Below are 56,758 nucleotides of genomic sequence, written 5' to 3'. Positions count from 1 at the left end.
AAGCCGTGCCGCCGACATAGAGGCCCATCGACAAGCCGAGCCCTTCTGCCGCGATCTCTTCGGCGAGATACGCCATCGCGATCGCGGGCACGCCGCCGAGCGCGAAGCCTTCGAGCGCGCGCCACACGAGCATCGAATCCCAGTTCGGCGCGCTCGCGGCGAGCAGGTTGAACAATGCCGCCGATGTCATCGATGCGAACATCAGCCCACGCCGCCCGACGCGCTCGGACAACGCGCCCGCGCACAGAATCGACACTGCGAGCAATCCGGTCGAAACCGACAGTGACAGCGAACTCGCCGCCGCGCCGATACCGAATTCCTGCGTGAAAGCCGGAAGCAGCGGCTGGACGCAGTAGAGCAGGGAAAACGTCGAAAAGCCCGCGAGAAAGAGCGCGAACGCGATGCGCCGGTAGGCGGCCGAACTGGGGGAGACGCCGCTCGGAAGCTCGCGTGCCGCAGCGGCCCGTGGATGGGTCGATGAAGGGGAAATCGAAGGGGAGGACATGGCGTCGCCGGTTGATGAAGTAGCGGATTCATTCTTGCCAATGCGCGCTCATATGTCCAATATATGAAAGTGTGCCCAGCGATATGTTTTAACACTGGCTTCGTCGATCATCGGACAAGGAAAGCAGGGAAATGGAGCTTCGGCATTTGCGTTACTTTCTGGCGGTGGCCGAGACGGCCAACTTCACGAAGGCCGCCGAGCTGCTCGGCATCGGCCAGCCGCCGCTCAGCCAGCAAGTGAAGGCGCTGGAACAGGAACTCGATGTCGTGTTGTTCAAGCGCACCGCGCGCGGCGCTGAACTGACGTTGGCAGGACGCGTGTTCGCCGACGAAGCCCGCCGCGTGCTCGACGACGCACAGCGCGCTGCGCGAGCGGCGCAACGCGCGGCGCGCGGTGAAACGGGACATTTGCGCGTCGGTTTTACGGGCACGGCCGCGTTCAACGAGCGCGTGTCCGGGCTGATCCGCAAATTTCGCGAAGCGTTTCCCGATGCCGAATTGACGCTGCACGAAGCCGCATCCGGCGTGCTGCTCGACGAGATCGAAGCGGGACAGCTCGACGTCGCCATCGTTCGTCCGGAGCGGCGCGTGGCCGATGTCGTCGAACAGCACGACTGGGACGATGAACCGATGCTCGTCGCCTTGCCCGTCGGTCATCCGCTGGCGTCGCGGCGCCGAGTCGAACTCGCGGAACTCGTGGACGAGCCTTTCGTGCAAGTGCCTCGCGTAGCGGGCGGCACGCTGTTCGACGACATCGTTGCCGCATGCGCCGCAGCCGGCTTCGAGCCGCGACTCGCGCAACCCGCGCCGCAGATGGCGTCGGCGGTGACGCTCGTGGCGGCGGGACTCGGCATCTCCATCGTGCCGAAAGCGATCACGCAGGTGCGTGTGGCGGGCGTGGTCTATCGCCCGCTCGTCGCGCGTGGCCTGCGTGCGCGGCTCGCGCTGGCGTCGCGGCGCGACGATCCATCGGCGGTGGTGCGCAATTTTCTCGCGCTGGCGTGACGCGACGCTCAGTCCGGCATCAGCCCGCGCGCCTGTTCGAGCAACGCGGCCGCGGCGAGATATTCCTTGCGGCCCGCCATCGTGAGCGCGGCGATCGCCGTGTCCTTGAAAAGCTCGTCGTTCGATGTAACGACCGCGCCCGATCCGCCGATTCGCCCCCGTCGCAGCCGATAAAACGCCAGCATGTCGAACGCCTGCGTGCGCACGTCCGCGTCCGCGCCCGCCGCGACGAGTTCCGCCGCGCTGTTCAACTGCGCGAGCGCGCTTTCATAGTCTGCTCGTTCCATCGTCGCGTTTCTCCCGAATGGCCGCCGATAATTCTCGCGCGTTTTGGTACAAACTATCGCATCCGATACCAAACCGAAACAACGACGGAGACGACACATGGCAGTAACCGAAGCGGTAATGGCATTGCGCGAAACGCTCGGCGCACAGGTCGTGGCGCTGCCCGACGAATTCGGCGACCGGCGCGTCGCGGACTGGAGCGGTTTGCCCGGCGCGACGCCGCTCGCGATCGTCCGTCCGCGCAACACGGACGAGGTCGCGCAGGCGCTCGCGATCTGCTCGAAACACAAGCAGCCGGTCGTCACGCAAGGCGGCCTCACGGGACTCGTCGGCGGCGCGAATCTGCTCGGCGGCGAAGTGGCGCTGAGTCTCGATCGCATGAACCGCATCGTCGAGATCGACGAAATTTCCGCGACGATGACCGTCGAAGCCGGCACGCCGCTGCAAGTCGTGCAGGAAGCGGCGAGCGCGGCGGGCTTCTACTTTCCGCTCGATCTGGGCGCGCGCGGCAGTTGCTCCATCGGCGGCAATCTCGCGACGAACGCGGGCGGCAACCGCGTCATCAAGTACGGGATGATGCGCGATCAGGTGCTCGGCGTCGAAGCGGTGCTCGCGAGCGGCGAGATCATCGGCGGGCTGAACAAGATGATCAAGAACAACAGCGGCTACGATCTGCGGCATCTGCTGATCGGCAGCGAAGGCACGCTCGCGGTGATCACGCGCGTCGTGCTGCGGCTGCGTCCGAAGCCCACGGCGACCGCGACCGCGTGGTGCGGTGTGCCCGATTTTGCCTCGGTGACCACGTTGCTGACGCGCGCGCAGGCGGGCCTCGCGCCGGGCGTGTCCGCGTTCGAAGTGATGTGGGCCGGTTATCACGATACGGTCATCGCGAATCTGAAGAATCTGCGCGCGCCGTTGGCCGATGCGCATCCGTTCTACGTGCTGCTGGAAAGCGTTGGCACCGACCCGGCGCGGCACGGCGAGGCGTTCGAGGAGTTTCTCGGCGGCATGCTCGAAGCGGGCATCGTGACGGACGCGGCGATTGCATCGAACGAAGCGCACGCGCGCGATTTCTGGGCGATCCGCGACGCGCCCGGCGAATACGACCGCTTCATCCCGAACTACGCGGCGTACGACGTGAGCTTTTCCATCGCGCAAGTCGGCGATGCGGCCGCGCAGTGCGAAGCGCGTCTGCGCGCGCGCTGGCCCGGCGCGATCGTGATGACTTACGGGCATCTCGGCGACGGCAACATTCACATCGTGGTGGATCTTCCGGGCCGCGGAAAACAGGATCACGACGATGTCGACGCCGTCATCTATGACGTCACGCGCGAATTCGAAGGCTCGATTTCGGCGGAGCACGGCATCGGGCTGAAGAAGCGCGACTATCTGCACCTCGCGCGCCGCGAAACCGATATCGCGGCGATGCGGGCGATCAAGGCATCGCTCGATCCGCACGGGCTGCTCAATCCCGGCAAGGTGTTCTAGCCGCGCTTGTGCGAATGCCGGTGATGAATGTCGGGAAAATGCGCGTGCGAATGCGTGATCGGCAGATGCACGTGCGGATGCGTGTGCGGTTCATCGCCGGAGTACGGAAAGTCGTGCGTATGCCGATGATGCTCGTCGTGCACATGCCGATGCGTATGGTCCAGCCGCTCGTGCGTGTGCTCGTGCTCGTGCCGCTCGCGCACGTGCAGCCATACGCCGAGCGCCATCAGCGCGGCGGCGATCCAGAACGGCGCGTCCGGCGCTTGCGGCCACATCGCGAGGGAAAGCGCGACGCCGAATACCGGCGCGACCGAGAAATACGCGCCCGTGCGCGCCGTTCCCAAGTGGCGTAACGCGATCACGAACAGCACGAGGCTCACGCCGTAGCCGCCGAAGCCGGTCGTCATCGCGCCGATGACGATGTGCGGCGCGGGCAGATGCGCGCCCATCGCGAGCGCGATGCCGAGATTCGTCGCGCCCGCGGCGAGTCCCTTCGCGCAGGCGATGATCATTGCATCGGCGGTCGAGATCTTGCGCGTCAGATTGTTGTCGATGGCCCAGCAGAGGCACGCGAGCGCGATCAGAACCGCGCCGGTCGTGGCGTGGGTTGCGCCCGGTTGCGCGCCCGGTTCCCATGCAAGCACGACGCCGCCCGCGACGATCGCGGCCATGCCGAGAAACACGGACACATCGACGTTCTCCCGGAACACGATCCACGCGATCGCCGCCGTCAGCACACCTTCGAGGTTGAGCAGAAGCGAGCTGGTCGCGGCGGGCGTGCTCGTCAGACCGAGCATCAGCAGCGCGGGTCCGGCGACGCCGCCGAACGCGATCGCGCCGAGCAACCATGCCAGTTCGCGCGTGCCGATGCCTTTGCCCACCGAGCGCCAGTATCTGCGGCCGAGCAGGATCGCGCCCAAGCCGACGCCGCTGCCGAGATAGAACAGGCCCGCGACCATGAACGGCGGCATCGGGCCGAGCAGGGCTTTGGCGATCGGCGTGGTCGCGCCGAAGAGCGCGGCGGCGGTGAGCGCGATGAGAATCGCGGTGAAACGGCTTTGCATGGACGGACTGGCAGACGAGCGGCGATGTCCCGAAAGTGTAGTCCACACCGATTCCACCGACGATTCGCCGCCCGCCGCGCGCTCATTTTCTGCTCATTTTCGCCGCGCAGAATGCCTCCATCGACAAACAACTGCAGCGCTGGAGACGAGACATGAAGAAGATCCGATACGCGATCGTGGCGGCCAAATTGACGTTCGGTCTGGTGACGATCGCGCAGGCGCATCCGTTCATCGGCGTGGGCATCACGGGCGGGCCGGTGTTTCCGGTCGAGTCGAGCGCCCAGAGTGCGCCGCCGCTGCCCGTCTTTGCGCGCGCCACGGACTCCGGCCCCGCGCCGCTGCCGCTCGACGCGCCGCCGGTGCGGTACGCGGAGCCGGCCATCGGCAATCTCTCGGCGATCATGGGGCAGCCGAATGTCACGAGTCTGCAAAGCGGCGTCTGAGGCTTGAGAATTGCGCTCACATCGAAGTCAAAAGGATTCGTTTGTGCCGTCTCGCACGCCGCGCTAGCCTGAGAGCATGAAAAACATAATCGATTACGCCGCCATCGCCGATGCCGCGCGCGACGGCTACATGAACCGCGTCATCTCGAACGTCAACGATCACGACGTCCATATCAGCGTGATGGACGCGCCGTATCCGTGGCACGTTCACCCGAACTCCGACGAAACCTTCATCTCGGTCGAAGGCACGCTCGTCATCGAGTTCGAGGAGGGCGCCGTCGAACTGCGTGCCGGGCAATTGCTCACCGTGCCCGCCGGCAAGCCGCATTGCACGCGGCCGGGCGGCGCGCGGTCGGTGAATCTGACCATCGAGAAAAAGGACACGGACACCGTGTTCCGCGACGCGCCGGACTAGCGCGCCGCACGCGTTTCCAGATGCTCGACGAGCCGCCGCGCGGCGGGCTGCAACGCGTCGAAATCACGAAAGCACACGACGAAGCGGCGCTTCGCGAACGCATCGGAAAGCGGGATGGCTTCGATGCCGAGCGCCTGCCGATACGTCCCCGCGACTTCCATTGGCACGACGCTGATGCCCAGACCCGCCGCGACGACGCGAAACGCGGCGTCGAAGCTCGACACGATCACGCGATACGACATCGATTTGCCCGCCTGCGCCGCCGCGCGTTGCAGCATCGTGTGCACGGCGGTCGCGGGCGGCAGACCGACGTGCTCGAATGCCAGCGAATCCTCGAAGCTCACCGATTGCCGCTTCGCGAGCGGATGATCGGCCGGCACCGCGAGCGCGAGCCGGTCATGCCGATACGCGCGATGTTGCAGCCCGCGCAGATCCACGCTGTCCCAGCACACGCCGACGGACGCCACGCCTTCGCGCAACTGCCGCACGAGATCGTTCGACAGCCGCTCTTCCACGTCGACCTTGATGTTCTTGTTGGCCGGCTCGCGCATGAACGACGCGATGTCGTCCAGCAACGCCTCCGCAATCGCCGATGCCGACGCGCAAATGCTCACGCGCCCCATCAGGCCGCCGCCGAACGCGGCGACATCGTTGGCGATGCGTTCCATCGTGAAGAGCACGTTGCGCGCGTGTTCGAGCAGCGCGATGCCCGCGGGCGTGGGTTCGACGCCGCGCCGCGAGCGCGACAACAGCGGCACGCCGAGCGACGTCTCCAGTTGCGCGATGCGCTTGCTGATCGCGGACGGTTCGATATGCGATTCCTGCGCCGCGCGCGCAATGTTCTGGTGCTCGCAGACTGTCACGAAGAGACGCAGCGTTTTCAGGTCGATATCGCGCATGGGTTGGCTAATCCTCTGACGTTCCGAACGGGAAGCATGAGCCTTCCAAATTACCGCTTTTAGGGCATTTGCGGAATCTCTAAAGTCGAATCCATACACACAAGATCTGGAGACGAAGCCATGCCCGCGTTCCCGAAGAACGCCGTAATCCGCGAAGTCGGCCTGCGCGACGGCCTGCAAAGCATTCGCACGATCATGCCGACCGAGCGCAAGATCGAATGGATCGGCGCTGCCTACGCCGCCGGTCAGCGCGAAATCGAAGTCGGTTCGTTCGTGCCCGCGCGCCTTCTGCCGCAACTCGCCGATACCGCCGAACTGGTCGCCTACGCGAAGACGCTGCCGGGCCTGCTGGTCTCGGTGCTCGTGCCGAATCTGAAGGGCGCGGAGCGCGCCATCGACACGCACGCGGATCTGATGCTCGTGCCGCTTTCCGCGAGCCGCGCGCACAGTCTCGCGAATCTGCGAAAGACGCCGGAAGAAGTCGTCGATGAAGTCGCGCGCATGCGGGCCGCGCGCGATGCGGCGGGCGCGAAGACCCTGATCGAAGGCGGCATCGGCACGGCGTTCGGCTGCACGATCCAGGGCCGCGTCGATCATGCCGACGTGCTCCGCTACATGCAGGCGCTGCTCGATGCGGGCGCGGACCGCGTGAGCATCGCCGATACGGTCGGTTACGCCAGTCCTCGTGCGGTGCGCGAGCTTTTCGAGAAAGCGCGCGCGATCGCGGGCGAGCGCTTCTGGTGCGGCCACTTTCACGACACGCGCGGCCTCGCGCTCGCCAATGTCTGCGCCGCGCTCGACACCGGCGTCGCGCGCTTCGATGCAACGCTCGCGGGCATCGGCGGCTGTCCGCATGCGCCGGGTGCGAGCGGCAATGCGTCGAGCGAAGACATGGCGTTCATGCTCGCCGATATGGGCGTCGACACCGGCATCGACATGTCTGCCTTGCTGGCGCTACGCGCGACACTCGCAAGCTGGCTCGACGGCGAAACGCTGCACGGCGCGCTCGCGCTCGCGGGCTTGCCGGTCACTTTTGAATCGAACACTGCAATCGAAGCCTGAGGACGATATGAGTCATTCAACCCTGCCGCTCGAAGGCGTGCGCGTGATCGAATTCACGCATATGGTGATGGGCCCGACCTGCGGCATGATCCTCGCGGATCTCGGCGCCGAAGTCATCAAGATCGAGCCGCCCGGCGGCGACAAGACGCGCGATCTGCCGGGTCTCGGCATCGGCTTCTTCCGCTCGTTCAATCGCAACAAGAAGAGCGTCGTCATCGACATCAACACGGCGCAAGGGCGCGAAAGCGCGCTCGAGCTGATCGGCGAATGCGACGTGCTGCTCGAAAACTTCCGTCCCGGTCTGATGGCGAAGTTCGGCCTCGACTACGACACGCTGTCGAAAGTGCATCCGGCACTGATCTACGTGTCGCACAAAGGCTTTTTGCCGGGACCGTACGAAAAGCGTCTCGCACTCGATGAAGTCGTCCAGATGATGGGCGGCCTCGCCTACATGACCGGCCCGGCGGGCAGACCGCTGCGCGCGGGAACGTCGGTGAACGACATCATGGGCGGCATGTTCGGCGCGATTGGCGTGCTGGCCGCGCTGCGCGAACGCGATCTCACCGGGCGCGGCCAGGAAGTGCAGAGCGCGCTTTTCGAGAACTGCGTGTTTCTTTCCGCGCAGCACATGCAGCAATACGCGATGACGCATGAAGCGCCGCCGCCGATGCCCTCGCGCGTATCGGCATGGAGCGTGTACGACGTATTCACGCTGGCCGAAGGCGAGCAGTTGTTTATCGGCGCGGTGAGCGACAAGCAATTCGTCACGCTTTGCGACGTGCTCGAACGTCCCGATCTCGCGCAGGCACCCGAGTTCGCGACGAACGCGATGCGCGTCGCGGTGCGGCCGCACTTGCTCGCGCGGCTCGGCGAGATTCTCGCGGATCATCGCGCGGACGAGCTTGCGCCGAAGCTCGAAGCGGCCGGCATTCCGTACGCGCCGATCATGCGCCCGGAGCAATTGCTCGACGATCCGCATCTGAAGGCGAGCGGCGGCCTCGTGCCGATGCAAACCGACGACGGCGGCACCACCGACGTCGTCCTGCTCCCGCTCACGATGGGCGGACGCCGCCCGGGCGTGCGGCAACCGCTTGCGCGCGTCGGCGAGCATACGGACGAAGTGCTCGGACGGCTGACCAAACGCATCACGGCATGAAGCATCGCGGCAGGCGCACATAAAAAACACGCGCCGTCGCTCACTCAGGAGACAGGACAATGCAGCCCACCTTCAGCGCGGTCGCCGAGCCGCTCGCTTCGCCCGACGTTCGCGTCGCCACGACGCCCGGCGCGCAAATCTCCGCGCGCATGGATCGACTGCCGATCACGCGGCATCTGTGGATGCTCGTGCTACTCATCTCGCTCGGCGGCTTCTTCGAAATCTACGATCTGATCTTCACCGGCTACATCGCGCCGGGCATGGCGAAGAGCGGCCTTCTGCAGACGACCACGCACGCGTTCTTCGGCTTCACCGGTATCGCTGGGTTCATCGCGGCGACGTTCGCGGGACTGTTCATCGGCACGTTCTTCTTCGGCTGGCTGCCGGACCGTTACGGGCGGCGCAGCGTGTTCACGTTCTCGCTGCTGTGGTACTCGATCGGCTCGGCGATCATGGCGTTCCAGACGACGCCCGAAGGCGTGATCTTCTGGCGCTTCGTGACGGGCATCGGCGTGGGTATCGAAATCATCACCATCGACAGTTACGTGACCGAGCTCGTGCCGCAACACATGCGCGGCCGCGCGATGGCCTTCAACCAGATGGTGATGTTCGCGGCGGCGCCCGTCGCGGCGCTGCTGTCCTACTGGCTCGTGCCGGAAACGGTGTTCGGGCTCGACGGCTGGCGCGTCGTCGTGCTCGCGGGATCGGTCGGCGCGGTGATCGTGTGGTTCATCCGGCGCGCGGTGCCGGAAAGCCCGCGCTGGCTCGCGATGCACGGCCGGCACGAAGAAAGCGAGCGCGTCGTGGGCGATATCGAACGCGTGGTCGAGCGCGAGTCCGGCGCCGCGCTGCCGCCGCCCGCGACTGTCGTCGAGCAGCCGGCGCATCGGCGGGCATCGCTGAAAGAAGAGTTGTTCGTCGCGCCGTATCGCTCGCGCCTCATCATGCTCATCGTCTTCAACTTCTGTCAGGCGATCGGCTATTACGGTTTCGCCAACTGGGTGCCGACGCTGCTCATCGGCCAGGGCATCACCGTGACGAAGAGCCTGCTGTACTCGTTCATCATCGCGTGCGCCTTGCCCATCGGGCCGCTCCTTGCGATGTTCTACGCCGACCGCATCCAGCGGAAGTATCTGATCGTCGTCGGCGCGCTCGTGGTGATCGCAAGCGGTCTCGCGTTCGGGCAGATCAAATCGCCCGCCGCGCTCATCGCGCTCGGCGTGCTGATCTCGCTGGCGGGGCAGACCATCTCCGTGTGCTATCACGCGTATCAGACCGAGCTTTTTCCGACGGCCGTGCGCTGCCGTGCGAGCGGCATCGTCTACTCGGCGAGCCGCGCGGGCGCGATGATGTCGGGCTTCATCATCGCTTCGCTGCTGAAGGATTTCGGCGTGCCGGGCGTGTTCACCGGCATCACGGTGTGCATGCTGCTCGTCGTGGTGGCGATCGGTCTCTTCGGACCGAAGACCAACGGGCTGCGGCTGGAGGAACTGAATCACTGAAGATGCGCACGCGGCGTGTCCGGTCGCGGGTACGTCTCGTGCTGCGAGCATCCAAAGTCCACGGCGCGCCCCTTGCGCCGTCCGAACGTGGCGGGGTGCTCCGATGATACGGTCGTACAACCACAAGGGTTACGTGCTCGAAGTCGCGATCGAAACGAGCAGCAGGCTCGTGCCGCCGCCCGGAGAGATCCGCTATCTCGCGATCGTGACCATCAGCCGGTCGGGGCGGCCGGTCACCGCGTTTTCGCCGCTGTGCATGGGGAGCGCGCGCTATTCGAGTTTCGCGTCCGCCGAAGATGCGCTGATGAGCGCGCACACAGCCGCACGCATTTTCGTCGATGAATGGGTGCAGGCGCCTTCGTGATGTCGTGCTGCGGGACGATGACGAAGCTAGCCGTCTTCGTCATGCGATTCGTCGTGTGATCCCGCACCGGATCAGGCGGCGACGCGGCGGGTCTGCTGGCCTTCCTGGGCGTCCGCGGCGGAATCGAGCGCTTTATCGAGTAATGCGAGTTTTCGCTGAAGCGATGCCACGCGCTGGCTTTGCGACGGAACGAGATCGTATTCCGCGTCCAGTTGTGCGACTCGCATGTCCCAATAATGAGCCGGCAGACGATCGGAAGCCGTGCTGCCTTCGACGAAGCTCGCCAGAATCATCTCGAGATGCTTGAGCTCGCCTTCCGCGAGTTGAGCGGGCCGTCGCTGTCGAAATGCGGGGACGGTCGTTGCATGGGCACTTCTTTTCATGTCGCTGGTTCCGGCTAGATTTACAGAGACCTCCATTAAAGCAATCAATGTTCCGGGCAGGCGATTCAAGTCGATTCATTTTGTTTCGAAATGAAACGCCACGATCGCCTTTACCCGCCAGCAGCCATCGCAAACGTTTGCCAGACGGTTACAATTTATGAAGAACTAACCCTCTAATTTCCGAAGTCAGGGACGATGGCCGTAAGTTCGCCTACGCTCCGATGCGCAAATACCGGGCAAAATTTTCAAAAGTAGCGGGATGTTCGAAGAAACATAGCGCAAATCGCGTTTAAATGCGAGTCGTTTCGATAGAAAAAATCTCACAGATCGCGACAGGAAATTGAAAGAAACCTCGGAAAATCTGGCGGATGTTTCGGGTAACTGAGTGATTTTAACCGGATAAAGCAGGAGGGATTTTAAACGGCGTGCGGCGGCTTACTCGAAGTATTCGAGTACCGCGAATATAGACATGTTAAAACGGAGCGGTCTCCTCTCGCGAAACCGCTCCGTGTCCTCGGAATGTCTACTCGGAATCCTTTAGACGAAGACAAGCTTAACAAATCGAATCCGCCGATATAAACCTCACGCGGCGCAATGGACTTCTCCAGAATGCGCAGTAATAGCGTCGTCGATATGCAACAGCGGTTTCATCGTCATGAGGGCTGAGTCGGCGCTAAACGCCTGTCCTTAAACGAATATGAAGCGTTGCATAGGCCAATTCACAGAATCGGCAAATGATTATTGCGCGTGATACGCGGACACATTCAAGGGTCCGTCGCATAAAGTGTGTCCCAGTTTCCGAGGGGCAAGCGGCCATCGATATGGCCATCAAACCCCAGGAAGCTTTCGCATTAACAGGACACTAGAGAACCATGAAAAAAACCCTTCTCATCGCGGGCATCCTCGGCACATTCGCAGCAGCAGCCCACGCGCAGAGCAGCGTCACTTTGTACGGCGCGCTGGATGCAGGTCTCGTCTATACGAACAACGCCGGCGGCCATAACAACTGGCAGCAAGGCAGCGGTTCGGTTTCCGATACTTACTTCGGTCTGAAAGGCAGCGAAGATCTGGGCGGCGGGTTGCATGCGCTCTTCAAGCTGGAGAGCGGCTTCAACCTCAATAACGGCCGCTATACCGAAAGCAGCACGATGTTCAATCGCCAGGCGTATGTCGGCCTTCAGCACGATCAGTTCGGCACGGTCACGCTCGGCCGCCAATATGATTCGATGGTCGATTATCTGTCGCCGCTCGCCGAAGCCGGCGCGGGTTACGGCAATAACCTGACCGCGCATCCGTTCGACAACGACAATCTCGACCACTCGTTCTCGATCAAAAACTCGGTCAAGTATCAGAGCGCGAATTACGCAGGCTTCAAGTTCGGCGGCCTGTACGGCTTCTCGAACGACGCAGGCCAGTTCGCGAACAACCGCGCATGGAGCGCCGGCGCGTCGTACTCCACCGGCCCGCTGAACTTCGCCGCGGCTTATTTGCAGACGAACAACTCGCGCAACAGCGCGAACACGGGCGGCGCGGTGTCGGCAGGTCAGGGCAACAACGCCAATCTGACGGCCGAGCTGCAACGCACGTTCGGCGCGGGCCTGAACTACACGTACGGTCCGGCGACGGTCGGCTTCGTGTGGACCAACACGCACTACGACAACCTGCTCGCCGCATCGCAAGGCGGCACGACGTTGGCGCTGCCGGGCAACACGAACCTGCACATGAACAACTTCGAGCTGAACGGCCGTTACCTCGTGACGCCGGCGTTGAGCCTCGACGCCGCGTACACGTACACGGACGGCAAGGTGACGGGCGCGAACGGCTCGGGCGATCCGAAGTGGCATACGGTTTCGCTGCAGGCGGACTACTCGCTGTCGAAGCGCACCGACGTGTATGTCGAAGGCGTGTACCAGCACGCGTCGGGCGAGCTGGGCAATGCGGGCGCCAACGTGGCGATGATCAACACGCTGTCGCCGTCGTCGACGCAGAATCAGGTCGCCGCGACCGTGGGCCTGCGTCACCGCTTCTAAGCGCAGCGTCGTAAAAAGAAACGGCCGCGATCGACGAGATCGCGGCCGTTTTTCATTGCGCGTGACGTCGCGCTATTTCTTCTCCTGCTCCGAACGCCTGACGAGCTTGTCGATGTCGTGCCCCGCGCCGCCCGTGCCCGCGGCAAGCCGCGCCAGCGCGGTCGCGGCCGTATCGCGACGCACGCCGCTTTCGGGGCGGAACTGCTTGGGCAGCGCCATATAGAAGGTCGCGCCGCGATCCGGCGTGCCTTCGGCCCATGCCTTGCCGCCATGCCGTTCGATGATGCGCCGCACGTTCGCGAGGCCGATGCCCGTGCCGTCGAACTTTTCGTTGACGTGCAGACGCTGGAACACGCCGAAGAGCTTGTCGACATAGCGCATGTCGAAGCCCACGCCGTTGTCGCGCACGAAATAGACGACGTGCCCGATCATCTCGCCGGCGCCCTCGTGCGCGCTGACTTCGATCACCGGCTGCTCGCGCAGCGCGCTGAACTTCACCGCGTTCGACATGACGTTCGCGAACGCCACATGCAGAAAGACGTGATCCGCTTCGATGGGCGGCAGCGCATCCACTTGCCATCGCACGCGCGCGGAGGCGTGTTCGTCGATATCGTTCTGAATCACCGTATGCACGAGCGCGTGGACATCGACCCGATGCGGACGCAGCGCCGCGCGGCCGAGTTGCGCGAACGACAGCAGATCGTCGACGAGACGGCCGCCGAAACGCGCCGACGTCACGATGCGCTCCAGATAGCCGCGCCCGCGCTCCGACAGCTTCTCGCCGTCCATCTGCTTCAGCAGGTCCGCGAAGCTCACGATATGCCGCAGCGGCGCGCGCAGATCGTGCGACACCGTGTACGAAAAGCCTTCGAGCTCGTGATTCGCGCGCCCGAGTTCGGTGGCGAGCTGCGCGATTTCCTCCGCGCGCCGCAACACGATGCCGAGCACCGCCGCGCGAAATTCCAGCGCGATCTCGCGTTCGGCGGGCCGCCACGGCAGCGAGCGATTGCGCACGACATCGGTCCACGTATCGAAGCTCACACGCGGCGAAAGCGACTCGGCGAGGCCCGTGAGCTTCGCGCGCGGATCGCCCGCCCATTCGATCGTCTGCACGACTTCGCGGCGAAACCAGATCACGTAGTTGCGATAAATCTTCGAGATCGACACCGCGAGAAAGCCCGCGACTTCCTGCGAGTCGGCAAGCGCGGGGCAGTCCTGCGAGGCGCGGTCCGACAGCACGACGTCCTCGCTCTGATTGTCGAGCCAGTCGACGAGCGCCGTCACGTTGTGCGCCGATGGCGTCACGCCGACGAGCGACGTGCGGCCTTCGAAGATCACCGCCGCGCCGGACGAGCGCGTGAAGCCGAGCAGATCGGTTGCATCGCTGACGAGCGCTTCGACGAAGCTGTCCGTGTTCGCCATCGACGAGAGCAGCTTCGAAAGCATGCGGCGCAGTTCGAGCCGGTAATGCGCTTCGGCCTGCGTTTCGCGCGCTTCGATTTGCAGCGAGACGATCTGCGCGACGTGCTCGCACGCCGTGCGCACTTCGAACGGCGGCAGGCGCGGCGTCGCGTGATGACAGGAGATGAGGCCCCAGAGCTTGTCGTCGACGAGAATCGACATCGACATGGAAGCGAGCGTGCCCATGTTGCGCATATATTGCAGATGCACGGGCGACACGCTGCGCAAGGACGCGTAGGTGAGATCGGTCGGGCGGCCGGTCTCCGGATGCAGCGCGGGCACGAGCGGCGCGGCTTCGTAATCGGCGTTCGAAATGAGCCGGATGCGGTTCTTGCGATACAGTTCGCGCGCCTGCGCCGGAATGTCCGACGCCGGAAAGTGCTGGTTCAGATACGACGGATAGCCCGGCTCGACCGCTTCGGCGAGCACGTTGCCGTTGCCTTCGCCGTCGAACTGATAGACGAGCGTTCGTCCGAATCCGGTGATGCGCGCGATCTCGTTCGCGGCGAACCGGCAGATCTGCTCGACGGTGCGCATCGATTGCACGTCGGTGACGAAGGAGCGCACGAGCGGATACATCGTCGAGAAGACGTCGGCGGTGTCGCGCGCCGGCTCCACTTCGACGAACAGCAAGCCGTCATGCCGATGCACGACGATCGCGACGGGTCCGCCCGGCGTCCAGCCATCGAGCACGACATTGCCGACATGGATCGTCGCGCCATCGCGCGCAAGCTGCCTGAGTCCGGCGCTCGCGCGCTCGGCGGCGTGCTGGCCGAGCACCGTCGAGAGCGCGCGGCCGAGACACGCATCCGGCGTGATATGCGCGAGCTGCTCGAGATTGGCGCTCACCTGCATGATGTGACAGTGCGCGTCGACGCTGAAGAGCACGCCGTGAGGCTGAATGCCGCCGGGAATGTGAATCGGCTCGCGCGCGCATTGCGCGTAGACCGACGCGTCCAGCGAGTCGCTGCCGGTGATCGCTGCGTTGGAGGTTTTGTCCATCCTCGTCCTGATAGTGCGGTTTCGGCGGAACGTCGCGCCGATCATCCCTGCATCATAGATGCGTTGAGCGGTCGGAAGATAGGATCGCTTTGCGCGATGACATGCATCGTGTGTCCGTGCGGAGTTTTCTACTGGCTGCGCGAAGTGCGTCATGTCATTTCTACGCGCGAGACCGCTAACAGGCACGACGCAAGCATCTTTGTTTCGTGATGCATCATGAGCGCGCCCGCCGCATGAAACGTTCCGCGTCGCGCGCTGATACCATGCGGAGCCAACCCACGCGACCGACGCCGGAGGATACATGCTTCATGATTGCCGCGCGTGTCTGATCGATTGACGCGCGCTCGCGTTGCCGCGACGGTTCTGTCGGCTGCGATGGCGTGTATCGTCGCCGCGCGCGATGCCGCCGCGCAGTCGTATCGCGATGTCGCGCCGCTCGCGCCGCCTGCGGAGCAACGGCCGCGCGCGTTGCCGTCGCCGCCCGAGCCGGGCAATGACTCGCACGACATCGCCATTCGCGATCTGCGCGGCATCGCGTTCGTGCGCGCGAATGCGGCATCGGCGACGACGCAAGCGGGCGCGAACGGCGCGATCACATCGACCGGCCTTGCGTTGCTCACGCCGGATTTTCTCGATGGCTTTTCCGTCGATCTCCACAAGCCGCTGACCTTCGCGCGTCTCGCTGACATTCGACGCGCCGTCGTGAACCGATATCGTGCGGCCGGTCAGCCGCTCGTCGATGTGTACGTGCCCGAGCAGGACGTAAGCGGCGGCGTCGTGAAGGTCGCCGTCGCGGAATTTCGCCTGGGGCGCGTGATGCCGAAGGGCAATCGCTACTTTTCCGATGCGCTTCTCGCGCGCGAGATGCCGCTCGAAAGCGGCGCGCCGATCCGCGAAGCCGATGTCGCATCGGGACTCGCGCTGCTCAACGCGAATCCGTATCGACGTGTCGACGTGATCTATGCGCCCGGCACCGCGCCCGATACCACCGATGTCGTGTTGCAAACGGAAGACCGCTTGCCGCTGCGCATCTACGGCGGCTACAACAACGACGGCGTGCGCGATCTCGGCCGCGATCGCATTCTCGCGGGCTTCGATTACGGCAATCTGTTCGGCATTGATGCGCGCATCGGCTATCAAATGACTGCGAGCAACGATCTGTTGAGCGGCAATCCGGATATCGAAGGCAGGCCGGATCGGCCGCGATACATCGCGCATGCGTTCAATGTGGTCGCGCCGTTGCCGTGGCTGGATCGCGTCGAACTGTTCGGCGTGTTCGCGGAAAGCACGCCGCGTCTGCCTGACAGCTACGGCCAGACCGGTCTCAGCGCGCAACTCAGTTTCCGGTACGACTGGCGTCTGCCGCCGCTCGACCACGCGGGCGCGTGGCAACAGCAGATGCAGTTCGGCTACGACTTCAAGCGCTCGAACAACGACCTCGAATTCGGCGGCTTTCAGGTGTTCAACGCGAACACGCATATCCATCAGTTCGTCATCGCCTACGATCTCTCGAAGAGCGATGCAACCGGCGATACGCATCTGAACGCATCGCTCTTTTTGAGTCCCGGCTACTTCGACAGCAACAGCAACGACGAAGCCTACGATGCCGCGCGTCTCGGCGCGAAGCCGCGCTATCAGTACATGCAGTTATCGGCGCAGCGTGATCTGCCAATCGGTCAATCGGGCTTTTCGATATCGGCGCGCGGGCTGTTGCAATGGACGGGCAGCACGCTTTTGCCGAGCGAGGAACTCGGTCTCGGCGGCGATGCCACCGTGCGCGGCTACGAGCCGTATTCCGCGCAGGGCGATCGCGGCTGGAACGTGCAGACGGAATTGCGCTCGCCGGCGATATCGGCGGGATTCGCGGCGATGCAGCCGTTCGTGTTCTTCGATGCGGGCCACGTGTGGAATCGCATCGCGGAGTTCGGCGAAGTCAACAACGCGTCGCTCGCGAGCATCGGCGCGGGCGTGCGTGTGCAGATCAGCCGCTTCGTCAGCTTCCGCGGGACGTATGGCTTTCCGTTGAAGGCGGTCGTGCCGAACGGATCGAAAGCGCCGGTCGGGGAGATTTTTCTCGTGATCGGGAGCTAGCGTCAATTGCCCCGGCGCCATTTGCATTTGAGCAAATTCTGAATTAACCGGCAAATCGCCGCGTTTAAAAAATGCTTGCCTAAATCGGTTGCTTTTCACTGATTTTGCCGCTTTAGAGCAGCATTAAATTCCCTTGACGGAATTTTCAGACCACCGCGCGGCGACGCAATGCCATGTGAGGAAAGGCTTCGCACGCGTCTCGTAATCACGGAGATTGCGCACGATCCGAATGCTCGGTAGCGCATGCCCACGCGAAATACCGTCGAAAAAGCGCAGCAGAACATTCGCATCTGGCTCGGACTATCTGAATCCGATGGTAACGGTCAGCTTATTTCGCGTGGACAGTAAGGTTGGCGTATGGATACACTGCGCGAAATCTCTCAAGACAATCGACCTGACGTTCAAGATTGCTACGTTTAAGTGTCGTCGCGCTCAGGGTTAGCCGGGCGGGGCAACGGGAAAGATTAGGCATGTCACAGCTAAGACCGAGCAAATGGACTTTGAGAACGGCGAAAGCAAATTCAGGAAACCTGGATCGCCTGCTCGCGTCGGGCGGTGAGCTTGTGCTTGTCGATCCGGAAAGCGAATCGCACCGCTTGTTTTATGGCCGCATGGGCACGAGCATCGAACTGGAAACGGCGATCTCAACGCTGCGATCTCGAATCCTGAATGCGCCTGTGCAAACGGGGACGGCGGATTCCCCGAATCTGCAATTCGACTTTTCACCGATCTACATGACCGATGCGTTCAGAGGGCAAGAGTTGTCCCATTCCGACTTGCGCGGCGCATGCGTCTATGTGGATGCTGGCAGGCGCTTCCTTGCGGGAGTCCCTGCGATGCTGCTGGGAATCAACGCGGCGGAGATGTCGGTTGGACTGTCCTCGCCGGCCGATCTCCGGATCGCGGAGCGGGCGATTGCGCGTGCGCCGGCGGTGCTGCTGCTGCGCGGCGCGACAGCCGGTCTGCATGCTCGCACGTACAGCGGCGTGGAATTCGGCTACCTCAACTGACTTTTTTCCATTTCGTCGAAGGGCCGGACGTCGGGCTTGCCGAAACAAGTCGAATAGAAAGGAATACTAATCATGCTGAGTTTGTTGGCCAAACGCACTGTCGTCATGAGCGGCGCCGCGCTGCCGATGCTTCCCACTGGCGAACCGGCGCTGCTTCTGCGTTCGTTGTCGGGCACTGAGAAGCTGTCGCACCTCTACGAGTATGTCCTTGAGTGCCGCACGCCGCTGCAATCGGTGATGCCTGCCGAGGCCGCCGCCAATCTCGACCTCACTTCGATGATCGGCAAAGAGCTGACGGTGACGATCCAGCTCGAAGGCATGGGCACGTTTTTGCCGGGTATGCCGGGAATGTCCGCGGTGAACGTGGGCTCCGGGACGCGAGAGATTAGCGGCATCGTGACCGAGGCGCATTTGCGCACCTGTTCTTCGATGATTGATTCGAGTGTTGCGCCTTCGGGCATCGCACCGCGGCTGATCACAAGTCCCGAACCTATCGCGGGAAAGCGAATCGCATTCACTGTCGTGTCGATAAACTCCTCAGCCGGAAGCGTCAGAGCGATTTCATTGGTCTGGTAGTGCGTCGTTTTCATGGCAAAGCGTTCTCACGGGCGTATCAACGTTCTTACTTAGGCGGAAACACGGCGTCGACTGCCGATTGGATCGACGCCTTTTCACCCTGGCCATGTGCCTCGACCCCAGCCTCTTTGTTCTCCATGTTCAGATCGAGCGTGCCTGTCTGCGAATTGATCTTGCCGCTCTGCGTCGCAGTGATATTGAAGTTCGTGCAGGTCATCGCAGCCGCGCACGCTGTACTACCATACGGACGTGAACGGTGCGCCGGAGGAATTGACCGATGCGAGCGGCGAGATCGTGTGGCGCACGCAGTATCAGGTGTGGGGCAACACGGTTATCGAGACGGCGGCGGAGCACTACCAGCCGCAGCAGAACTTGCGTTTCCAGGGGCAATATCTGGATCGGGAGACGGGCCTGCATTACAACCTGTTCCGATACTATGATCCTGGCACGGGGCGGTTTATATCGCCGGATCCGATTGGCTTGGCGGGCGGGATTAATCTGTATGCGTATGCGCCTAATCCAGTGCAGTGGGTTGATCAGCTGGGGCTGTCGTGCGATCTATTATCCAAGCCTAAAAAGGTAGTAAATTCAAACATGCCGCACGCGGTGGAGAGGGCCGTTGAGCGAGGTGTTTATCCGGATAAGAACACAGCATCAGATGCTTTGAAGGCGTTATCAAAGCAGATAGAAAAGGACGGTTACCCTGTTGGGACAATCGCAGATACTGCTCATGCAGACCGAGTTCTAGTGCCTACCGGAAATAATGGTATGGCCGTGTACCAAGTGGCAAAGAACGGGACTGCGAAAATAAAAACGGTCTTGATTAATTTGTTGGAGTAGAAAATGACTGAGCGAAGAATTGATATGGTTGTGAATGAAGACGGAGATGTTGCCTATTTGTCCCTGCCAGATCACCCTGGAAAAGGAAGTCCTGGGGTGGTCGCAAAACAGATAGGTCTTCACTCCATAATAAAAGAATACAAAGGACCTGAAATATATCTTGACTTTGATAAAAGTGGAGTGCTGATCGGGATGGAATTTTTATTAGAACAAGTAGATTAAAAGATTGGGCCGCAGACGCGGCCCTTTGTTCGTCTACTCAGCAGTAATGGTGAGTCGCCCATGTTCGATGTGAACGCGAGCGCGGGAGCCGGGTTCAAATCCGGCGTTCTCCAGCCTGACACCCGCGAGCCTGAGCGATGCAAAGGCGCTGGGTAAGTCGATTGAGCGGCAAAAAACCTCAAGATGTTGAAGCGTACCTTTTGAAGAAGGGTTATGTAAAAGATGGGACCAATCCAAATAGCGCAAAAACATCACATACGACGTTCACGCGTAAAACTAGTGCTGGAGATGTGGATGTCCTTGATTTCCACCCCGGCGGTGGAGTTCATGGTACCGAGTATTGGAAAATTTATCGAAACGATGAACCTCAGGGACGAATTGGACCGATTGGATTCAAAAATTACGATAAAATATTTGATAGCCCTGTTTATGTGGATGGCGTTCTGTCCAATGGACCAAGATAGGAAAGCAAAGTTTGAATAATATTATTATTCCGGGCCAATCTATAGGCGGAATTTCATTGGGTGATAATATCTCCCTTGTCATCGACAAACTGGATCGCGCCCATGCAATAGCACGAGTAAATCCCAGTACAGTTAAGGTAGATGGCGGCACGCTAACTATTTACCATAATCCAAAAAATGGATGCATTGAAAGCATTTCCGCCAACAAAAATTTCAAGGGAAATTACAAGGGGAAACTTTGGCCAGGCATGAATGTCGATGCTGTCCTAAAGCATTCTACGACGCAGATTGCATGGTGCGGATTTGTCCAAGTCGATGGCATAAAGGGGGTCGGCCTTTCTCTTCCGAACGAATTCGATGATTTTGAAGCATTGACGGATTTTTTGGATAAGAGTTTTATTTTTGACGAATTGTGGGTCTATTCATTTAGAAAATAAAAATCTAACAGAGTAGATGGCGGACCGTATGAAGGGAATCGAGCGGAGATGGTATGGGTGAGCGATTTTTGTTTTTTGCAATTAACTGGTCTAAAAAATAAAAGAATGGTTAATTTGGGGTGAAGGCTGGCATCAGGAGCCGCTTGGTGCGGCTCCTTGTCCGGTTTATTCAGCGGTGGTGATGACCAGAGGGAGAATACGGGTTATTTCGAGATACGTTGGACCTGAAAATCGCGTCTACGCAAAAAATTCCCTTCGACGGTTTGCTGGATGGCTGAAAGCCTTGCCGGATAAGGGAACGCGGCCGATGCGCGGGGCGGATGCGTCAGGGTAAAATGTTTATGCGTATGCGCCTGATCCGGTGGGTGGGTTGATCCGTTGGGGCTGGCATGTACACCGTCAGAAGGACAATCTCCTCCGAGATTTCAGTCAAGAAATGCTGCGTTTAGAGCAGCAAAAAGAGACGCTCGAGTACCCATGAGTCAGAGACCAGACAAGATTTTCAATCCACGAACTGGCTTTGAGGGCGATCATGGAAGTGTTCGCATGACGGATTCAGACGGGAATAGCATTTTGGTTGCTTCCGGAAAACCGATATGGACAAGAGAATATCAATTCACCAGGGCGGATGGTTCAAAAGTTATCATCTTGGATCATTCCGCAGGCCACTATTATCCTGACGGCGTTGGAAATCAAGGGCCACACATTAACATCAGGCCCATCGATAACGTCAGAACAGAATCCGTTCCCAAGACATTGGATCACTACTACAGCTATTGACGGAAAATTATGCTCTGGAATGACTTGGATGGAAGCGTTTTATTAAGAAAGTTTTTTTCAAAACCTGTCGAAATTTCATTAATTGATTTTTTAGTATAAAGATTGATCGGGAAGGCCCAACAGTTGTTATTGAATTCGACCTCGTTGGGCAATTGCCCGACAATCCGCCTCCAAAGTGGGGTAAAGGATACAACGGATGCCGGTGCGGCCTTAATTGTGGTGGAGTAAAGTCAGTCAATATGAACGGCATTGCACCAAGTATGCTTGCCGAAATCTCTATTGAAAGAGATGCGGAAATGAATAGACTGAGCATCAACAGCGAAAAAGCTTCGCTGGTGGTTGAATGTTCGCATTTGCAGCTTATGGGGCCATCGGTATATACCAGTGAATGATTTGGTAAGGGCTACATTTGCAGCCCTTTCATGGGTTATATTCAGCAGTAATGGTCAATCGCTCGTGTTCAACGTTGATCCTCACGCGCTGCAAGGTCGAATCGGCGTCGACTTCAAGCGTTTCTCCCTCAAAGATCAAAAATCGTGGCGCTTCATCTGACCTCTGCAACCGTCGGCAACACGCCTCAAGGCTGCGCCTGCTGCCACTGCAAGACCGGATGCGTCGCGCCAGTCGGCATCGCCCAGACGCCGCCCGCCGGAATGTTCCAGTCGAGGAAGTTCGACGCATTGCTCATCTGCGCGGTCGTGAGTCCATTCGAATCGGGCGGCGCGGTCCCCGAGTTCGAAGCGGCCGCGCTGGTGCGAGTCGTCGTTTCCTTGTTCCAGTAGACGTTGTTGTGAATGGCGCCCTGGTTGTAAGCCGCGATGCCGCCTTCCGGATCGCCCGGAGGCCCGCCGCCGCCGACTTGCCCCACCGCGAACGATTCGTTGATGACGCCCGTCGCGCCGTTCACGAACACCAGCCCGCCACCGCCGAAGCCGCCCACGCCGCCCGTCGCATACGACTGCGTGATCAGTCCATTGTTGAACGCGACGAGTCCGCCCGTCTCGCCATGCGTGCCGGCGAGCGTGGTGCCGGTCGCGTACGACTGCGCGATCGTGCCGTTGTTCACGCCGACGAGACCGCCCGCCGGAATCTGATAGCCGACGTCCGCCGTACTCGACGATCGCTCGATCACGCCGTTGTTCACGCCGACGAGCCCGCCCGCGCCCGCGCCGCCGAAGCCGTTCTGCCCGACGCCGCCTGTCGTGTTGACATAGGTCACGAGGCCGTCGTTCTGGCCCGCGAGCAAGCCGTACGCGCCCGACGAGTAGCCGCTCGTGTTCGAGTTGGTGAGATTCAGATTGCGCACGACGCCGCTCGTGCCGATCACGCCGAACATGCCCTGACGGTCGTCGTCGAGATTCGCCGTCGTCGTGAGCTTGTCGATGGTGTGGCCGAAACCATCGAACTGGCCGGTGAACGGCGTCGCCGTCGCGCCGATCGCCGTGAAATAGTTCGGATAGGTGGCGGTCGCGTCGATATCCCTGCCGAGCGCGTAATTGCCCGCGAGATCCTTCGGCACGGAGGAAAGATCGGCGAGATTGTTCACGAGCTTGTACGCGGTCGCCTGCGTGAGCAGCCCGCTGTACGGCGCGGCGGTCCATCCGCTGTTCGTGAGCAGCGTGCCGGGCGCGTAGGCGCCGTTCATGTCGTAGAGCACGCTGACGATGCCGCCGCTCTTCGACCAGTCGATCGTGCCGCCGTTCGTCACGCCGCCGCCGTTGTCGATGCCGCCCGTATCCGCGCGCAGCGTGAGATTGCCGTTGCCCGCATTGCCGATGACCGTGCCCGCGCCGATCCCCACGCCATGCGCCGCGCCGAGCGTCAGCGATGCGTTGCCGTTCCACTGGACGTTGCCGCCGACGTTCACATCGCCGGTGTTCGCTTCGACATCGACCGATGTGCCGTTGGAGAGACTGCGCGCGAGGGCATCCGCGTTCGCCTGATCGACGGTGAACGCCGGCGCGCCGAGCTTCCACGTGCGCGCCTGCACGTTCGCGCCCGCGACGTCGAGCGTGTTCGCGCGCGTTTCGACCGTGCCGCCGCTGCCGTCCGCGTTCGTCGCGGCGATCGCGCCGTTCGCGTGGACCGAGCCCTGATCGGCGACGAGCCAGACGTGGCCATCGCGCGTCGCGGTGCCGGTCGCGCGGATCGCGGCGCTGTTGCCGGCGAGCGCGTACACGTTGCCGTCGGCGGCTTGCAGGTTCGCCTGCGCCGCCTGGATCAGTCCGCCGTTCATCGCCGTGCCGCCGCTGCCCGCCTGTACGAAAACCTGCTGTCCGCCCGACGAATCCTGCAAAAGCACCTGATTGCCGGTCGCGATTTCGACCGAGCCCTTCGGCGCGTTGATGCTGCCGCCGTTCACCGCCGCCGAACGCGACACGAGGAACACGTCGCCGCCGCTCGATCCAATGGTGCCCAGATTGATGACCATGCCGTTGCCGCCGCCGGAAAGCGTGAGCGGGCCGGCCTGCATGAACGCGTCGTTGCCGATATCGAGCGCCGACGCGACGAAGCGCCCGCCCGTCGCGACCACGCCGCCCGGCCCGACCAGCACGCCCTGCGGATTGACGAGATACACGCTGCCCGTCCCGCTGAGCTGCCCGAGTATCACCGATGCATCGCCGCCGGTCACACGATTGAGCGTCGCGCCGTTGCCGTTGTTGAACGTGACTTGCCGCCCGCTGCCGATCGAAAAACTGTTCCAGTCGATGACACCGCGCGTCGTCGTCTGATTGATCGTGAGCGTCGAACCGGTGCCGCCGCCGCTGATCGCGCCGCTGCCCGCGACGAACTGGCCGCCGCTCGGCAAGGGCGGCGCGGCATCCGCTGCGCTCGCGCATGTCAAACCCGCGACGATGGGCACGAGCATCGCGAGCGGCCGCAGCCTTGCGCGGCGAATCCGGGTTTCAGGAACAAGCGGACGAATACTGCGCTGCATGGCGACCTCCGGTCAGTGTCGATTGTTTTCATCGTTCTTGGCCGCTGACGGTGTAGCCGCTTTTGAGCCCGGCGATTCAGGAGCACCGCCGGGAGGCGCGAACATCGACGTGCGAGCAGGCGGGCCGATGGTAGCGCCCCGTCCTGTGCGCCAATGTGGGGTTCCGCACATTCGACCGGCGCAAAAAAATGCCCGTGCCCGAGCGCGAGACGCATCGGGGCGCGCCTTCAATGCGGCACGGAAATTGATCGCGGTGTGAACGTCGAAAAGACTGAAGGAAGGCGGATCGCCTAAAGCGAGGGCTTGCGCCGGCCCGAGAGCTCGATCCAGCATTCGTGATAGATGCGTTGCACGAGTACGCTTTCGTAGTCGAGATCCTCGCCTTCGAGGATGCGTTCGATGTCGCTGCGTGAAGCGTCTGCGTCGAGCATCGTGGAGAAGCGCGCGGCGAGCGCGTGCGCCGCCACCGAAAGCCGCGCGGTCTCGATCCAGTCGGCCGCGCGACGATGCCGGTCGAGCCAGCGATGCGCCGTGCGCACCTGGAACGACGCATCGGGCCAGTCGCCTTCGATGTAATACGCGCCGAGCAGTCCGCACGTGAGCCAGCACAGCAGATGCACCCGGTCATCGGGTCCGAGAGGATAGCGGACTTGACTCATGATGGCGGCATCGGGATCGCGCATCGGAATGACGCATCGACGATAGCACGCCGCGCGCGTGCCAGATATGCGGCTGGCGTATGGTCCGCCGCCGCCTGCATGGCTCGTGAAGCAGCTAACGATTTCAGATCGTGACCGTCACGACGAGCCCGCGCGGCGCGGCATCCGCGAGTTCGACCTTCGCGCCCATGCGCGCCGCGATCGTGCCGACGATCGACAGCCCGAGGCCCGAACCGTCCGCATCGTTGCCGAGCACGCGATAGAACGGATCGAAGACGCGCGCGCGTTCCTCCGGCGCGATGCCCGGCCCGCTATCCTCGACGCGAATCCACGGCCGCGTGTCCGAAACGCCCGTCGCGAGATCGACGCGGCCGCCCGCGGGCGTGTAGCGGATCGCGTTATCGACGAGATTCTTCACCATGATCGTGAGATCGGCTTGCGGCGCCTGGATGAAGACTTCATCGACACTCGATACGCCGATGTCGATCTCCTTCGCCTCCGCGAGCGGCATCAGATCTTCCAGCACATTGCGAAAGACTTCCTGCACGCGCAGGCGCGCGGTGTCGGCGTCGGTGCGTTGTTGCAGGCGCGCGAGCGTCAACAGTTGATGCAGCAGCGAACGCGTGCGCGCGAGCCCACGGCGCAACGCATCGAGCCGTTCGCGCGCGCTGTCGGGCAGCTCGGACGCGTTCAGCCGTTCCGCCTGCAACGAGAGCGCGGTCAGCGGCGAGCGCAGTTCGTGCGCGGCGTCGGCGACGAAGCGTCGTTGCAGCACCACCGACGCGTCCACGCGCGCGAGCAGCCGGTTGATCGCGACGACGAACGGCGTGATTTCGCTCGGCAGCGCGTCGCCGGAAAGCGCGGAGAGATCGTGTTCGGGCCGCGTGTCGAGACCTGCGGACAGCGCGGCGAGCGGCCGGAACATGCGGCGCACGATCAGATGCAGCGCCGCGAGCAAGACGAGCGCGAGCGCGGCGAAGGGCATCACGGTGGCGAGCGCGCTGTTGCGGGCGATTTCGTCGCGGCCCGCCGTCTTCTGGCCGATCACGACGCGCGTGCCGTCATCGAGCGTCTTGACGGCGAGACGCCACGGCGTGCCCTCGATGAGCGCGTTCTGCACACCATCGCGCAGATCGGCCGCGACCGTGAGCGGCGCGCGCTCGCCGATCGTCTGAATGACGAGCCTCGATTCGCGGTCCGCGCCGTCGACGCGCTCGAGCGCCTCGCGCTCCATCATCGCGAGCGTGCGCGGCGTGACGAGCGCGGCGATCTGCTTCAACTGGCCGTCCTGCAACTCGTTGGCCTCGTGGAACGCCGTCTTGAATGCGATGACCCCGCCCGCCGCCGCGATCACGACGATCAGCGCCGACAGCCAGGCCGACAGCCTGAACTGAAGCGAACGCGTCATGGCTGTTTCGAGACCATCCAGCCGACACCGCGCACGTTTTTGATCGCGGTGGCGCCGAGTTTCTTGCGCAGCGAATGAATCAGGAATTCGACCGCGTTGCTTTCCACTTCCTCGTTCCAGCCGTAGATGCGGTCTTCGATTTCCGCGCGCGAGAGAATGGCGCCGGGACGGATCATCAGCGCTTGCAGCAGCGCGAATTCGCGGCTGGAAAGGCGTGTCGCGATTTCGCCGGACGTGGCTTCGCGCGTCGCCGGATCGAGCGTCAGCACGCCGTTCGTCATGACCGGCGCGGCTTGTCCGCCGCGTCGGCGAATCACGGCGCGCATGCGGGCCTTCAGCTCGGAGATATCGAACGGTTTGATGAGGTAATCGTCGGCGCCTTCGTCGAGCCCGCGAATGCGCTCTTCGACGGAATCGCGCGCCGTGATGATGATGAGCGGCACGTGACTCGCGCCACGGCGCACGGCGCGCAGCACGTCGAGGCCATCGGCGCCGGGCAGGCCGAGATCGAGCAGGATCGCATCGTAGACATGCGTGGTGAGGCTCGTGAGCGCGAGATTGCCGTCGCGCACCCAGTCGACGGCGTAGCTGCTGTCGCGCAATTCATCCTGGACCGATTCGCCGATCATGCGGTCGTCTTCGACGAGCAATACCCTCATGGCGTGTCTCCGGACGGTCATGACGTTCGACGGCGGCGCGCAACAACGGCAATGGGCGTGTGCTTCATCTTGCGGCGTCTTCCGTTTCAGGAAAGCCGCAAGAGTAGAGGACAGAAGCTTAGGAAATGCTTAGGAAGATGCTTGATGGATTCGCTGTCCGCACGCCACACGCGGACAGCGATCCGATGCGTGCGAACGTCAGAACGCGTGCCGCAACGCCACGCGCGCGACGAATTGCTCCGAACTCGACGACACACCCTGCGCGCCTGGCACGAACGCCTGATCCAGCACCGAGCCGGTCGAGCTGCCCGCGATCTTCTGATACGCGCCCTGCACGTACACGTCGGTGCGCTTGGAGAGGAAGTAATCCGCCATCAGGCCGGCCGAATGGATATGCGGCTTCACGGTGCCGGCGGTCGATTCGTACGTCTCCATCGAATACACGTACTGCGCGCCGACGAAGAACGCCGGCGTGAACTGATACTTTCCGTTCACTTCGAAGTTCTGATATTTGAGGTTCTTCAGCGTGTTGCCATCCGACGCCAGCGTCCCGCCGATATAGCCGTTCGTCACCGGATCGCGATAGCTCGAGTTCGTGTACGCGAAGCCCGCCGTCGCGTTGCCGAACGTGTAGTTCACGCCCGCGCCGAAAATCTGCATGCGTTGAGCGATGAAGCTCGCATCGTTCGTCGCGATCGCGCCGTTTGCGGTCAGGCCGGTGCCGTCGGCACGCAAATAAGCCGCGCCGACGAGCAAGCCGGCATTCGCATACGACGCGCCGACGCTGTATTGCCGGTTGTTCGCGAAGTTCGTGTCGTTGCTGAAGCTGTACGTGCCGCCGAACTGGAAGCCGCCGAACGACGGGCTCGCGTACTTGACCGTGTTGTTCACGCGGAACGAGTTGTCGGTGTTGTCGTTGTCGAACGGATGCGCGAAGAGATAGCCCGCGAAGTTGCCGTTGGCCGTCGTCGGCGCGAGATAGTCGACGACCGAATCGTACTGGCGGCCGAGCTTGACGGAGCCGAGACGGTCATCGGTCACGCCGATGTACGCCTGCCGCCCGAACATGCGTCCGCCTTGACCGGCTGCGCCATTGCTGAGATTCACGCCGCTTTCGAGCTGGAACACGGCCTTCGTGCCGCCGCCCAGATCCTCGACGCCGCGCATGCCCCAGCGGCTGCCCGACGCATAGCCGCTCGTCAGCTCATAGACACGATTTCCGCCGACATTGCTCGTGTAGTCGAAGCCTTCGTCGAGGACGCCGTACAGCGTGACGCTGCTCTGAGCATGAGCTGAAGTTGCGATGCAGGCGAGTGCCGCCAGTGAAATTGCCTTGATTCTCATGAAAGTCTCATGTCTTCTATTTATTCGAGAAGCCCCGTCCGCCGATGCGGACGGGACCACGAGCGGCGGATTGTGCGCGATGAAAGAGCGGCTGCAAAAGGATTTAGTCGAACAGCAAGCGTGAGTTTTTTGAATGTTCTGCCAGCAAATTCTTCGCTTGTCGTTGCAGCGCGAGGCGCGGAAGAATGAGCCGCAAATGCGTTGCCTTGTCGCAGCGGTTGCCCGAGATCCCCGGCAGCCGGGCGCCGCGACGCACCGTGATCAAGGAAACCGCCAGACATGAAGCAAGAACGCAATTTTGTGAACGGACGTTTCATCGAGCCCGTGGGCGATGACGTCACCGCCATCCTGAATCCCGCGACCGAAGAGGTGCTGGGTCACGTTCACAACGCGTCGCGCGAGCAGGCGCTCCTCGCCGTCGACCGCGCCGCCGAGGCGCAACGTCTGTGGCGCGTGATGCCCGCCGCCGAGCGCGGCGCGCACATGCAGCGTCTCGCGGATGCCATCGTCGAAGCATCGGCCGATATCGGCGCGGCGCTCGCGGCCGAGTCCGGCAAGAGCCTGCTCGACGCGACCAACGAAGCCGTCTACGCCGCCCAGATCACGCGCTATCACGCGGAGTGGGCGCGGCGCATCGAAGGCGAAGTCATTCCGAGCGACACGCCAAACGAAAACCTCGTGCTGCATCGCGAGCCGATCGGCGTCGTCGCGTGCCTGATCCCGTTCAATTTCCCCATCTACACGCTGATGCGCAAGGTCGCGCCGGCGCTGATCGCGGGCAATACGGTCCTCGTGCGTCCGAGCAACAACACGCCGCTGTCGGCGTTCGCACTGGCGCGCGCCGTCGAACGCGCGGCGCTGCCGGCGGGCGTCGTCAACATTCTGGCGATGGGCCACGCGACAGCCGAAGTCGTCTGCACGCATCCGAAGGTCGGCATGATCACGTTGACCGGCAGCGTCAACGCGGGCCGCAAGGTGCTCGAATACTGCAAGGCGAACATCGCGAAACCTTCGCTGGAACTGGGCGGCAAGACGCCCGCGATCATCGAGCCGGACGCCGATCTGCAGAAGGCCGCGCGCGAACTCGTCGCATCGAAGCTCACGCACAGCGGTCAGCTCTGCACGGCGATCGAACGCGTCTATGTGCACGAGAGCATCCACGATGAATTCGTCGGCTTGCTGCGCGAGCAGATGCAGGCAAAGGTGATCGGCGACCGTTACGAAGACGCGAGCCACATGGGCCCGCTCGTGAACAAGGCGTCGCGCGACGGCATTCACGCGATGGTTCGCCGCGCGATCGAGGCGGGCGCGAAGCTCGAAACCGGCGGCGAAGTGCCGAATCGCAAGGGCTTTTTCTATCCGCCGACGCTGCTCTCGAACTGCCGTCAGGACATGGAAATCGTGCAGGAAGAGACCTTCGGCCCCGTGCTCGCGGTGCTGAAGTACGCAACCTTGGACGATGCCATCGCGATGGCGAACGATCATCAGTTCGGCCTTTCCTCGGTGCTGTACACCGAGAACTACCGCACGGCGATGAAGGTCGCGAATTCGATCGAAGCGGGCGAGTTGTACATCAACCGCACGCCCGCCGATCCGTATCAAGGTTTCCACGCCGGCTGGAAGCGCTCCGGCATCGGCGGCGACGACGGCAAGCACGGCATGCTGGAATTCACGCAGACGCGTCTCGTCGTCATGAAGTACTGATTGTCGCGGCCGTCACCGGCCGCATCCCCTTTTTCACATCTACAAAAACATATTGAAGGTTCAGCCGCGCGGCGTCCGCACGCCGCGCGCCGCTGCCCTTCGAGGAGCACTCCTGTGTCATCGAATCCCGCTCAATCCGGCCAAAGCGTGACGACGCCGAGCGCGAGCACGCGCGCCGATCGCTATATCCAGCTCGCGCTGCTGGTGATCGCCGCCGGCGCCATCTATCCGATTCTGTATCTGCGGCAGGTCTATCAGCCGACGATGCTCGAAGTCTTCCACATCACCGAAGCGCAACTCGGCTATCTCTATTCCGCGCTCGGCACGATCTTTCTCGTGTGCTATCTGCCGAGCGGCTGGCTCGCGGATCGCGTCGCCCCGCGCGTGCTCATCAGCTTTTCGCTGATCGCGACGGGCGCGCTCGGGCTGTGGTATTCCACGGCGCCGTCGTTCGGTTCGCTGATCATGATCTTCGGCGGATGGGGCCTGACGACCGGCCTCACGTTCTGGGCCGCGATCATCAAGCGCGTGCAGACAATCGCCGCCGCCGACGAGCAAGGCCGCTTCTTCGGTTTTCTCGATGGCGGCCGCGGCCTGATCGAAGCGCTGCTCGCGACCATCGCGATCGGGCTTTTCGCGTGGGCCACGCAGACGCGCGGCGAATCGACCGTCGCGGGATTCCGCATTGTCGTCTATCTGTACGCGTTCCTGTGCATCGGGCTTGGCGTCGTGCTCGGTCTCGTGCGCGATCCGCAAGGCGCGCAGGCGGCGGCAAAGGCAAAGGGCGAAAAACGCAACGTGCTGCGCGACCTCGGCTCGCTCGTGAAGAACCCGCAACTCGCGCTGCTTTCGGCCATCGTGTTCTGCGGCTATCAGGTCTTCTGGTCGACCTACAGCTTCTCCGCTTATCTGCATGAGAAGGAAATCGGCCTGACGGTGGTCGCGGCAGGATTCATCACGACGCTCAAGCTGTGGATGCGCCCGATCGGCGGCATCGGCGGCGGCTTTCTCGGCGACCGTTTCTCGAAGACTTCCGTGCTGATCGTCGCGCTGTTCGCCGCGTCGGCCGCGCTCGTCGTGCTGATCGCCGCGCCGGCCATCGCGAGTCACGCGCTCATCGCGGTGCTCGTGCTGTTCATCGGCGTGATGACCTACGCGATTCGCGGCCTCTACTGGTCGCTGCTCGATCAGTGCAAGGTGCCCACCGAAACGATGGGTCTCGCAATCGGCCTCGTGTCCGTCGTCGGCTATTCGCCCGATGCCGTGCTGCCGCTCATCAACGGCTATCTGACGCAGAACTATCCGGGCGTGCACGGCTATCAACTGTATTTCGGCTACATCGCCCTCATGTCCGCGCTCGGCGGCGTGGCGGCCATCATGTTCAAACTTCGACTCAAGAAGCAGGAAGCGTAACAATGAAAATCGCCGCGCTGGAAACCTATGTCGTTGCCGTGCCGCCGCCGCATATCGGCGGCATGTACTGGATTTTCGTGAAGCTGCGCACGGCGTGCGGCATCGAGGGCGTCGGCGAGATTTATTCAGCGACGTTCCATCCGAAGGCGATGACGCCGATCATCGAAGACGTGTTCGAGCGCTATCTGCTCGGCCACGATCCGCATCATGTGGAGCGCTTCTATCGCGAGGCGTATTCGAGCGGCTTCACGCAACGCCCCGATCTCACCATGATGGGTGTCGTCAGCGGCCTGGAAATGGCGTGCTGGGACATCGTCGGCAAGGCGGCGGGCAAGCCGGTCTACGAACTGCTCGGCGGACGCGTGCATGAACGTCTGCGTTCGTACACCTATCTTTATCCGAAGAACGCGCGCGGCGAGTACGACTACGACGATCCCGATCTCGCCGCCGAATGCGCCGCGCACAACGTCGAGCTCGGTTTCACGGCCGTCAAGTTCGATCCGGCCGGTCCGTACACCGCGTATTCCGGCCATCAGATTTCGCTCGAAGTGATGGACCGCTGCGAAACGTTCTGCCGCAAGGTGCGCGAGGCTGTTGGCAGCAAGGCCGATCTGCTGTTCGGCACGCATGGGCAGATGGTGCCGTCGTCGGCGATCCGTCTCGCGCAGCGCCTCGAAAAGTTCGATCCGCTGTGGTTCGAAGAGCCGGTGCCGCCGGGACAGGAAGACGCGATGGCGCAAGTCGCCGCGAAAACCAGCATTCCGATTGCGGCGGGCGAACGCCTCACGACCAAGTATGAGTTCTTCAAGCTGCTCGAAGCGAAGGCAGCGTCGATTCTGCAGTTCAACGTCGGCCGGGTCGGCGGTCTGCTCGAAGCGAAGAAGATCGCGAGTCTCGCGGAAGTCCATTACGCGCAGATCGCGCCGCATCTCTACAACGGTCCGGTGGGCGCGGCCGCGAGCATCCAGGTCGCCGCGTGCTCGCCGAACTTCCTGATCCAGGAAAGCATCGAGACGTGGGGCGGCTTCCACGCAGAAGTGCTCAAGACGCCGATCCGCTGGGAAGACGGCTACATCATTCCGTCGACGGAGCCGGGCCTCGGCGTCGAACTGAACATGGACGTCGTGCGTGCGCATACGCCGTACACGGGCGAGCGTCTGCATCTGCAGATGGCGGCGAAGCCCGCCGACGTGAAGGATCTCGCGCCCGCGAAGGGCTGAACGAAAGGCAGATAGAGCATGGAATTCGATTACATCATCGTGGGTGCGGGATCGGCGGGTTGCATTCTCGCCAATCGCCTCACCGAGTCCGGCGAGCATTCGGTGCTGCTGCTCGAAGCGGGCGGCAAGGACGATTCGTTCTGGTTCAGGATTCCGGTCGGCTTCACGAAGACCTACTACAACCCGGAATTCAACTGGATGTATTACAGCGAGCCGGAAGCGCAGTTGAAGAACCGCTCGCTGTATTGCCCGCGCGGCAAGGTGCAGGGCGGCTCCGGCTCGATCAACGCGATGATCTACGTGCGCGGTCAGCCGCACGATTTCGACGACTGGGCGCGCGCGGGCAACGCCGGCTGGGGTTATCGCGACGTGCTGCCGTATTTCCGCCGCCTCGAATCGCACTGGGCCGGCGACACGCCGTATCACGGCGCGAACGGCAAGATCAGGATTTCGTCGATGAAAGAGGGCGCGCACGCGATCTGCGGCACGTTCCTCGAAGGCGCGCGGCAGGCGGGCTATCCCGTCACCGGCGACATCAACGGCGCGGACTACGAAGGCGCGACGGTCTATGACCTCAACGCGCGCAACGGCGAGCGTTCGTCGAGCAGCTTCGAATATCTGCATCCGGTGCTGGGACGCAAGAACCTGCGCGTGGAACGCAACGTCAGCGTGAGCCGCGTGATGTTCGACGGCAAGCGCGCGACGGGCGTGATCGCGGCGCGCAACGGCGAATCGCTGCGATTCAGCGCGAAGCGCGAGGTGATCCTGTCGGCGGGCGCGGTCGATACGCCGAAGCTCATGCAGCTTTCCGGTCTCGGCGACGCGGCGCTGCTCGCGAAGCACGGCATTCCGGTCGTGCACGAGCTGCCGGCCGTCGGCAAGAATTTGCAGGATCACCTGTGCGTGAGCTTCTACTATCGCGCGACCGTGAAGACGCTGAACGACGAACTCGGAACGCTCGTCGGCAAGGCGAAGGCGGCGCTGCGTTATCTGACGTCGCGCAAGGGGCCGCTCTCGATGAGCGTGAACCAGTCGGGCGGCTTCTTCAAAGGCGATGGCGAAGAGAAAGAGCCGAATCTCCAGCTTTATTTCAACCCGCTCTCGTATCGCATTCCGAAGAGCAGCAAGGCGCAGCTCGAACCCGAGCCGTATTCGGGCTTCCTGCTGTGCTTCAATCCGTGCCGGCCGACGAGCCGCGGCACGGTGGAGATCGCATCGAACCGCGTGGAAGATGCCGCGAAGATCAGCATCAATGCGCTGACGACGCCGAAGGACATCCGCGAGGCCGTGCAGGGCAGCAAGCTCATTCGCAAGATCATGAGCTCGCCCGCGCTGCGTGCGATCACGGCGGAGGAAATCTCGCCGGGACCGGACCTGAAGAGCGACGCCGACTTCCTCGAGTATTTCCGCGAGCAGTCGGGATCGATCTACCACTTGTGCGGCTCCTGCGCGATGGGCCCGGACGAGCGCACGGCGGTCGTCGACGAGCGTTTGCGCGTGCATGGCATGCGAGGGCTGCGTATCGTCGATGCGTCGATTTTCCCGAACATTACGTCGGGCAATCTGAATGCGCCGGTGATGATGGTTGCGGAAAAAGCCGCGGACATGATTCTCGACGATGCCCGCACCATCGGCGAGCACGCGCCGGCGCGGACGGAGACTACGGCGACCGCCTGATCCGCACGGGGCGCGAGCGCACGAAAACGCACTCGCGCCCCGAAGCGGCATAATTTGCCTCGATTCGTAAAATGTCGCCCAAGAGCGGCACGTTCCGGTCCGGATGCGTGTTCAATGCGCGCGTCGAACGCCGGGAAGGAGACCGATTTGAAGCGAAAGATGCCTGCCCTGAACGCGCTCAGGGCTTTCGAAGTGGCCGGGCACACCGGCAGCTTCACGCGCGCGGCCGAAATGCTGCACGTGACGCAAAGCGCGGTCAGCCGGCAGGTGCGCCAGCTCGAAACACAGCTTGGTGAACCGCTGCTGTTGCGGCGTCATCATCATCTGGAGCTGTCGGCGACGGGGCGGCTTTTGCTTCAGGCGCTCAGAATGTCGTTCGACCGCATCGAACTCACGGTGCGCAGCATCCAGGAAAAGACGCATCTGAAGCGCTTGCGCATCAACGCGCCGCCTACCTTCGCGAGCCGCTGGCTGATGCCTCGGCTGCAATCGCTGCGCGCCGCCGCACCGGAAATCGAAATCACGTTGAGCACGCGCCTGCGGGACGATCTCGTCGAATCGGGCGCGCTCGACTGCGCCATCCGCTTCGGCAACGGGGAATGGGACGGTCTCGACAATCAATTGCTGATGAACGAGCGCCATATCGCCGTGTGCTCGCCCGCATTGCTCGGCGAGCGCGATACATCGCCCATCGATCTGAGCGCTTTCACGCTGCTGCACGTGCTCGCGGCGAGCGATCAGCGCTATCTGACGTGGCAGCACTGGCTCAAGGCGGCGAATATCGACGATGTCGATACGCGCGACGGCTACGAGTTCGATCTGCTCGATCACGCGATCCGCGCGGCCACCGACGGGCTCGGCGTCACCATCGCCGATCGTCACATGATCGCGCATGAGTTGCGGCAGGGCACGCTCGTGCCGATCGTCGATGTCGAAGTGGACGGGCATCAGTCGTACTGGCTCGTCACGCGTGCCGGTCAGGACGACGCGCCGCAAGTCGCGCTGTTTCGCGAGTGGCTGCGCGAGGAAATCGAGAAGCAGACGCATGCGCTCGGCGGTACGCGGGGCGCGCGGAAATAAGGGAGAAGATTGTGCGGCGACTGCCATCCCTGACCGCATTGCGCTTCTTCGAAGAAAGCGCGCGTCATATGAGCTTCAACCAATCGGCGTTGGCATTGTGCGTGACGCCCGGCGCGGTGAGCCGGCAGATTCGCCTGCTCGAAGACGCACTCGGGACCAAGCTTTTCGATCGCGATCACAAAGGCATCCGGCTGACGAAGCAGGGCGCGGAACTGCTCGCGTGTTTGTCGGAAGCGTTCGATTCGATCGAACGCGTGACGCGATCGCTCTCCAGCGCGCAGCGCAGCGAGCGCAAGCGTCTGACGGTGATCGCGCCGCCGACGTTCGCGACGCGCTGGCTCTCGCCACGGCTCGGCTCGCTGATGGACGCGGTGCCGAACATCGATCTCTCCGTGCGCACCGATCCGGTCGATGACCGTCAGTGCAGCATTCGCTTCGGATATGAGGCGCGGGCGGATTATCGGTCGGAGTTGCTGTTCATCGAGCGGCATGTGCTCGTCGGCGCGATGAAGTTCGCGGGGCAATCGGTCGAGGCGCTGCTGGAGCGGCTGCCCGCGTTGCACGTACTGCACAACGATACGCGGCTGACACTGTGGCCCAACTGGCTCGACGCGGCGGGTTTGCCGCGCGCGTTCGGCGGGAACGGCATCGAATTCTCGACACTCGATCAGGCGATTCACGCGGCGCGCGCGGGCTCGGGGCTGGCGGTCGTCGACAGAAACATGATCGCGGATGAGTTGCACGATGGGTCGCTGGTGCTGCTCTCGCCGGTCGAGTCGACGGGGCCGTATGGGTACTGGCTGGATATCGCGCCTTCGCTGGCTGCGTCGGATTGCGTCCAGGCGTTTGCGGAGTGGCTGCGCGGCGAGGGAGCGAAGGCCGCGCAGCCGTAAGGTGTTTATCCGCCGCTCGCCTGACTCAACGTCAGATGCTTGGTCTCCGGCGCCCAGGCGATCGAAACCAGCATCCCAATGAGCAACACGACCGCGAGCGCGAGCATCGTCATCTGCACGCCGGCCTGCGCGATGCCGATAGGCAGCAGGAACGTTCCCACCGCCGATCCGAGCCGGCTGCACGCGATCGACAGTCCCACGCCGCACGCCCGCGCCTCGGTCGGAAAGCATTCCGGCGGAAACACGCCGACGAGATTCGAGAACGCCGACATCGTCAACGTGAACACGCCGAACGCGACGATCATCCCCACATTCGCCGATGACGGCAGCACGCTCAACGCGAACAGCGACAGACAGCACACCGCGAACGATCCGATCAGGAACGAGCGACGCGAAAGCTTGATCGTCAGCCAGATGCCGATCAACGCGCCCAGCACGAGAAAGCCGTTGAGCAGCAGATCGGCGCCCGATCCTTCGGGCAGGCGGATCGCCGTGAGAATGCTAGGCAGAAACGTGTAAATCGCGAAATACGGAATCACGAGACACACGAAGAACGCGCAATTGAAGATCGTGCGGCGAATCAGGTCCGGCTTGAACAGGCGCGCAAAACCGCCCTTGCCGGAGAAGTGCTCGCCGGTATCGGCTTCGAGCGTCACGTTCGGGCCGAAGTGCTTGCGCACGATGCGCATCGCTTCATCCACGCGGCCCTGGCCGAGCAGCCAGCGCGGCGACTCCGGCGTGCCGACGCGCAGGATCAGCACGAGAAACGCCGGCACGCCAGCGGAGGCGAGCAGCCAGCGCCACGCATCCGGCGACGCATCCGCGTAATGCATGCCGAGCACGTTCGCGATCACATAGCCGATCGTCCAGATCACGCTGAACGAGCCGAGCAGCACGCCGCGATGCTTGCGCGGCGAGAACTCCGCGAGAATCGCATGACCGACGGCGAAGTCGCCGCCCATGCCGAAGCCGATCAGGACGCGCAAGCCGACCAGCATCGCGGGCGTGGTCGCATAGAACTGCGCGAAAGCCGCCGCCGTGATGATGATGAAGCTCAGCAGGAATATCTTCTGGCGGCCGAGTTTGTCCGAAAGCCAGCCGAATACAAGACTGCCGATAAAAATGCCGATCAGCGCCGACGAACCGAGCAGGCCCATCCAGAAGGCATCGAGCGGAATCTGTTTGTTCAGCGACGACAACGCGTAACCGATCGTGCCGAGCGCATAACCTTCCGTGAAGTGCGCGCCGAACGTCAGACCCGCGATCTTCACGTGGAAGCGGTTGAGCGGAACATCGTCGAGGGCGACGCGATTGCGCGACGCATCGAACGGCGCGGCGGCGCCGGGCGCGAGCGGCTGCGCGCTCAGGCTTTGCATATCCAAGAGTATCTCCTCCACTTTCAGGTGGGGCGGCGCATTCTACGCCGCAGGAAAGCCGCGCACGCGATGGCGTTATCGTTCGTGCGTGCGCGGTGTGGCGATGAATCAGCGGCCGAGTCCGGCCATCATCATGTACTTGAGTTCCATGTACTCATCGAGCCCGTACTTCGATCCTTCGCGGCCCAGTCCCGACTGCTTCACGCCGCCGAAGGGCGCGACTTCCGTCGAGATGATGCCTTCGTTGATGCCGACCATGCCGGTCTCGAGCGCCTCCGCGACGCGCCACGCGCGGCCAAGATCGCGCGTGTAGAAGTACGCGGAAAGGCCGTAGGGCGTGTCGTTCGCCGCGGCGATCACGTCATCTTCCGTTGCGAAGCGCAAGCACGCGGCCACGGGACCGAAGGTTTCTTCATCGGCGATGAGCATCGAAGACTTGGCGTCCGCGAGAACAGTCGGCTCGTAGAACGTGCCGCCGAGCGCGTGCCGCTTGCCGCCGGTCAGCACCTTCGCGCCCTTGCTCACGGCATCGGCGACATGGGTCTGCACCTTCGTCAGCGCGGCCTCGTTGATGAGCGGACCCTGATCGAACTCGCCTTCCAGCCCGTTACCGACGCGCAGCTTGTGCACCGCGCGCGTCAACGCCTGCGTGAAGGCATCGTAGACGCCGTCCTGCACGAAGAACCGATTCACGCATACGCACGTCTGCCCGGTATTGCGGAACTTCGACGCGATCGCGCCCTGCACGGCGGCGTCGATATCGGCATCGTCGAATACGATGAAGGGCGCGTTGCCGCCGAGTTCCAGCGACAGCTTCTTCAACGTATCCGCCGACTGCTTCGCGAGCAGCTTGCCGACGCGCGTCGAACCGGTGAACGAGAGCTTGCGCACATCCGGCGATTCGGTCAGCACCGAGCCGATGGCGACGGCATCGCCGGACACGACGTTGAGCACGCCCGCCGGAATGCCCGCTTCCTCCGCGAGCACCGCCAAAGCGAACGCCGACAGCGGCGTTTCTTCGGACGGCTTCAGCACCATCGTGCAGCCTGCGGCCAGCGCGGGGCCGGCTTTGCGCGTGATCATCGCGAGCGGGAAATTCCACGGCGTGATGGCCGCGACGACACCGACCGGCTCGCGCGTGACGACGATCTTCGAGTTCGGCTTCGGACTCGGGATGATGTCGCCGTAGCTGCGCTTCGCTTCTTCCGCGAACCATTCGAGGAAGCTCGCCGCGTAGGCGACTTCACCGAGCGCTTCGGCGAGCGGCTTGCCTTGCTCGCGCGTCAGCAGTTCCGCGAGCGTGTTGCGGTTGGCGAGCATCAGTTCGCCCCAACGCTTCACGCGTGCGCTGCGTTCTTTCGCGGTCAGCGCGCGCCATGCGGGGAAGGCGCGCTTCGCGGCATCGATGGCCTGCTGCGTTTCCGCGCCGCCGCCGCGCGCGACGTTGGCGATCACGTCGCCCGTCGCGGGATTGCGCACGGGATACGTGCTCGCGCTTTCGCGCCACTTTCCGTCGATGTAATGATTCGATTGCAACAGGTTCGTCATGCCGCGCGCTCCAGTGTGTTCTCGAAGGCGCCCTGAGCGGCGCGCGCCTCACGCGCGATGCGCCGTCCCGCCGTGTAATCGTTGATGAGATCGCACGGCGTGTAGTTGCGCTCGAGTTCGTGGAGTTCGTCGTCGTCGAGCTTCGTGTCGAGCGCGGCGAGGGCGCTGTCGAATTGCGCCGCGGAATCCGCGCCGACGAGCATCGACGAAATGCCCCGACGGCTCAGCACCCACGCCTGCGCGATCTGCGCCGCCGGCACGCCGCGCCGCGCCGCGACACGCGCGACCGATGCCGCGATCTCCTGCGATGCGCGATCGCCGTACATCTGCGCGGTGAAGAAGTCGGTCTGATTGCGTGTGGACTTCGCGTCGGAGGTCAGCAGGCCGCGCGCGAGCGGACTGAACACCGAGACGCCGACGCCCTGATCGATGCAGTAGGGAACCATCTCGCGCTCTTCCTCGCGATACGCGACGTTCAACTGCAACTGCATGTTGATCGGCTTGTGCCAGCCGTGGCGCTCGCATGCCTGCATGATCTTTGCGAACTGCCACGTGTACATCGTCGACACGCCGATGTAACGCGCCTTGCCCGCGCGCACGATGTCGTCGAGCGCGCCCATCGTTTCTTCGACGGGCGTGTTCACGTCGAAGTAATGCAGCATGTAGATATCGACGTAATCCATGCCGAGACGCTTCAGCGAACCGTCGATGCCGTCCATGATGTGCTTGCGCGAATGGCCGCCCGCGTTCGGGTAGCTCGCCATGTCGTAGCCGACTTTCGTCGTCACGACGACTTCCTCGCGCTTGACGAGCCGCTTCAGAATGCGGCCGACGACTTCTTCGCCCACGCCCGTCGAATAGAAGTCCGCCAGATCGATGAAGTTCACGCCCGCGTCGAGCGCGTGCTTCACGATCGGCTCGCTTTGCGCTTCATCGAAAATCCACGGCTTCCATTGCGGCGTGCCCATGTTCATCGTGCCGAGGCACAGGCGCGAAACCTTCAGGCCGGACTGGCCGAGACGTACGTATTCCATGTGAAGGCTCCTTACTTCTTCGGCGTGTAGAACGGGTTCGACACGTCGCGCGCGGCCTTGAACACGGCTTCCTTGCGCGGCAGCCCTTCCATCGCGGCGATGATCGCGTTCTTGCACGCGCGATAGTTGTTCTCGAAGACGGCGTCGAGATCGTCGGTCTTCGGATTGACCCAGTTCGCCGACACGACCACCCAGTCGTTCTCCGCTTCCGGCGGCAGCGTGCCGTTTTCGAGCGATTCGGCCACCGCCTTCGCGATGCCCGCCTGCGATGCGCCCCAGGTCGCGTTGCCGTGGAAATCGCCGTCGATCTGCGCCTTGTTGACGTAGAGCGTGAGCGGCTTGGTCGGCACGCCCGGCTGGGCGATCACGACGAACGGCGCGTGACCGGCGGACGGCGTCGCGAGCGCGGTCGCGAATGCCTGACCGGCCGGGCCGTTGCGCGGGCCGACCAGCACGTTGATGTGAGCGAGATTGACGCCCGGGCCTTCGAAGCCTTCGCCGATGAACAGATTCTTTTCCATTGACTCCTTCCTTGTGTCCGCGTGATGTGCAGGGTTCGACCACCGTTGCGGTGGATGTGAGGCATTCTGCGGCGGGCGTCGCGCGGGAAGGAATCGAGGATTTTTGAGGATGGGATTGATGAAAGCTCAACTCGGGGATGACCCGTAGGCCGGATAAGCGTCCCATAAGCATCCCGCGCAGAGAATCTGGGTTTGTTCTGAATGCGGAGCATTCCGGCGCGAGCCCGCCGGTGACTTTGCCGATGCGCATGCCCCCCATCGATCCTATCAATCAGCTCCACGCCACCAACGTCTCGTGGCGCTACTACGACCTCGCCAAATCGCGCGTGCAGATTCACGAACCGCCCGCGCCCGGCGAAGTCTGTCTATGGCTGGTGCCGAGCGAATTCCGCTTCGCGTCGGCGTCTAACATCGGGAACTGGCTCAGTCTCGCCGAACGCAAACGCGCGCGGCTGCATCCGAATTCGGCGCTCGGGCGGCGCTTTTCCGTCGCGCGCGCGACGCTGCGTCTCGTGCTCTCGCACATGCTGAATTGCGAGCCGCAAGATGTGGGCGTCGAGGACGAACCGGACGATCGCGTCGTCGTGACGCATCCGAACGTCGAAGGCGCGATTCACGTCGATGTCGCGTATTCGGGCATCTGGATCGTGCTGGCGGTGGCATCGGCGAAAATAGGACTGGGCCTCACCGTCGAGACGACCGGCAGCCAGGGCGCGGACGCCAGAAAGCTCATGTGGGACGAAGCGGCGCGGATCGGCGCAAGGCGCGCGGAGCGGGGCGGCGAATCGGGAGAGAACGCGAGCCAGGCCGACTGGCACGGCATCACACTGCCGATGCCCGGCGGAATCTGCGGCGTGCTCGTCGTGGACAAGCCGGTTGCGCGCGTGCAGGCGTTCGGCTGGGAACGGCCGCTCGAAGCGGAGGGCAACGCAGCCGCGTCCTGAGCCCGCGAGCGTCCGGTCATTCGGAATCGGGAGAAAACAGGACATCATGGATTACACGGCGCTCGCGCAACGCCATGCCATCGCGATCATCGCGATCGTGCTCTTCGTCGTTCCTGCGATCGCGGCTGGCGCGTGGGTCTGGGCCACGCGTCATCGGCGGGCTTCCGCGGCGGCGATCGCGGTCGCGGCGGGCGTGCCGGTCGTGGCCGGCGCGGCGGTGTTCATCGCCATCGCGACGCGCATCGCGCACGGCACGGCGTTTTCATCGGCGGATCAGCGTTTGCTCGACGCCGTGCGCGACGGCACGCCCGCATTCGTCGCGCGATGGTTCGCCGCGCTCACGCATCTCGGCGATCCGTGGTTTCTCACGCTGCTCTGCGCGCTCATGTGCGCGGCACTCGTCCTCACGCGCCGCTTCGGTCTTGCCGTGTACTTCGCCGCGGTCACGAGCGCAGGCGGCCTGCTCAATCATGCGTTGAAAGCGATGATGCGCCGCGGCCGTCCCACCGGCGCGACCGTGCCGTTGCCCGAAAGCTTCGCGTTCCCGAGCGGTCATACGTTCGGCTCGATCGTCTGCTACGGCATGTGCGCCTACGTGCTGCTGCGTTTCGCGCCGACGCGCCGCGATCCGCTCATCATTGCGCTGGCGTGCTTCATCGTGCTCGCGATCGGCACGAGCCGCGTCGTGATCGGCGTGCATTTTCCCGGCGATGTGATCGGTGGCTTCGCGTCGGGCGGCGCGTGGCTGGCGGCGTGCATCGGCGTAGCGGAGATCGATCGACGGCGTTCTCACACACTTTCGGAATAGTTCGATTGTCCCGCGCGGCCGATGCCGATAGTTTCAGACCTTTTGCGAGGCTGAAACGATGCTCAGATGGAAAGCGTATGGCGCGGCGAGCCTGGTCCTGGTGCTGATCGGCCTGAGCGGATGTGCGGCCTTTATCAAAGACCCCGATCCGCAGGAGTACATGGCCCCCGTGAAAGTCGGCATGGCGCGCGCGGAGGTCGAAGACAAACTCGGACCGCCCGACGGAAACTGGGGACCGTGGTATTCCGTGTGCACCGAATACGCGTTCAAGAAGCACGGCACCGACCGATGGTCCGTGTACTACAACAATCAGAGCCGCGTGGTCTACACGGAGCACGCGGGTTGCAACCTCGAGCGGGCGAAGCAGGTCGGCCTTCGCTGAACGCCCCAGAAAGGACGAACCCCACGCGCGCGTGGGGTTTGTCGATTTTGCCGAACGAATTTCAGTTCGCCGCAGGCCGCCACTTCAGCAGACGCTGCTCGACGGCGGTCAAAAGATAATCCGCCGCGAGCGCGACGACCGCGAGCACGATCATCGCCGCGAACACGCCGCTTGCGTTGAACGCGCCTTGCGCCGTCGAAATCAGCAAGCCGATGCCTTGCTTCGAACCGAGAAACTCGCCGACGACCGCGCCGACCAGCGCGAAGCCGAAGCTCACGTGCAGGCTCGCGAGAATCCACGAAAGCGCCGACGGAATCACCACCGACGTCGTCACCTGACGACGCGACGCGCCGAGAATCTGCGCATTCGCGATCATGTAGCGGTCTGCTTCGCGCACGCCCTGAAACGCATTGGCGAACACGACGAAGAAGACCATCACCACGGCGAGCGCGACTTTCGACGCCATCCCGAGACCGAGCGCGATCACGAACACCGAGCCGAGCACCACGCGCGGAATCGAATTGGCGATCTTGATATAGAGGCTGAACACGTCCGACAGCAGCTTGTTGCGGCCGAGCACGATGCCGCAGACAATGCCGCCGGCCGAACCGATGAGAAAGCCGAGAATCGTCTCTTCCAGCGTGACCCACACTTGCGTGAGGAGCGGTCCTTGCGAAGTGCCTTCGACGAACCATTCGATGATCTGATCGAAGATCGCGGAGGGCATCGAAAAGAAGAACGGGTCGATCCAGTGAAGGCGAGCCGACACTTCCCATCCGCCGAGCACGAACACGAGCACCGCGATACGCAACCCGATGACGAGCGCATGGCGCTGCCGGATGCGCTTTTGCGCTTCGCGTTCGACTTGCGCGAGCGCGCCGGGATCGATGCCCGAGGGCATCGCTTGTTGAGGCGTGGACATAGTGATGTTCCTATGAAGCGGGTTCAACCGATCTGCACTTCTTCGCGCAGGTCGTGCCAGATATCGCGCGAAATCTCGATGAAGTGCGGGTGATAGCGAATCTCCGACGTGATGCGCGGACGCGGCAGGTCGATCTCGTAGACCTTCTTGAGCGTCGCGGGCCGCGCCGTCAGCACGAACACACGGTCTGCGAGCGCGATCGCTTCTTCGAGATCGTGCGTGACGAACACGACCGAGCCCGCGTTCCCCGACCACAGTTGCAGCAGCTCGTCCTGCATCAGCGTGCGCGTTTGCATGTCGAGCGCGGAGAACGGCTCGTCCATCAGCAGGATTTCGGGCTTGTTGATGAACGTCTGCGCGAGCGCAACGCGCTTTCGCATGCCGCCCGACAACTGATGCGGATAGTGCTTGCCGAACTTCTCGAGCCCGACGCGGCGCAGCCACGACTGCGCTTCGTCGTAAGCGGCGGACTTCGAGCGGCCGCGATACAGCGGCCCGGCCGCGACGTTATCGAGCACCGAGCGCCACGGGAACACGGCGTCGGCCTGAAACACGAAGCCGATGCGCGGATCGATGCCATCGACCGGCTGGCCCATCACGCGCACTTCGCCGGTCGTCGGCTTGAGCAGGCCGGTGATCATGCTGAGCGTGGTGGACTTGCCGCAACCGGTCGGACCGACGATCGCCACGAACTCGCCCTTCGCCACCGACATGCTGAAGTCACGCAGCGCGACCGTCGCCTTGCCGTCCGGCGAAATGAAGCGGCACGAGACGTTGCGCAACTCGATCGCGGGTTGAGTGGATTGATTCATCGTGAAAGCCTCACTTGGACGCCGTTGCCGTGCCCGACAGATATTCGTTCGAATACGTGCGCGCGAGATCGATATGCTTGCCCTTCACCGACGGATTGAACGCGGAGAGCACCTTCAGCACGGTGTCGGGGCCGTCGGCGGGCATCTTGCCGTCCTTGGTGAACATCGGCAGCGAGGCTTTCAGCGCGGCCACGTACAGGTCCTTGTTCTTCGCGTAATAGTCCTTCGGCATCTTCTCGGTGATCTCTTCGGCGCTGTGCGTCGCGATGAAATTCAGCGTCTTCGCGAACGCGCGCGAGAGCTTCGCGGCATCCGTCTTGTGCGATTCGGCCCACGCGCGCTGCACGTAGAAGCTCGACGCCGGATACGTGCCGCCGAGCGCGGCGCGCGTGCCTTCGAGCGTGCGCATGTCGACGAGCACCTTCGCCTCGCCGGTCTTGAGCAACTGCGAGACGGTCGGCTCGGTCGTCATGCCGGCATCGATGCGCTCCTGCTTGATCGCCGCGATGAAGCTCGCGTCCGCACCCACGGGCAGCAGCGTGTATTGCTTCGAGGTGACGCCGGCGCGCTGCGCGAGATACTGCGTGAGAAAGCTCGTCGATGAACCGAGGCCCGTCACGCCGAGCGTCTTGCCTTTCACGTCGGCCATGCTTTTGAGCGTGTCGGCTTGCTTGGTCGCGACCATTTCGACTTCGCCCGGCACCTGGCCGAAGATCACGAGCGCCTGCACTTCCTTGCCCTTGCTCTGCAAATCGATGGTGTGATCGTAGAAGCCCACGACGCCTTGCACCGCACCGGCCAGGAGTTCGTTTTCGGCATCGACGCCGGCGGGCTGCGAGAGAATTTCGACGTCGAGCCCTTCATCCTTAAAGTAGCCGAGCTGCTCGGTCAGCTTCGCGGGCAGATAGATGATCTTGGTCGCGCCGCCGACCATGATGGAAATCTTTTCGGCGTGAGCGGATACGGAAGCGGCAGCGAGGGCGAAAGCGATACCGGACACAGCAGCGATCTGGCGCAGAGTACGCATCAGGAGTCTCCTTGTTGTGGGCCGTGATGTAAGGGTTGGCCCGCTTTTTCAGTTGTGTGCGGCGATTATAGAAAGGTGAAACCTTCTGCCAGCTTTCTGTGCCGAAGGCAAATCATGGGTGTTAACCCGACGCTTCATCGGCCTTCGAAGCCAATACAATCGCGCCACCATGAAACTGCTGCTGATCGAAGACAATCCGACGCTTTCGCTCTGGCTCGCGAAGATGCTTGAACAGGAGTCGTTCACGCTCGAGGCCGTGCAGGACGGCGAATCCGCCGATCAACTGCTGCGCACGAATCAATACGATGTCGTGCTGCTCGATCTCAACCTTCCGCGTCTGTCCGGCAAGAATGTGCTGCGCCGCATGCGTCAGCGTGGCGACGCGACGCCGGTGATGATCCTCACGGCGAGCGGTTCCATCGACGAAAAAGTGGAGCTGCTCGGCGCGGGCGCGGACGACTATCTGGTGAAGCCTTTCGAAGTGCGCGAGCTCGTGGCGCGCGTGAAGGTGATGATCCGGCGGCGCAGTTCATCGACGGCGAACGAGGTGTCGTGCGGCGATCTCGTGTTCGATATCGACACGCATCAGTTCGCGCTCAAAGGCGCGCCGCTCAACGTGACGCCGCGCGAGCGCAGCGTGCTCGAAGCGCTGATATTGCGTCTCGGCAAGACGGTGTCGAAGGCGGCGCTGCTGGACGCGATCTTCACGCACGACGACAGCCCGAGCGAGGACGCGCTCGAAATCTACGTGTCGCGGCTGCGCAAGAAGCTCGATGGCAGTTCGGCGGCGATCGTCACGCTGCGCGGTCTGGGCTATCTGCTGCGCAAGAAGGACGATGACCAATAGCCTGCGCGTCCGTCTTCTGTGGTGGCTGCTCGTGCCGCTCGCGATCTACGTGTTCGTGACGGGCCAGGCCGCCTACGACAACGCGCGCCATACCGCCGATCTCGTGCAGGACAACACGCTGATCGCATCGGCGCGGATGATCGCGGGCGAGGTCGAATGGTCGGACGGGCGATTGCTCGTCGATATTCCGCCTGCCGCGCTCGAAGTGTTCGCGTCGCCGCAGGGCGATCAGGTCTTCTACAACGTCAGTGTCGACGATGGCCGGCTGCTCGCGGGCGTGCCGGATTTCCCGACGCGCGACGCAAACGGTCATGACTCGCCGAACTATTACGATGCGCAACTGAACGGCAAGCCGATACGCGCCGTTGGATTCGTGCGCCAGATGTACGACAACGGCGCGATACGTCGTGTGCTTGTGTCCGTCGGCAAGACCGAGGCGTCGCGCGATGCGATGTTGCGCGAGCTATGGCGTCCGCAACTCGTGCGGCAGATCGAGATGGTGCTGCTGGCCGTGGCGCTTGCGTGCATCGGCTTGACGTTCGAACTGCGGCCGTTGCTGAAGGTGAAGAAGGAAGTGATGGACCGCGATCCGATGCAGCTCGAACCCTTGCGCGTCGAGCGCTTGCATACGGAGCTGCGGCCTATCGTCGAGGCGATCAATCAGTGCATCGCGCGGCTCGGGCTTCAGGTGGCGGCGCAGCGGCGCTTCATCGCGGATGCGGCGCATCAGTTGCGCACGCCGCTCACGCTGCTGGAGACGCAGTTGCAGTTCGCGCGGCAGCATCGCGCGATGGAGCCGTCGCTGAACGAAGCGCTCGCGGCGATGCAGCGAAGCAATCGCTCGATGGTCGGCCTGACGAACAAGCTGTTGCTGCTCGCACAGGCGGAAGCCGCGGATTATGCGCAGCTTGCGCGGCAGAAGGTCGATCTCGCCGCCATCGCGCAGGACGTGATCGAAGATCTGGCGATGTTCGCGCAAAAGCGCGAGATCGATCTGGGCGCGGAGCTGGTCGAATCGACGTGGATCATCGGGCATGAAGGGTTGTTGTCGGCACTGGTTTACAACGTCACAGAGAACGCGATCCGCTATACGCAGGCGGGCGGTCATGTGACCGTCGCCGTGATGCGCGATGCGCAACGCGTGAAGCTCGCCGTCACCGATGACGGCCCCGGCATTCCCGCCGAAGCGCGCAGCCACGTGTTCGAGCCGTTCTATCGCGCGTCGGCCGATACGGAGGGGACAGGGCTCGGGTTGTCGATCGCGAAGGAAATCGTGCAGGCGCATCGGGGCGAGATCGGGCTTGCGCAGCGCGAGCATCCGGATCGCGGTGTGATCGTGACGGCGAGTTTCGCGGCGCTTTCGTGAATACTATGGAATGAACAATCGGTTCTAATCGGGCGTCGCGAAATATAATTCTTCTCGCGTGTGCGGCGGGCAACAGCGGAGAAGAAGATGAAGCGAATCGGGGTGTGGCTATTTGCATTATTGTTAGGAATGCTGCTGAGTGGATGCGGTGGAAGCGACAGCGCATCCGATGCGGCAAGCGCTGCGGCCAAAGACTCCACGGAACAATCGAATACGCAGATGAATGCCACGGACAAGGGATATGCGTTGTCTACGGTCATCTGGAAGCAGTTTCCCATCGGCGTTTGCTGGGACTTGAGCAACGCCGACTTCGCGCTGTATGTCAATCAGCGCACCTGGAGTCAGCAGGCGGTTCAGGACAGCTGGGAGGCGCATTCGGGCGTCGTGTTCACGGGCTGGCAGCAATGCACCAACGCGCCGAACTATTACGGCATCCGGATATCGGTGCAGGACAGCGCCGCGACCGGGCCGCATACGCAAGGCCTCGGGACGCAGATCAACAATATCGTCGGCGGCATGGTCTTCAACTTCACGTTCAGGAACTGGAGCACGAGTTGCGTGGGCCGCGAGGAATATTGCATTCGCGCCATCGCTGCGCATGAGTTCGGTCATGCGCTGGGTTTTGCGCATGAGCAGAATCGGCCGGACACGCCATCGACGACGTGCAAGGAGCCCGCGCAAGGCACCTACGGCGACACGATGATCGGCGCGTGGGATCTGGCGTCGATCATGAATTACTGCAATCCGCAATGGAACGGTAACGGACAGCTCAGTGCGACGGATATCGTGATGGCGCAGATGTTCTATGGAGTGCGATGAACGGGTTTCTTTTATGTGCTTATCGGATCAAATTGCAGCCTTAAGTCAATAGTGAAAGCACGTTGAAATATTGTGTAATGAAGTTTCTAACTTGATTACATATTAAAAATATACTTCTCCTGCCATGCGTGAGGATGCATGGTCTGTCATTACGGAGAAGAAGATGAGACGAATAAGAGGTTGGGTTTCGGCAATATGTTTAGGATTACTGTTGACTGCTTGCGGCGGAGGCGATAATGGCGGGAGTGGCGTGACTGCTACTGCCAAGAGCGCGGAGGAAACGTCGAGCGCGCAAGACAAGGCGACCGTCAAGGGATACGCGTTGTCGACTGCCATCTGGAAGCAGATTCCGATAGGTGTCTGCTGGGATATGAGCAGCGCCGATTTCGCGCAGTACTCGACGCAGCGCAATTGGACGCGCCAGGCTGTTCTGGATAGCTGGGAGGAAAACTCCGGCGTCGAGTTCACCGGATGGCAGCAATGCACGAACGACCCGAACTACTACGGTATTCGGATCACGGTCGAAGACATTGCAGGGTCGGGGCCGCACACGATGGGCTTAGGCGCGGCGTTGAATAACAAGGTCGGGGGCATGGCCTTGAACTTCACCTTCAAAAACTGGAGCACGGCGGGTTGCGTCGGTCGAGAGGAGTATTGCATTCGCAATGTGGCTGCACACGAGTTCGGTCATGCGCTGGGGTTCGCGCATGAGCAGAATCGGGCGGATACGCCGTCGTCGTGTAAGGAGCCGACGCAAGGCACCAATGGCGACACGATGATCGGTGCGTGGGACCTGGCGTCGATCATGAACTACTGCAATCCGGAGTGGAACGGTAATGGGAAGCTGAGCGCGACGGATATTGTGATGGCGCAGAAGTATTATGGGGTTCGGAAAGTCAAGGAGACAGTATATGTTCTGTCGAACGGCTCAGGTAACGTCAAGATGACTGCATATGACTTCCCCACCCTCGCTGTGAAGGCTACGTTCAGCGACATGCTGCCAAGCGACTTCAAAACAGTCGAATCCTTGTTCTCAAGTGTCGATGGCCGACGTGTGTATTTAACCATGTGGTCAAGCACTGGAGGGACTCGTCTGGTGACGATTGATACGGCGACCAATTCGATTATGAGCGTAGCCGACATTCCGGGTGTGATGGGTTATGGTGACCAAGTGCAGCCCGCTCTAGACGGGCGCCACGTCTACACAACACAGTTAACGAAGGTCAATGTGTTCGACACCGACTCCGGCAAGTTGACGCGGACGTTTGATCTACCGACGAACTCCTATGCGCGTCGGATAGCGACAGCGAAGAATGACCTAGGAGGCATCTACGTGTTGGGCTTCACGTACAACAATCCCGCGCCGGCCGAACAGGAAATTTTCCGCATCGACATCGCGACGGGTGCGATTACAAAGAGATACCCGTCGGGTACCCCACAGGACTATCGTCTCTATCAACTCGCCGTTACACCTGACGCAAAGAAGGCTTATGTGGTAAGCGCCGGCGCGCTGAAGGAGGTTGATCTGATAAGCGGCAACACGCGCGCATTGACTGACGTTCCTGAGAAGACGCCGCAATTCCTGACGGCGATTAGCAATACCCAAATCCTTTTCTCCGACGACAATTACACGAATCCGAATCCGATCATTGTTTATGACGTGAACACTCGGAAGAAGACGACAGCATTCGACACAGCGGTTCTGCTGCAGCAAGTCCAGTACGAGTCGAAGACGGGATCGATCTTCCATGCTCGCGGTACGAGCGGTTCCGTGAATCAGTTGCAACCGCGGGGGGACGGTACATACAAGAACGTCGATCTTGGCTTGTACGCCGCCGGCGTGCAAGGCGGCATAGCTCCATTCGTGTACGTCTCACGCTAACGCTTCGGGAAATATCGTAACGAAAAGGAAAGGACAAGTCCTGAGAACCGGACTTGTCCACAGAAGGAGCAAGTTCGGAAGCATCCGCACATTCCTAATTTTGGATCCAAAATCCTTGATTCAAAATCAAGACAGGCGCACAATCCCTCGGAACCGCATCTCAATGCCGCCGAGGGAACCATCATGACCGACCGAGCGAATGCCGTTGCGAACCCCTACACCGCGGGCGACAGCCCGCGCGTTTCATCGAAGTCCAGTCGCGCGGTCACCGCCGCCGTCGTCGGCAACATCCTCGAATGGTTCGATTTCGGCACGTACGCGTTTCTCGCGACCGTCATCGCCAAAGTGATGTTCCCGACCGGCGACGACTTCGCCGCCATGCTCGGCACCTTCGGCGCGTTCGGCCTGGGCTTCGCGGCGCGTCCGCTCGGCGCGATCATCTTCGGCTGGCTCGGCGACACGAAAGGCCGCAAGTGGACGCTCACCTTCGTCATGCCGCTGATGGCCGCCGCGACGCTCTTCATGGCGTTGCTGCCGACGTATGCGGCCATCGGCATCTGGGCGCCGATCCTGCTCGTCGCGGCGCGCATGTTGCAGGGCATTTCCGTCGGCGGCGAATTGGGTAACGCGGTGGCGTTTCTCGTCGAATGGGCGCCGCAGAACAAGCGCGGCTTCTACGGTAGCTTCCAGCAATGCAGCACGCTCGGCGGCATGCTGCTAGGCTCCGGCGCGGCCGCGCTCATGACCACGCTGCTCAGTCCGGAAGCGCTGCTCGACTGGGGCTGGCGCGTGCCGTTCATCATCGGTGCGATCGTGATTGGGCCGATCGGCTGGATCATCCGCAAGCGGAGCGAGGAAACGCCCGCCTACCAGAGCGCAAGCGGCGAAGCGCCCAAGACGAAAGGCCGCGCGCCCGCGCTGCTCGGTCTCCAGGCGTGCGGACTCGTGATCGTCTGGACGGTCTCGCTCTACGTGCTCCTCAACTATCTGCCGTCGTTCACGACGAAGTACGTCGGCATGCATCCGTCGACTGCGCTGTGGCTCAACACGGCGGGCCTGATCGTGATGACGGCATCGATTCCGTTCTGGGGCGCGGCGTCGGACCGCTTCGGACGCAAGCCCATTTACGCGATCGGCTGTATCGCGTTTCTCGTGCTGCCATATCCGATCTTCCATCTGATGCTCGAGTACAAGTCGGCGGCGGTCGTCGGCGCGGTGCAGGTGCTGGGCGGCGTGGTCATCGGCATATTTTCGGGTGTCGGCCCGGCCGTGCTCTCCGAACTCTTCCCGACGAAAATCCGCACGACGTGGATGTCGATCGGCTACGGCATCGCCAACGCGATATTCGGCGGTTTCGCGCCGATGATCTCCATCGCGCTCATCAAGGCGACCGGCTCGCCGCTCTCGCCCGCGTACTTCGTGATGCTCGCGGCGCTGCTTTCGACGATCACCGTCATGACCATCAAGGAGACGGCGCACGCGCCGCTGCAATAACCATGCGCTGGAATCGAACGCTCACAGTAGTGAACTGTCACGCCGAAGGCGAAGTCGGCAATGTCGTGACGGGCGGCGTCTTCGACGTGCCCGGCGCCACGATGTTCGACAAGATGATGCATCTCGAAGAAGTGCGCGACGACCTGCGCCGCATCTGTATCTTCGAGCCGCGCGGCTCGGCGAACCAGACGGTGAACTTCATCCTGCCCGCAACCGATCCGCGCGCGCAAATGGGCTACGTGATCGCGGAATCGACCGAATATCCGGCGATGTCCGGCTCGAACACGATGTGCGTCGCGACCGTGCTGCTCGAAACCGGCATCCTGCCGATGGTCGAGCCGGTCACCGAACTCGTGCTCGAAGCGCCCGCCGGTCTGATCCATCTGCGCTGCGCGTGCGCGAATGGCAAGGTCACGAAAGTCGAATTCACGAATCAGCCGGCGTTCGCGAATCATCTCGACAAGACGATCGAGGTCGAAGGCATCGGCAGTCTGGCCGTCGATGTCGGTTATGGCGGCATGACGTATGTGATCGTCGACGCGGAAAAGCTCGGCTTTCGCATCACGCCCGACGAAGCGCGCGAACTGTGCGAGCTGGGGCAAGTCATCAAGGCCGCGGCGGCGGAGCAGTTGCCGTCGCCGCATCCGCTCAATCCGCTCATCAAAGGCATCACGATGACCGAGTTCATCGGTCCGCTTTCGCGCGAGAACGGCGTGCTGAAGTCGCGCAACACGGTGATCGTGTCGCCGGGGCGCTGCGACCGTTCGCCATGCGGCACGGGCACGTCCGCGCGGCTCGCGGTGATGCACGCGAAAGGACTGATCGATGTGGGCGAGACCTTTCTGCACGAGTCGATCATCGGCTCGGTCTTCGAAAGCCGCATCGATTCCGTGACGCGTCTCGGCGATGTTCCCGCCGTCGTGCCCGTGGTCGCGGGACAGGCTTGGATCACGGCGATATCGCAAGTCGGCGTCGATCCGACCGATCGCTTTCAGAACGGCTTCACGCTCGCGGATACGTGGTGCGAAGCCGTCGACGACAAGCTGATCAAGTCGCGCGTGAGCTCATGAGCGTGGCGGATGACGACATGGCCGATGTCCTCGTGGTCGGTGCAGGCATCGTAGGACTGGCATGCGCGTGGGCCGCGCTGCGCGATGGCGCGCGCGTGACGATCGTCGATCGCGATTTCGAGGGCGATCGCGCATCGCACGGCAATGCGGGCGGCATCGCGGTGACGGAGAGCACGCCGATCGCGGTGCACGGCATGTTCACGAAAGCCGCGAAATGGCTGATGGACCCCCTCGGGCCGCTCGCGCTCGACTGGAAGCATGTGCCGAAGGCACTGCCGTGGTTCATGGCGTTTCGCCGCGCGAGCGAGCCGACGCGCTTTCAGGCGATCTCGCGTGCGCTCGCGTTGCTGAACAACCGCGTCTACGACGACATCCTGCCGATGTTCGACGATATCGGCGCAAGCGCGCTGCATTACCGGCGCGGCGCGCTGACGGTCTATGAAACCGATGAAGCCTTCGCCGCCGATGAAGCCGAATGGACCTTCAAACGCGAGCTGGGCGCGCGCTGGCACGCGTTGAACGCGCAGCAGGTGCGCGAGTGCGAGCCGTCGCTCGCGCCGGTCTTCAGGCATGGCGTGTTTCTCGACGACTGGTCGCATATCGGCGACCCGCGCCGCATCGTCACGCTGTTGCGCGAGCGCGTGCGTGCGCTCGGCGCGCGCTTCGTGACGGGCGTTGCGCGTGCGATCGAATCGCCGGAATCCGTCTTGCTCGATGACGGCGCGCGTCTGAAAGGACGGCGCATCGTGATTGCGGCGGGCGCGTGGTCGGCGGCGCTCGCGAAGTCGATCGGCGACCACGTGTTGCTCGAAAGCGAGCGCGGCTACAACGCGACGTTGCCGAGGCACGGCGTCAAGCTGACGCGCGAAGTGATCTTCGCGGAGCGCAAGTTCGTCGCGACGCCGCTCGATGTCGGCTTGCGCATCGGCGGCGCGGCGGAGTTCGCGGGCATCGATGCGCCGCCGAACTATCGGCGCAGCGACGCGCTGCTCGAATTGGGCAAGCGCTTCATTCCCGGCATCGACGATACGGACGCCGCGAAATGGATGGGTCATCGTCCCGCGACGCCCGATTCCCTGCCGGTGATCGGTGCGTCGCCGCGCATGCCATCCGTGGTTTATGCATTCGGACACGGACATCTCGGCCTCACGCAATCGGCGACGACCGCCGCACTCGTCGCCGATGTGCTCGCAGGCCGCACGCCGCGCGTGCCGCTCGTGCCGTACTCGATCGCACGTTTCTGAACTGGAGGAGTGACCATGCAAGTGAACTGGAAAGGCGTATTCCCCGCCACGACGACGAAGCTCAAACAGGACGGCTCGCTCGATCGCGAAGCCATCGCGAATGGTCTGAATCGTCTGATCGATAACGGCGTCGGCGGCGTCGTGATGATGGGCATGGTCGGCGAGAACGCGCAGCTCACGCCCGAAGAAAAGCGCGCGGTGCTGAAGATCGCGGTCGAAACGGTGAACGGGCGCGTGCCGGTCATTTCGGGTCTCGCCGAACTGAACACCGCCAACGCGATTCAATTTGCAAAGGATGCCGAATCAATTGGCGTGCAAGGACTGATGGTGTTTCCGGGCCTCACGTATCGCTCGGACGATCGCGAGACGGTCGAATATTATCGATCGATTGCGCGCTCGACGAAGCTCGGGCTCATGCTCTACAACAATCCGCGCGGCTACGGCGTCGATCTGCGTCCCGATCTGCTCGCGCAGCTTGCGGACGAGCCGAATATCGTCGCGATCAAGGAAGAGACCTACGACACGACGCGCGTCACCGATATCTACGCGCGCTTCGGTGAACGCTTCGTCGTGTTCTGCGGCGTCGACGATCTGATCGTGGAATCCGTCGCGCTCGGCGTGAAAGGCTGGGTGTCGGGCATGGCCAATGCAATGCCGAAAGAATCCGTCGACCTGCTGAACTACGCGGTGAACGGCGAGTACGACAAGGCGCGCGCGCTCTATCGCGCGTTGATCGACCTTTTTCATCTCGACACCCACGTGAAGCTCGTGCAGTACATCAAGCTCGCGGAGAACATCACGGCGGGCTATCCGGAATACGTGAAAGCGCCGCGCCTGATGCTCGAAGGCGCGGAACGGCAGCGGACCATCGAGATCGTCGAGAAGGCGATCGCGAATGTGCGGGCGCTCGCGCGATGAAATCCACGTTCTTCTGCATCGACGGGCATACGTGCGGCAATCCGGTGCGCGTCGTCGCGGGCGGCGCGCCGCCGCTCGAAGGAGCGAACATGATCGAACGCCGCGCGCATTTCCTGCGCGAGTTCGACTGGATACGCACCGCGCTCATGTTCGAGCCGCGCGGCCACGAAGTGATGTCCGGCAGCATCCTCTATCCGCCGACACGTCCCGACTGCGATCTCGCGATTCTCTTCATCGAAGTGAGCGGATCCCTGCCGATGTGCGGGCACGGCACCATCGGCACGGTGACGACGGCCATCGAAAACGGACTCGTGCGGCCGCGCGAGCCAGGCGTGCTTCGGCTCGATACGCCCGCCGGTCTCGTGATCGCGCGTTATCGCATGAACGGCGAGCATGTCGATTCAGTGCAGCTCGTCAACGTGCCGTCGTTTCTGCATTCGCAGGATTTGTCCGTCGAAGTGGAAGGCATGGGCGAGATCCGTTTCGATGTCGCGTATGGCGGCAACTTCTATGCGATCGTCGAGCGCAACGCAACTACGAAGGAATGCACGCGCTGAAGCCTTCCGACATTCAACGTCTGAGCCCGCTGCTGCGGCAGAAGGCCAACGAGAAGTACACGTTCGTGCATCCGGAGAGCGACGCGATACGCGGCCTCTCTCATGTGATGTGGACGGGCGAGCCGACCGTCGACGGCGCGAGCGCGCGCAATGCGGTGTTCTACGGCGACAAAGCCATCGACCGCTCGCCGTGCGGCACGGGCACGTCGGCGCGCATGGCGCAGCGCGTCGCGAAGGGACAGTTGAAAATCGGCGAGCGCTTCGTGCATGAAAGCATCATCGGCACGTTGTTCGAAGGCGTGCCGATGGAAGCGGCGCGCGTCGGCGAATACGATGCAATCGTGCCGGCTATCGAAGGATGGGCGCGCGTGACGGGTCACAACACGATTTTCGTCGATGACCGCGATCCGCTCGCGCACGGATTCCTGCTGAAATAACGGGAGAAACGCCATGTTGATTCTGAAGAACGCCCGCGTGCTCGATGCCGATCACGAACGCGACGACGGCCGCTATACGATCGTCATCGACGGCGACACGATCCGCGAAGTCACGCGCGAGCCGGTGCAGGCGAGCGGCGCGCAGGTGATCGATGTCGGCGGCAAGACGGTGATGCCCGGCATGATCGACTGCCACGTGCATGTGATCGCATCGGTCGCGCATCTCGGCAACAACAGCCGTCTGCCGAACACGTTCGCCGTGCTGCGCGCCG

56 protein-coding genes and 1 pseudogene (2 of these 57 only partly in view) are annotated in these 56,758 nt (G+C 62.6%); 37 read left to right on the top strand and 20 right to left on the bottom strand.

Features of this window, described 5'->3' with window-relative positions; translation table 11 throughout:
- On the bottom strand, positions 1-505 hold the 5' end (the start) of the coding sequence (locus AWB76_RS08975) for an MFS transporter (protein WP_061159757.1). 749 nt of this gene lie to the left of the window's left edge; only the first 505 of its 1,254 coding nucleotides appear in the window; it begins with the start codon at positions 503-505; its stop codon lies off the left edge, out of view.
- Positions 506-636: 131 nt separating this feature from the next.
- On the opposite strand from AWB76_RS08975, the gene AWB76_RS08970 reads away from it, so the two are divergent.
- Positions 637-1,509 carry a LysR family transcriptional regulator gene (locus AWB76_RS08970; protein ID WP_061159756.1) on the top strand — a complete coding sequence of 291 codons (873 nt, stop codon included), beginning with the start codon at positions 637-639 and terminating at the stop codon, positions 1,507-1,509.
- A gap of 8 nt (positions 1,510-1,517) precedes the next feature.
- Here AWB76_RS08970 and AWB76_RS08965 read toward each other — a convergent pair whose 3' ends face one another.
- The gene (locus tag AWB76_RS08965) at positions 1,518-1,796 is read right to left on the bottom strand and encodes a hypothetical protein (RefSeq protein ID WP_061159755.1); all 279 of its coding nucleotides are present in this window, start codon (positions 1,794-1,796) and stop codon (positions 1,518-1,520) included.
- 97 nt (positions 1,797-1,893) lie between these two features.
- On the opposite strand from AWB76_RS08965, the gene AWB76_RS08960 reads away from it, so the two are divergent.
- Positions 1,894-3,282: an FAD-binding oxidoreductase gene (locus AWB76_RS08960; protein ID WP_061159754.1), complete on the top strand. Its 1,389-nt coding sequence runs from the start codon at positions 1,894-1,896 to the stop codon at positions 3,280-3,282.
- Here the strand turns inward: AWB76_RS08960 and AWB76_RS08955 are convergent.
- The gene (locus AWB76_RS08955) at positions 3,279-4,346 is read right to left on the bottom strand and encodes a DMT family transporter (RefSeq protein ID WP_061159753.1); all 1,068 of its coding nucleotides are present in this window, start codon (positions 4,344-4,346) and stop codon (positions 3,279-3,281) included. The genes AWB76_RS08960 and AWB76_RS08955 overlap by 4 nt on opposite strands.
- 152 nt (positions 4,347-4,498) lie before the next feature.
- Here AWB76_RS08955 and AWB76_RS08950 point away from each other — a divergent pair, with 152 nt between their 5' ends.
- Entirely contained in the window at positions 4,499-4,789 is a 291-nt protein-coding gene (locus AWB76_RS08950) for a hypothetical protein (protein WP_061159752.1), read from the top strand.
- A 76-nt stretch (positions 4,790-4,865) separates the two neighbouring features.
- On the top strand, positions 4,866-5,204 hold the full coding sequence (locus tag AWB76_RS08945) for a cupin domain-containing protein (protein ID WP_061159751.1): 339 nt from the start codon (positions 4,866-4,868) through the stop codon (positions 5,202-5,204).
- On the opposite strand, the gene AWB76_RS08940 is transcribed toward AWB76_RS08945, so the two are convergent.
- Positions 5,201-6,103 (bottom strand): LysR family transcriptional regulator, encoded by a 903-nt coding sequence (locus tag AWB76_RS08940; protein ID WP_061159750.1) that lies wholly within the window; start codon positions 6,101-6,103, stop codon positions 5,201-5,203. The two genes, AWB76_RS08945 and AWB76_RS08940, sit on opposite strands and share 4 nt — an antisense overlap.
- Positions 6,104-6,223: 120 nt before the next feature.
- Between AWB76_RS08940 and AWB76_RS08935 the strand changes: the two genes are divergently transcribed.
- From AWB76_RS08935 to AWB76_RS08920, 4 genes are all read left to right on the top strand, one after another.
- The gene (locus AWB76_RS08935) at positions 6,224-7,165 is read left to right on the top strand and encodes a hydroxymethylglutaryl-CoA lyase (RefSeq protein ID WP_061159749.1); all 942 of its coding nucleotides are present in this window, start codon (positions 6,224-6,226) and stop codon (positions 7,163-7,165) included.
- A gap of 7 nt (positions 7,166-7,172) precedes the next feature.
- Positions 7,173-8,321 (top strand): CaiB/BaiF CoA transferase family protein, encoded by a 1,149-nt coding sequence (locus tag AWB76_RS08930; RefSeq protein WP_061159748.1) that lies wholly within the window; start codon positions 7,173-7,175, stop codon positions 8,319-8,321.
- Positions 8,322-8,380: 59 nt separating this feature from the next.
- Positions 8,381-9,823: an MFS transporter gene (locus AWB76_RS08925; protein ID WP_061159747.1), complete on the top strand. Its 1,443-nt coding sequence runs from the start codon at positions 8,381-8,383 to the stop codon at positions 9,821-9,823.
- Between the two features lie 103 nt (positions 9,824-9,926).
- The gene (locus tag AWB76_RS08920; protein WP_061159746.1) at positions 9,927-10,187 is read left to right on the top strand and encodes a hypothetical protein; all 261 of its coding nucleotides are present in this window, start codon (positions 9,927-9,929) and stop codon (positions 10,185-10,187) included.
- Between the two features lie 71 nt (positions 10,188-10,258).
- On the opposite strand, the gene AWB76_RS08915 is transcribed toward AWB76_RS08920, so the two are convergent.
- Complete coding sequence (locus tag AWB76_RS08915; protein ID WP_244173276.1) at positions 10,259-10,639, bottom strand: hypothetical protein; 381 nt, start codon at positions 10,637-10,639, stop codon at positions 10,259-10,261.
- A gap of 803 nt (positions 10,640-11,442) precedes the next feature.
- On the opposite strand from AWB76_RS08915, the gene AWB76_RS08910 reads away from it, so the two are divergent.
- The gene (locus tag AWB76_RS08910) at positions 11,443-12,600 is read left to right on the top strand and encodes a porin (protein ID WP_061159744.1); all 1,158 of its coding nucleotides are present in this window, start codon (positions 11,443-11,445) and stop codon (positions 12,598-12,600) included.
- Between the two features lie 72 nt (positions 12,601-12,672).
- On the opposite strand, the gene AWB76_RS08905 is transcribed toward AWB76_RS08910, so the two are convergent.
- Positions 12,673-15,063, bottom strand: a complete 2,391-nt coding sequence (locus tag AWB76_RS08905; protein WP_061159743.1) for an ATP-binding protein — start codon at positions 15,061-15,063, stop codon at positions 12,673-12,675.
- Positions 15,064-15,438: 375 nt separating this feature from the next.
- Between AWB76_RS08905 and AWB76_RS08900 the strand changes: the two genes are divergently transcribed.
- The 3 genes from AWB76_RS08900 (at position 15,439) to AWB76_RS40770 (ending at position 18,740) form a co-directional block, all read left to right on the top strand.
- Positions 15,439-17,154 carry a ShlB/FhaC/HecB family hemolysin secretion/activation protein gene (locus AWB76_RS08900; RefSeq protein ID WP_061159865.1) on the top strand — a complete coding sequence of 572 codons (1,716 nt, stop codon included), beginning with the start codon at positions 15,439-15,441 and terminating at the stop codon, positions 17,152-17,154.
- 500 nt (positions 17,155-17,654) lie between these two features.
- Complete coding sequence (locus AWB76_RS08895; protein ID WP_157696082.1) at positions 17,655-18,164, top strand: hypothetical protein; 510 nt, start codon at positions 17,655-17,657, stop codon at positions 18,162-18,164.
- Positions 18,165-18,236: 72 nt separating this feature from the next.
- Positions 18,237-18,740, top strand: a complete 504-nt coding sequence (locus AWB76_RS40770) for a contractile injection system protein, VgrG/Pvc8 family (protein ID WP_157696081.1) — start codon at positions 18,237-18,239, stop codon at positions 18,738-18,740.
- A 46-nt stretch (positions 18,741-18,786) separates the two neighbouring features.
- On the opposite strand, the gene AWB76_RS41540 is transcribed toward AWB76_RS40770, so the two are convergent.
- Positions 18,787-18,957 carry a hypothetical protein gene (locus tag AWB76_RS41540; RefSeq protein WP_208606549.1) on the bottom strand — a complete coding sequence of 57 codons (171 nt, stop codon included), beginning with the start codon at positions 18,955-18,957 and terminating at the stop codon, positions 18,787-18,789.
- A 14-nt stretch (positions 18,958-18,971) separates the two neighbouring features.
- Here AWB76_RS41540 and AWB76_RS43010 point away from each other — a divergent pair, with 14 nt between their 5' ends.
- The 6 genes from AWB76_RS43010 (at position 18,972) to AWB76_RS38970 (ending at position 21,875) form a co-directional block, all read left to right on the top strand.
- On the top strand, positions 18,972-19,580 hold the full coding sequence (locus tag AWB76_RS43010) for an RHS repeat-associated core domain-containing protein (protein ID WP_082864386.1): 609 nt from the start codon (positions 18,972-18,974) through the stop codon (positions 19,578-19,580).
- A 3-nt stretch (positions 19,581-19,583) separates the two neighbouring features.
- Positions 19,584-19,802 (top strand): DUF2283 domain-containing protein, encoded by a 219-nt coding sequence (locus AWB76_RS38985; protein ID WP_074171307.1) that lies wholly within the window; start codon positions 19,584-19,586, stop codon positions 19,800-19,802.
- 137 nt (positions 19,803-19,939) lie between these two features.
- Positions 19,940-20,266 carry a hypothetical protein gene (locus AWB76_RS41535; RefSeq protein WP_167357738.1) on the top strand — a complete coding sequence of 109 codons (327 nt, stop codon included), beginning with the start codon at positions 19,940-19,942 and terminating at the stop codon, positions 20,264-20,266.
- Positions 20,267-20,277: 11 nt separating this feature from the next.
- Positions 20,278-20,703 carry a hypothetical protein gene (locus AWB76_RS40760; protein ID WP_063936315.1) on the top strand — a complete coding sequence of 142 codons (426 nt, stop codon included), beginning with the start codon at positions 20,278-20,280 and terminating at the stop codon, positions 20,701-20,703.
- A 477-nt stretch (positions 20,704-21,180) separates the two neighbouring features.
- Entirely contained in the window at positions 21,181-21,483 is a 303-nt protein-coding gene (locus AWB76_RS41820) for an HNH/endonuclease VII fold putative polymorphic toxin (protein ID WP_208606548.1), read from the top strand.
- A gap of 95 nt (positions 21,484-21,578) precedes the next feature.
- Positions 21,579-21,875, top strand: a complete 297-nt coding sequence (locus tag AWB76_RS38970) for an Imm50 family immunity protein (RefSeq protein ID WP_208606553.1) — start codon at positions 21,579-21,581, stop codon at positions 21,873-21,875.
- A 185-nt stretch (positions 21,876-22,060) separates the two neighbouring features.
- Here the strand turns inward: AWB76_RS38970 and AWB76_RS08870 are convergent, their stop codons facing one another.
- From AWB76_RS08870 to AWB76_RS40755, 6 genes are all read right to left on the bottom strand, one after another.
- A complete protein-coding gene (locus AWB76_RS08870) occupies positions 22,061-24,421 on the bottom strand; it encodes a beta strand repeat-containing protein (protein WP_061159737.1) in 2,361 nt (786 codons plus the stop codon).
- A 290-nt stretch (positions 24,422-24,711) separates the two neighbouring features.
- Entirely contained in the window at positions 24,712-25,080 is a 369-nt protein-coding gene (locus tag AWB76_RS08865; protein ID WP_061159864.1) for a hypothetical protein, read from the bottom strand.
- Positions 25,081-25,204: 124 nt separating this feature from the next.
- On the bottom strand, positions 25,205-26,488 hold the full coding sequence (locus tag AWB76_RS08860; RefSeq protein ID WP_082864384.1) for an ATP-binding protein: 1,284 nt from the start codon (positions 26,486-26,488) through the stop codon (positions 25,205-25,207).
- Entirely contained in the window at positions 26,485-27,147 is a 663-nt protein-coding gene (locus tag AWB76_RS08855; RefSeq protein WP_061159735.1) for a response regulator transcription factor, read from the bottom strand. The genes AWB76_RS08860 and AWB76_RS08855 overlap by 4 nt, the downstream gene beginning before the upstream one ends.
- Before the next feature lie 198 nt (positions 27,148-27,345).
- Positions 27,346-28,491, bottom strand: a complete 1,146-nt coding sequence (locus AWB76_RS08850; RefSeq protein ID WP_061159734.1) for a porin — start codon at positions 28,489-28,491, stop codon at positions 27,346-27,348.
- Positions 28,492-28,594: 103 nt separating this feature from the next.
- A complete protein-coding gene (locus AWB76_RS40755; RefSeq protein WP_157696080.1) occupies positions 28,595-28,756 on the bottom strand; it encodes a hypothetical protein in 162 nt (53 codons plus the stop codon).
- Positions 28,757-28,770: 14 nt separating this feature from the next.
- On the opposite strand from AWB76_RS40755, the gene aldA reads away from it, so the two are divergent.
- The 6 genes from aldA to AWB76_RS08820 all read left to right on the top strand — a co-directional run bounded on the left by aldA (position 28,771) and on the right by AWB76_RS08820 (position 36,478).
- Positions 28,771-30,195, top strand: a complete 1,425-nt coding sequence (gene aldA / locus AWB76_RS08845) for an aldehyde dehydrogenase (RefSeq protein ID WP_061159733.1) — start codon at positions 28,771-28,773, stop codon at positions 30,193-30,195.
- A gap of 114 nt (positions 30,196-30,309) precedes the next feature.
- On the top strand, positions 30,310-31,608 hold the full coding sequence (locus AWB76_RS08840; protein ID WP_061159732.1) for an MFS transporter: 1,299 nt from the start codon (positions 30,310-30,312) through the stop codon (positions 31,606-31,608).
- 2 nt (positions 31,609-31,610) lie between these two features.
- The gene (locus AWB76_RS08835; RefSeq protein WP_061159731.1) at positions 31,611-32,828 is read left to right on the top strand and encodes a mandelate racemase/muconate lactonizing enzyme family protein; all 1,218 of its coding nucleotides are present in this window, start codon (positions 31,611-31,613) and stop codon (positions 32,826-32,828) included.
- 18 nt (positions 32,829-32,846) lie between these two features.
- Positions 32,847-34,505, top strand: a complete 1,659-nt coding sequence (locus AWB76_RS08830; RefSeq protein WP_061159730.1) for a GMC family oxidoreductase — start codon at positions 32,847-32,849, stop codon at positions 34,503-34,505.
- 159 nt (positions 34,506-34,664) lie between these two features.
- Positions 34,665-35,585, top strand: a complete 921-nt coding sequence (locus tag AWB76_RS08825) for a LysR substrate-binding domain-containing protein (protein ID WP_061159863.1) — start codon at positions 34,665-34,667, stop codon at positions 35,583-35,585.
- Positions 35,586-35,596: 11 nt separating this feature from the next.
- Entirely contained in the window at positions 35,597-36,478 is an 882-nt protein-coding gene (locus AWB76_RS08820) for a LysR substrate-binding domain-containing protein (RefSeq protein ID WP_061159729.1), read from the top strand.
- Positions 36,479-36,483: 5 nt separating this feature from the next.
- Here AWB76_RS08820 and AWB76_RS08815 read toward each other — a convergent pair whose 3' ends face one another.
- From AWB76_RS08815 to fae, 4 genes are all read right to left on the bottom strand, one after another.
- Positions 36,484-37,854 (bottom strand): MFS transporter, encoded by a 1,371-nt coding sequence (locus AWB76_RS08815; RefSeq protein WP_061159728.1) that lies wholly within the window; start codon positions 37,852-37,854, stop codon positions 36,484-36,486.
- A gap of 108 nt (positions 37,855-37,962) precedes the next feature.
- Entirely contained in the window at positions 37,963-39,402 is a 1,440-nt protein-coding gene (locus AWB76_RS08810; protein ID WP_061159727.1) for an NAD-dependent succinate-semialdehyde dehydrogenase, read from the bottom strand.
- Positions 39,399-40,436, bottom strand: coding sequence for an aldo/keto reductase (locus tag AWB76_RS08805; RefSeq protein ID WP_061159726.1), 1,038 nt, complete (start codon positions 40,434-40,436; stop codon positions 39,399-39,401). The genes AWB76_RS08810 and AWB76_RS08805 overlap by 4 nt, the downstream gene beginning before the upstream one ends.
- 11 nt (positions 40,437-40,447) lie before the next feature.
- Positions 40,448-40,957 (bottom strand): formaldehyde-activating enzyme, encoded by a 510-nt coding sequence (fae, locus tag AWB76_RS08800; protein WP_061159725.1) that lies wholly within the window; start codon positions 40,955-40,957, stop codon positions 40,448-40,450.
- Between the two features lie 242 nt (positions 40,958-41,199).
- On the opposite strand from fae, the gene AWB76_RS08795 reads away from it, so the two are divergent.
- Genes AWB76_RS08795 through AWB76_RS08785 form a run of 3 tightly spaced genes read left to right on the top strand, consistent with a single transcriptional unit; the run spans position 41,200 to position 43,091 of the window.
- Positions 41,200-41,901, top strand: a complete 702-nt coding sequence (locus AWB76_RS08795; RefSeq protein ID WP_061159724.1) for a 4'-phosphopantetheinyl transferase family protein — start codon at positions 41,200-41,202, stop codon at positions 41,899-41,901.
- A 46-nt stretch (positions 41,902-41,947) separates the two neighbouring features.
- Positions 41,948-42,709, top strand: coding sequence for a phosphatase PAP2 family protein (locus AWB76_RS08790; protein WP_061159723.1), 762 nt, complete (start codon positions 41,948-41,950; stop codon positions 42,707-42,709).
- A 58-nt stretch (positions 42,710-42,767) separates the two neighbouring features.
- A complete protein-coding gene (locus tag AWB76_RS08785) occupies positions 42,768-43,091 on the top strand; it encodes a hypothetical protein (RefSeq protein WP_061159722.1) in 324 nt (107 codons plus the stop codon).
- Positions 43,092-43,152: 61 nt separating this feature from the next.
- On the opposite strand, the gene AWB76_RS08780 is transcribed toward AWB76_RS08785, so the two are convergent.
- The 3 genes from AWB76_RS08780 to AWB76_RS08770 are packed head-to-tail and all read right to left on the bottom strand — an operon-like array spanning position 43,153 to position 45,852.
- Positions 43,153-44,013, bottom strand: coding sequence for an ABC transporter permease (locus tag AWB76_RS08780; protein ID WP_061159721.1), 861 nt, complete (start codon positions 44,011-44,013; stop codon positions 43,153-43,155).
- A gap of 23 nt (positions 44,014-44,036) precedes the next feature.
- Positions 44,037-44,825 (bottom strand): ABC transporter ATP-binding protein, encoded by a 789-nt coding sequence (locus AWB76_RS08775; RefSeq protein ID WP_061159720.1) that lies wholly within the window; start codon positions 44,823-44,825, stop codon positions 44,037-44,039.
- Positions 44,826-44,835: 10 nt separating this feature from the next.
- The gene (locus tag AWB76_RS08770) at positions 44,836-45,852 is read right to left on the bottom strand and encodes an ABC transporter substrate-binding protein (RefSeq protein WP_061159719.1); all 1,017 of its coding nucleotides are present in this window, start codon (positions 45,850-45,852) and stop codon (positions 44,836-44,838) included.
- A gap of 169 nt (positions 45,853-46,021) precedes the next feature.
- Between AWB76_RS08770 and AWB76_RS08765 the strand changes: the two genes are divergently transcribed.
- The 10 genes and pseudogenes from AWB76_RS08765 to AWB76_RS08720 form a co-directional block, all read left to right on the top strand.
- Positions 46,022-46,699, top strand: a complete 678-nt coding sequence (locus tag AWB76_RS08765) for a response regulator transcription factor (protein WP_061159718.1) — start codon at positions 46,022-46,024, stop codon at positions 46,697-46,699.
- A complete protein-coding gene (locus AWB76_RS08760; protein ID WP_061159717.1) occupies positions 46,689-48,065 on the top strand; it encodes a sensor histidine kinase in 1,377 nt (458 codons plus the stop codon). Before AWB76_RS08765 ends, AWB76_RS08760 begins: the two co-directional genes overlap by 11 nt.
- Before the next feature lie 219 nt (positions 48,066-48,284).
- The gene (locus AWB76_RS08755; RefSeq protein ID WP_244173274.1) at positions 48,285-48,884 is read left to right on the top strand and encodes a M12 family metallopeptidase; all 600 of its coding nucleotides are present in this window, start codon (positions 48,285-48,287) and stop codon (positions 48,882-48,884) included.
- Positions 48,885-49,134: 250 nt separating this feature from the next.
- Positions 49,135-50,766, top strand: a complete 1,632-nt coding sequence (locus AWB76_RS08750; protein ID WP_244173273.1) for an ATPase — start codon at positions 49,135-49,137, stop codon at positions 50,764-50,766.
- A gap of 183 nt (positions 50,767-50,949) precedes the next feature.
- Entirely contained in the window at positions 50,950-52,260 is a 1,311-nt protein-coding gene (locus AWB76_RS08745) for an MFS transporter (RefSeq protein ID WP_061159715.1), read from the top strand.
- Between the two features lie 2 nt (positions 52,261-52,262).
- Positions 52,263-53,330, top strand: a complete 1,068-nt coding sequence (locus AWB76_RS08740; protein WP_061159714.1) for a proline racemase family protein — start codon at positions 52,263-52,265, stop codon at positions 53,328-53,330.
- Positions 53,327-54,574, top strand: coding sequence for an NAD(P)/FAD-dependent oxidoreductase (locus AWB76_RS08735; protein WP_244173272.1), 1,248 nt, complete (start codon positions 53,327-53,329; stop codon positions 54,572-54,574). The genes AWB76_RS08740 and AWB76_RS08735 overlap by 4 nt, the downstream gene beginning before the upstream one ends.
- Before the next feature lie 15 nt (positions 54,575-54,589).
- The gene (locus tag AWB76_RS08730; protein ID WP_061159713.1) at positions 54,590-55,492 is read left to right on the top strand and encodes a dihydrodipicolinate synthase family protein; all 903 of its coding nucleotides are present in this window, start codon (positions 54,590-54,592) and stop codon (positions 55,490-55,492) included.
- Positions 55,489-56,486 (top strand): annotated as a pseudogene (locus tag AWB76_RS43005) (4-hydroxyproline epimerase). The gene AWB76_RS08730 and the pseudogene AWB76_RS43005 overlap by 4 nt, the downstream one beginning before the upstream one ends.
- Positions 56,487-56,499: 13 nt before the next feature.
- On the top strand, positions 56,500-56,758 hold the 5' end (the start) of the coding sequence (locus tag AWB76_RS08720) for a metal-dependent hydrolase family protein (protein ID WP_061159712.1). Its footprint extends 977 nt past the window's final position; the window shows 259 of its 1,236 coding nt (coding positions 1-259); the start codon lies at positions 56,500-56,502; the stop codon falls past the right edge of the window.

It is taken from the genome of Caballeronia temeraria (genome assembly GCF_001544795.2).
Classification (GTDB): Bacteria; Pseudomonadota; Gammaproteobacteria; order Burkholderiales; family Burkholderiaceae; genus Caballeronia; species Caballeronia temeraria.
Note: the sequence above shows the minus strand (reverse complement) of the source record. Positions and strands in the feature narration are given on the sequence as shown.

Coding starts and splice junctions, on each gene's coding strand:
- AWB76_RS08920 (WP_061159746.1), top strand. CDS start 9,927: ATGATACGGTCGTACAACCACAAGGGTTACGTGCTCGAAGTCGCGATC.
- AWB76_RS40770 (WP_157696081.1), top strand. CDS start 18,237: ATGCTGAGTTTGTTGGCCAAACGCACTGTCGTCATGAGCGGCGCCGCG.
- AWB76_RS41820 (WP_208606548.1), top strand. CDS start 21,181: ATGAGTCAGAGACCAGACAAGATTTTCAATCCACGAACTGGCTTTGAG.
- AWB76_RS41535 (WP_167357738.1), top strand. CDS start 19,940: ATGCAAAGGCGCTGGGTAAGTCGATTGAGCGGCAAAAAACCTCAAGAT.
- AWB76_RS08825 (WP_061159863.1), top strand. CDS start 34,665: ATGCCTGCCCTGAACGCGCTCAGGGCTTTCGAAGTGGCCGGGCACACC.
- AWB76_RS08955 (WP_061159753.1), bottom strand. CDS start 4,346: ATGCAAAGCCGTTTCACCGCGATTCTCATCGCGCTCACCGCCGCCGCG.
- AWB76_RS08760 (WP_061159717.1), top strand. CDS start 46,689: ATGACCAATAGCCTGCGCGTCCGTCTTCTGTGGTGGCTGCTCGTGCCG.
- AWB76_RS08835 (WP_061159731.1), top strand. CDS start 31,611: ATGAAAATCGCCGCGCTGGAAACCTATGTCGTTGCCGTGCCGCCGCCG.
- AWB76_RS08815 (WP_061159728.1), bottom strand. CDS start 37,854: ATGCAAAGCCTGAGCGCGCAGCCGCTCGCGCCCGGCGCCGCCGCGCCG.
- AWB76_RS08745 (WP_061159715.1), top strand. CDS start 50,950: ATGACCGACCGAGCGAATGCCGTTGCGAACCCCTACACCGCGGGCGAC.
- AWB76_RS08950 (WP_061159752.1), top strand. CDS start 4,499: ATGAAGAAGATCCGATACGCGATCGTGGCGGCCAAATTGACGTTCGGT.
- AWB76_RS08730 (WP_061159713.1), top strand. CDS start 54,590: ATGCAAGTGAACTGGAAAGGCGTATTCCCCGCCACGACGACGAAGCTC.
- AWB76_RS08740 (WP_061159714.1), top strand. CDS start 52,263: ATGCGCTGGAATCGAACGCTCACAGTAGTGAACTGTCACGCCGAAGGC.
- AWB76_RS08765 (WP_061159718.1), top strand. CDS start 46,022: ATGAAACTGCTGCTGATCGAAGACAATCCGACGCTTTCGCTCTGGCTC.
- AWB76_RS08850 (WP_061159734.1), bottom strand. CDS start 28,491: ATGAGAATCAAGGCAATTTCACTGGCGGCACTCGCCTGCATCGCAACT.
- AWB76_RS08910 (WP_061159744.1), top strand. CDS start 11,443: ATGAAAAAAACCCTTCTCATCGCGGGCATCCTCGGCACATTCGCAGCA.
- AWB76_RS08855 (WP_061159735.1), bottom strand. CDS start 27,147: ATGAGGGTATTGCTCGTCGAAGACGACCGCATGATCGGCGAATCGGTC.
- AWB76_RS08860 (WP_082864384.1), bottom strand. CDS start 26,488: ATGACGCGTTCGCTTCAGTTCAGGCTGTCGGCCTGGCTGTCGGCGCTG.
- AWB76_RS08965 (WP_061159755.1), bottom strand. CDS start 1,796: ATGGAACGAGCAGACTATGAAAGCGCGCTCGCGCAGTTGAACAGCGCG.
- AWB76_RS08930 (WP_061159748.1), top strand. CDS start 7,173: ATGAGTCATTCAACCCTGCCGCTCGAAGGCGTGCGCGTGATCGAATTC.
- AWB76_RS08735 (WP_244173272.1), top strand. CDS start 53,327: ATGAGCGTGGCGGATGACGACATGGCCGATGTCCTCGTGGTCGGTGCA.
- AWB76_RS08830 (WP_061159730.1), top strand. CDS start 32,847: ATGGAATTCGATTACATCATCGTGGGTGCGGGATCGGCGGGTTGCATT.
- AWB76_RS08810 (WP_061159727.1), bottom strand. CDS start 39,402: ATGACGAACCTGTTGCAATCGAATCATTACATCGACGGAAAGTGGCGC.
- aldA (WP_061159733.1), top strand. CDS start 28,771: ATGAAGCAAGAACGCAATTTTGTGAACGGACGTTTCATCGAGCCCGTG.
- AWB76_RS08755 (WP_244173274.1), top strand. CDS start 48,285: ATGAATGCCACGGACAAGGGATATGCGTTGTCTACGGTCATCTGGAAG.
- AWB76_RS41540 (WP_208606549.1), bottom strand. CDS start 18,957: ATGACCTGCACGAACTTCAATATCACTGCGACGCAGAGCGGCAAGATC.
- fae (WP_061159725.1), bottom strand. CDS start 40,957: ATGGAAAAGAATCTGTTCATCGGCGAAGGCTTCGAAGGCCCGGGCGTC.
- AWB76_RS08940 (WP_061159750.1), bottom strand. CDS start 6,103: ATGCGCGATATCGACCTGAAAACGCTGCGTCTCTTCGTGACAGTCTGC.
- AWB76_RS08925 (WP_061159747.1), top strand. CDS start 8,381: ATGCAGCCCACCTTCAGCGCGGTCGCCGAGCCGCTCGCTTCGCCCGAC.
- AWB76_RS08790 (WP_061159723.1), top strand. CDS start 41,948: ATGGATTACACGGCGCTCGCGCAACGCCATGCCATCGCGATCATCGCG.
- AWB76_RS08780 (WP_061159721.1), bottom strand. CDS start 44,013: ATGTCCACGCCTCAACAAGCGATGCCCTCGGGCATCGATCCCGGCGCG.
- AWB76_RS08775 (WP_061159720.1), bottom strand. CDS start 44,825: ATGAATCAATCCACTCAACCCGCGATCGAGTTGCGCAACGTCTCGTGC.
- AWB76_RS08805 (WP_061159726.1), bottom strand. CDS start 40,436: ATGGAATACGTACGTCTCGGCCAGTCCGGCCTGAAGGTTTCGCGCCTG.
- AWB76_RS08935 (WP_061159749.1), top strand. CDS start 6,224: ATGCCCGCGTTCCCGAAGAACGCCGTAATCCGCGAAGTCGGCCTGCGC.
- AWB76_RS08970 (WP_061159756.1), top strand. CDS start 637: ATGGAGCTTCGGCATTTGCGTTACTTTCTGGCGGTGGCCGAGACGGCC.
- AWB76_RS08795 (WP_061159724.1), top strand. CDS start 41,200: ATGCGCATGCCCCCCATCGATCCTATCAATCAGCTCCACGCCACCAAC.
- AWB76_RS08960 (WP_061159754.1), top strand. CDS start 1,894: ATGGCAGTAACCGAAGCGGTAATGGCATTGCGCGAAACGCTCGGCGCA.
- AWB76_RS38985 (WP_074171307.1), top strand. CDS start 19,584: ATGACTGAGCGAAGAATTGATATGGTTGTGAATGAAGACGGAGATGTT.
- AWB76_RS08870 (WP_061159737.1), bottom strand. CDS start 24,421: ATGCAGCGCAGTATTCGTCCGCTTGTTCCTGAAACCCGGATTCGCCGC.
- AWB76_RS08770 (WP_061159719.1), bottom strand. CDS start 45,852: ATGCGTACTCTGCGCCAGATCGCTGCTGTGTCCGGTATCGCTTTCGCC.
- AWB76_RS08900 (WP_061159865.1), top strand. CDS start 15,439: ATGGCGTGTATCGTCGCCGCGCGCGATGCCGCCGCGCAGTCGTATCGC.
- AWB76_RS08905 (WP_061159743.1), bottom strand. CDS start 15,063: ATGGACAAAACCTCCAACGCAGCGATCACCGGCAGCGACTCGCTGGAC.
- AWB76_RS08785 (WP_061159722.1), top strand. CDS start 42,768: ATGCTCAGATGGAAAGCGTATGGCGCGGCGAGCCTGGTCCTGGTGCTG.
- AWB76_RS08945 (WP_061159751.1), top strand. CDS start 4,866: ATGAAAAACATAATCGATTACGCCGCCATCGCCGATGCCGCGCGCGAC.
- AWB76_RS08865 (WP_061159864.1), bottom strand. CDS start 25,080: ATGAGTCAAGTCCGCTATCCTCTCGGACCCGATGACCGGGTGCATCTG.